At 64.0% G+C, this 56130-nt stretch carries 49 protein-coding genes and 3 pseudogenes (1 of these 52 running past the window's edge); 19 read left to right on the plus strand and 33 right to left on the minus strand.

Features of this window, described 5'->3' with window-relative positions:
* Positions 1 to 22: the end of an IMPACT family protein gene (locus tag PQR02_RS18010; RefSeq protein WP_408233536.1), read on the plus strand. Its footprint begins 563 nt before the window's first position; only the last 22 of its 585 coding nucleotides appear in the window; its start codon lies off the left edge, out of view; its stop codon occupies positions 20 to 22.
* Between the two features lie 79 nt (positions 23 to 101).
* On the opposite strand, the gene PQR02_RS18015 is transcribed toward PQR02_RS18010, so the two are convergent.
* A complete protein-coding gene (locus PQR02_RS18015; protein WP_408233538.1) occupies positions 102 to 257 on the minus strand; it encodes a hypothetical protein in 156 nt (51 codons plus the stop codon).
* Here PQR02_RS18015 and PQR02_RS18020 point away from each other — a divergent pair.
* From PQR02_RS18020 to PQR02_RS18030, 3 genes are all read left to right on the plus strand, one after another.
* Positions 256 to 798, plus strand: a complete 543-nt coding sequence (locus tag PQR02_RS18020; protein ID WP_408233541.1) for a hypothetical protein — start codon at positions 256 to 258, stop codon at positions 796 to 798. The genes PQR02_RS18015 and PQR02_RS18020 overlap by 2 nt on opposite strands.
* Before the next feature lie 146 nt (positions 799 to 944).
* Complete coding sequence (locus tag PQR02_RS18025; protein ID WP_408233544.1) at positions 945 to 1565, plus strand: LysE family translocator; 621 nt, start codon at positions 945 to 947, stop codon at positions 1563 to 1565.
* A 156-nt stretch (positions 1566 to 1721) separates the two neighbouring features.
* Entirely contained in the window at positions 1722 to 2699 is a 978-nt protein-coding gene (locus tag PQR02_RS18030; protein WP_408233547.1) for a 2-dehydropantoate 2-reductase, read from the plus strand.
* Positions 2700 to 2802: 103 nt separating this feature from the next.
* Here PQR02_RS18030 and PQR02_RS18035 read toward each other — a convergent pair whose 3' ends face one another.
* The 3 genes from PQR02_RS18035 to oxlT form a co-directional block, all read right to left on the minus strand.
* On the minus strand, positions 2803 to 4254 hold the full coding sequence (locus tag PQR02_RS18035; RefSeq protein WP_408233550.1) for an aldehyde dehydrogenase family protein: 1452 nt from the start codon (positions 4252 to 4254) through the stop codon (positions 2803 to 2805).
* 82 nt (positions 4255 to 4336) lie between these two features.
* Entirely contained in the window at positions 4337 to 5284 is a 948-nt protein-coding gene (locus PQR02_RS18040; protein ID WP_408233553.1) for a LysR family transcriptional regulator, read from the minus strand.
* 30 nt (positions 5285 to 5314) lie between these two features.
* The gene (gene oxlT, locus PQR02_RS18045; protein ID WP_408233556.1) at positions 5315 to 6661 is read right to left on the minus strand and encodes an oxalate/formate MFS antiporter; all 1347 of its coding nucleotides are present in this window, start codon (positions 6659 to 6661) and stop codon (positions 5315 to 5317) included.
* Between the two features lie 396 nt (positions 6662 to 7057).
* Here oxlT and PQR02_RS18050 point away from each other — a divergent pair, with 396 nt between their 5' ends.
* Positions 7058 to 8005, plus strand: a complete 948-nt coding sequence (locus PQR02_RS18050) for a LysR family transcriptional regulator (RefSeq protein ID WP_408233559.1) — start codon at positions 7058 to 7060, stop codon at positions 8003 to 8005.
* 96 nt (positions 8006 to 8101) lie between these two features.
* Positions 8102 to 8410 carry an HAD family hydrolase gene (locus tag PQR02_RS18055; RefSeq protein WP_408233562.1) on the plus strand — a complete coding sequence of 103 codons (309 nt, stop codon included), beginning with the start codon at positions 8102 to 8104 and terminating at the stop codon, positions 8408 to 8410.
* Between the two features lie 77 nt (positions 8411 to 8487).
* On the opposite strand, the gene PQR02_RS18060 is transcribed toward PQR02_RS18055, so the two are convergent.
* The 6 genes and pseudogenes from PQR02_RS18060 to PQR02_RS18085 all read right to left on the minus strand — a co-directional run bounded on the left by PQR02_RS18060 (position 8488) and on the right by PQR02_RS18085 (position 13304).
* Positions 8488 to 9423 (minus strand): NAD(P)(+) transhydrogenase (Re/Si-specific) subunit beta, encoded by a 936-nt coding sequence (locus PQR02_RS18060; protein WP_408233565.1) that lies wholly within the window; start codon positions 9421 to 9423, stop codon positions 8488 to 8490.
* A 60-nt stretch (positions 9424 to 9483) separates the two neighbouring features.
* A complete protein-coding gene (locus tag PQR02_RS18065) occupies positions 9484 to 10308 on the minus strand; it encodes a fumarylacetoacetate hydrolase family protein (protein ID WP_408233568.1) in 825 nt (274 codons plus the stop codon).
* A 69-nt stretch (positions 10309 to 10377) separates the two neighbouring features.
* Positions 10378 to 11625 carry a formyl-CoA transferase gene (frc, locus tag PQR02_RS18070; RefSeq protein WP_408233571.1) on the minus strand — a complete coding sequence of 416 codons (1248 nt, stop codon included), beginning with the start codon at positions 11623 to 11625 and terminating at the stop codon, positions 10378 to 10380.
* Between the two features lie 24 nt (positions 11626 to 11649).
* Positions 11650 to 11904: pseudogene (locus PQR02_RS18075) on the minus strand (thiamine pyrophosphate-dependent enzyme); the annotation flags it as partial.
* Between the two features lie 499 nt (positions 11905 to 12403).
* Positions 12404 to 13123 (minus strand): GntR family transcriptional regulator, encoded by a 720-nt coding sequence (locus tag PQR02_RS18080; RefSeq protein ID WP_408233574.1) that lies wholly within the window; start codon positions 13121 to 13123, stop codon positions 12404 to 12406.
* Positions 13101 to 13304, minus strand: coding sequence for a hypothetical protein (locus tag PQR02_RS18085; RefSeq protein ID WP_408233678.1), 204 nt, complete (start codon positions 13302 to 13304; stop codon positions 13101 to 13103). Before PQR02_RS18085 ends, PQR02_RS18080 begins: the two co-directional genes overlap by 23 nt.
* Before the next feature lie 169 nt (positions 13305 to 13473).
* On the opposite strand from PQR02_RS18085, the pseudogene PQR02_RS18090 reads away from it, so the two are divergent.
* The 3 genes and pseudogenes from PQR02_RS18090 to PQR02_RS18100 form a co-directional block, all read left to right on the plus strand.
* Positions 13474 to 13737, plus strand: a pseudogene (locus PQR02_RS18090) (shikimate transporter); the annotation flags it as partial.
* Between the two features lie 315 nt (positions 13738 to 14052).
* Positions 14053 to 15456 (plus strand): L-lactate MFS transporter, encoded by a 1404-nt coding sequence (locus PQR02_RS18095; protein ID WP_408233577.1) that lies wholly within the window; start codon positions 14053 to 14055, stop codon positions 15454 to 15456.
* Between the two features lie 10 nt (positions 15457 to 15466).
* Complete coding sequence (locus tag PQR02_RS18100; RefSeq protein WP_408233580.1) at positions 15467 to 15601, plus strand: MFS transporter small subunit; 135 nt, start codon at positions 15467 to 15469, stop codon at positions 15599 to 15601.
* A 137-nt stretch (positions 15602 to 15738) separates the two neighbouring features.
* Here the strand turns inward: PQR02_RS18100 and PQR02_RS18105 are convergent, their stop codons facing one another.
* The 4 genes from PQR02_RS18105 to PQR02_RS18120 form a co-directional block, all read right to left on the minus strand.
* The gene (locus PQR02_RS18105) at positions 15739 to 19035 is read right to left on the minus strand and encodes a YadA-like family protein (protein ID WP_408233583.1); all 3297 of its coding nucleotides are present in this window, start codon (positions 19033 to 19035) and stop codon (positions 15739 to 15741) included.
* Positions 19036 to 19483: 448 nt separating this feature from the next.
* On the minus strand, positions 19484 to 20704 hold the full coding sequence (locus PQR02_RS18110; protein WP_408233586.1) for a sensor histidine kinase: 1221 nt from the start codon (positions 20702 to 20704) through the stop codon (positions 19484 to 19486).
* Between the two features lie 189 nt (positions 20705 to 20893).
* Positions 20894 to 21319 (minus strand): DUF3830 family protein, encoded by a 426-nt coding sequence (locus PQR02_RS18115; RefSeq protein ID WP_408233589.1) that lies wholly within the window; start codon positions 21317 to 21319, stop codon positions 20894 to 20896.
* 453 nt (positions 21320 to 21772) lie between these two features.
* The gene (locus tag PQR02_RS18120) at positions 21773 to 22693 is read right to left on the minus strand and encodes a helix-turn-helix domain-containing protein (protein WP_408233681.1); all 921 of its coding nucleotides are present in this window, start codon (positions 22691 to 22693) and stop codon (positions 21773 to 21775) included.
* Positions 22694 to 22865: 172 nt separating this feature from the next.
* Between PQR02_RS18120 and PQR02_RS18125 the strand changes: the two are divergent.
* Positions 22866 to 23571: pseudogene (locus PQR02_RS18125) on the plus strand (helix-turn-helix transcriptional regulator).
* A 184-nt stretch (positions 23572 to 23755) separates the two neighbouring features.
* On the opposite strand, the gene PQR02_RS18130 reads toward PQR02_RS18125, so the two are convergent.
* Together PQR02_RS18130 and PQR02_RS18135 are read right to left on the minus strand one after the other, a co-directional pair.
* Positions 23756 to 24517 (minus strand): ABC transporter permease, encoded by a 762-nt coding sequence (locus PQR02_RS18130; protein ID WP_149672637.1) that lies wholly within the window; start codon positions 24515 to 24517, stop codon positions 23756 to 23758.
* Complete coding sequence (locus PQR02_RS18135; RefSeq protein WP_408233593.1) at positions 24514 to 25440, minus strand: ABC transporter ATP-binding protein; 927 nt, start codon at positions 25438 to 25440, stop codon at positions 24514 to 24516. Before PQR02_RS18135 ends, PQR02_RS18130 begins: the two co-directional genes overlap by 4 nt.
* Before the next feature lie 600 nt (positions 25441 to 26040).
* Here PQR02_RS18135 and PQR02_RS18140 point away from each other — a divergent pair.
* Positions 26041 to 26457: a hypothetical protein gene (locus tag PQR02_RS18140; RefSeq protein ID WP_408233596.1), complete on the plus strand. Its 417-nt coding sequence runs from the start codon at positions 26041 to 26043 to the stop codon at positions 26455 to 26457.
* Positions 26458 to 26683: 226 nt separating this feature from the next.
* On the opposite strand, the gene PQR02_RS18145 is transcribed toward PQR02_RS18140, so the two are convergent.
* The gene (locus PQR02_RS18145) at positions 26684 to 28390 is read right to left on the minus strand and encodes a tannase/feruloyl esterase family alpha/beta hydrolase (RefSeq protein ID WP_408233599.1); all 1707 of its coding nucleotides are present in this window, start codon (positions 28388 to 28390) and stop codon (positions 26684 to 26686) included.
* On the minus strand, positions 28387 to 29493 hold the full coding sequence (locus tag PQR02_RS18150; RefSeq protein WP_408233602.1) for an OpgC domain-containing protein: 1107 nt from the start codon (positions 29491 to 29493) through the stop codon (positions 28387 to 28389). The genes PQR02_RS18145 and PQR02_RS18150 overlap by 4 nt, the downstream gene beginning before the upstream one ends.
* Positions 29494 to 30075: 582 nt before the next feature.
* Here PQR02_RS18150 and PQR02_RS18155 point away from each other — a divergent pair.
* Both PQR02_RS18155 and PQR02_RS18160 read left to right on the plus strand, forming a co-directional pair.
* Positions 30076 to 31260 carry an acyltransferase family protein gene (locus PQR02_RS18155; RefSeq protein WP_408233605.1) on the plus strand — a complete coding sequence of 395 codons (1185 nt, stop codon included), beginning with the start codon at positions 30076 to 30078 and terminating at the stop codon, positions 31258 to 31260.
* A 92-nt stretch (positions 31261 to 31352) separates the two neighbouring features.
* Positions 31353 to 31610 (plus strand): hypothetical protein, encoded by a 258-nt coding sequence (locus PQR02_RS18160; RefSeq protein ID WP_408233608.1) that lies wholly within the window; start codon positions 31353 to 31355, stop codon positions 31608 to 31610.
* A 650-nt stretch (positions 31611 to 32260) separates the two neighbouring features.
* Here PQR02_RS18160 and PQR02_RS18165 read toward each other — a convergent pair.
* A complete protein-coding gene (locus tag PQR02_RS18165; RefSeq protein ID WP_408233611.1) occupies positions 32261 to 34165 on the minus strand; it encodes an ATP-dependent metallopeptidase FtsH/Yme1/Tma family protein in 1905 nt (634 codons plus the stop codon).
* Positions 34166 to 34919: 754 nt separating this feature from the next.
* Positions 34920 to 35204: a hypothetical protein gene (locus PQR02_RS18170; protein ID WP_408233614.1), complete on the minus strand. Its 285-nt coding sequence runs from the start codon at positions 35202 to 35204 to the stop codon at positions 34920 to 34922.
* Positions 35205 to 35527: 323 nt separating this feature from the next.
* On the opposite strand from PQR02_RS18170, the gene PQR02_RS18175 reads away from it, so the two are divergent.
* On the plus strand, positions 35528 to 36565 hold the full coding sequence (locus PQR02_RS18175; protein WP_408233617.1) for an AraC family transcriptional regulator: 1038 nt from the start codon (positions 35528 to 35530) through the stop codon (positions 36563 to 36565).
* Positions 36566 to 36568: 3 nt separating this feature from the next.
* On the opposite strand, the gene PQR02_RS18180 is transcribed toward PQR02_RS18175, so the two are convergent.
* From PQR02_RS18180 to PQR02_RS18205, 6 genes are all read right to left on the minus strand, one after another.
* Positions 36569 to 37879 (minus strand): MFS transporter, encoded by a 1311-nt coding sequence (locus PQR02_RS18180; protein WP_408233620.1) that lies wholly within the window; start codon positions 37877 to 37879, stop codon positions 36569 to 36571.
* Between the two features lie 188 nt (positions 37880 to 38067).
* The gene (locus PQR02_RS18185; RefSeq protein WP_408233623.1) at positions 38068 to 38922 is read right to left on the minus strand and encodes an IclR family transcriptional regulator; all 855 of its coding nucleotides are present in this window, start codon (positions 38920 to 38922) and stop codon (positions 38068 to 38070) included.
* A 348-nt stretch (positions 38923 to 39270) separates the two neighbouring features.
* A complete protein-coding gene (locus PQR02_RS18190) occupies positions 39271 to 40104 on the minus strand; it encodes a sugar phosphate isomerase/epimerase family protein (RefSeq protein ID WP_408233626.1) in 834 nt (277 codons plus the stop codon).
* Between the two features lie 82 nt (positions 40105 to 40186).
* Entirely contained in the window at positions 40187 to 40798 is a 612-nt protein-coding gene (locus PQR02_RS18195; protein ID WP_408233629.1) for an NIPSNAP family protein, read from the minus strand.
* Complete coding sequence (locus tag PQR02_RS18200) at positions 40795 to 42597, minus strand: FAD-dependent oxidoreductase (RefSeq protein WP_408233632.1); 1803 nt, start codon at positions 42595 to 42597, stop codon at positions 40795 to 40797. The genes PQR02_RS18195 and PQR02_RS18200 overlap by 4 nt, the downstream gene beginning before the upstream one ends.
* 77 nt (positions 42598 to 42674) lie before the next feature.
* Positions 42675 to 44474 carry an FAD-dependent oxidoreductase gene (locus PQR02_RS18205; protein WP_408233635.1) on the minus strand — a complete coding sequence of 600 codons (1800 nt, stop codon included), beginning with the start codon at positions 44472 to 44474 and terminating at the stop codon, positions 42675 to 42677.
* A gap of 147 nt (positions 44475 to 44621) precedes the next feature.
* On the opposite strand from PQR02_RS18205, the gene PQR02_RS18210 reads away from it, so the two are divergent.
* The 3 genes from PQR02_RS18210 (at position 44622) to PQR02_RS18220 (ending at position 47121) form a co-directional block, all read left to right on the plus strand.
* A complete protein-coding gene (locus PQR02_RS18210) occupies positions 44622 to 45509 on the plus strand; it encodes an NAD-dependent epimerase/dehydratase family protein (RefSeq protein WP_408233638.1) in 888 nt (295 codons plus the stop codon).
* 80 nt (positions 45510 to 45589) lie between these two features.
* A complete protein-coding gene (locus PQR02_RS18215; protein WP_408233641.1) occupies positions 45590 to 46432 on the plus strand; it encodes a shikimate dehydrogenase family protein in 843 nt (280 codons plus the stop codon).
* A gap of 65 nt (positions 46433 to 46497) precedes the next feature.
* Positions 46498 to 47121, plus strand: coding sequence for an ABC transporter ATP-binding protein (locus tag PQR02_RS18220; RefSeq protein ID WP_408233644.1), 624 nt, complete (start codon positions 46498 to 46500; stop codon positions 47119 to 47121).
* A gap of 104 nt (positions 47122 to 47225) precedes the next feature.
* On the opposite strand, the gene PQR02_RS18225 is transcribed toward PQR02_RS18220, so the two are convergent.
* Together PQR02_RS18225 and hmuQ are read right to left on the minus strand one after the other, a co-directional pair.
* Entirely contained in the window at positions 47226 to 48233 is a 1008-nt protein-coding gene (locus PQR02_RS18225) for a zinc-dependent alcohol dehydrogenase family protein (RefSeq protein ID WP_408233647.1), read from the minus strand.
* Positions 48234 to 48451: 218 nt separating this feature from the next.
* A complete protein-coding gene (gene hmuQ / locus PQR02_RS18230) occupies positions 48452 to 48766 on the minus strand; it encodes a heme-degrading protein HmuQ (protein WP_408233651.1) in 315 nt (104 codons plus the stop codon).
* A gap of 239 nt (positions 48767 to 49005) precedes the next feature.
* On the opposite strand from hmuQ, the gene PQR02_RS18235 reads away from it, so the two are divergent.
* Both PQR02_RS18235 and copM read left to right on the plus strand, forming a co-directional pair.
* The gene (locus PQR02_RS18235; protein ID WP_408233654.1) at positions 49006 to 49203 is read left to right on the plus strand and encodes a heavy-metal-associated domain-containing protein; all 198 of its coding nucleotides are present in this window, start codon (positions 49006 to 49008) and stop codon (positions 49201 to 49203) included.
* Positions 49204 to 49313: 110 nt separating this feature from the next.
* Complete coding sequence (copM, locus tag PQR02_RS18240; protein WP_408233657.1) at positions 49314 to 49712, plus strand: CopM family metallochaperone; 399 nt, start codon at positions 49314 to 49316, stop codon at positions 49710 to 49712.
* A 215-nt stretch (positions 49713 to 49927) separates the two neighbouring features.
* Here copM and PQR02_RS18245 read toward each other — a convergent pair whose 3' ends face one another.
* From PQR02_RS18245 to PQR02_RS18265, 5 genes are all read right to left on the minus strand, one after another.
* Positions 49928 to 51181 (minus strand): MFS transporter, encoded by a 1254-nt coding sequence (locus PQR02_RS18245; RefSeq protein WP_408233660.1) that lies wholly within the window; start codon positions 51179 to 51181, stop codon positions 49928 to 49930.
* A 27-nt stretch (positions 51182 to 51208) separates the two neighbouring features.
* A complete protein-coding gene (locus PQR02_RS18250) occupies positions 51209 to 51559 on the minus strand; it encodes a VOC family protein (protein ID WP_408233663.1) in 351 nt (116 codons plus the stop codon).
* A 49-nt stretch (positions 51560 to 51608) separates the two neighbouring features.
* Positions 51609 to 52796 carry a 2-methylaconitate cis-trans isomerase PrpF gene (gene prpF, locus PQR02_RS18255; RefSeq protein WP_408233666.1) on the minus strand — a complete coding sequence of 396 codons (1188 nt, stop codon included), beginning with the start codon at positions 52794 to 52796 and terminating at the stop codon, positions 51609 to 51611.
* A gap of 168 nt (positions 52797 to 52964) precedes the next feature.
* Positions 52965 to 55562 carry a Fe/S-dependent 2-methylisocitrate dehydratase AcnD gene (gene acnD, locus PQR02_RS18260; RefSeq protein ID WP_408233669.1) on the minus strand — a complete coding sequence of 866 codons (2598 nt, stop codon included), beginning with the start codon at positions 55560 to 55562 and terminating at the stop codon, positions 52965 to 52967.
* A gap of 331 nt (positions 55563 to 55893) precedes the next feature.
* Positions 55894 to 56130, minus strand: a 237-nt coding sequence (locus tag PQR02_RS18265) for a citrate/2-methylcitrate synthase (protein ID WP_408233672.1), incomplete at its 5' end; no start/stop codon positions are given.

A 56130-nucleotide genomic window follows, 5' to 3' on the forward strand; every position in this document is an offset into this window, starting at 1 on the left:
AGGCAAGGCAGGATTCTTCTGAGGAAGCGGGAGCGTCTGCTCAAGCGCCGCTGGAATTCGATGCGTGCCTCGCTCAGGACGCCCATGGGCCCGGCCCGCTGTTACCATGCTGTTCTTGCAGAGTTGACTCCATTGAAAAGGGCTACGCCTCTGACCTCGATTGCCGCTTTTTCCAGCACAACGCCTGAGTCGCCGCAACCGGGCCTGCCTTTGCCGCGCTCGACCAGCGCCGCGCGCTCGCCGTTGAGCTCCACCATGCTCAAGGGCTGCGGCGCCGTCGCGCTGCCGTTGCTGCTGTCCGCGTGCTCGTGGTCGTGGTTCGGCCTGAACAGCAGCGCGCCGCGCGCGACCGCGCATCCTACCGGCTGGCTTAGCGTTGCCCCGACTCGCGACTTCGCCTACCTGCCCGCGCGCAGCGGACAAGTTTCGCCGAATCGCATCGAAAACACCGCGATGACGGGCATCGTGCTCAAAGACGATGTTGCCGCAACCGTGCGCAATAGCGTCGCGCGCAGTTTGCAGATTGCGGGCTTTCACGTCGACGACGGCAAGCGCGTGCTCAGCGGGAGCATCGAAACGTTCACAGTCGACGACGCGCGGTCGCCGGCGTTCTGGACGTTGAAGATGCGCTACGTGGTCACCGATACCGCTACTCGCACAGTCGTGTTCTCGACCACGAAGACAGTGAAACAGCAGTCGCCGAAATTCACCAATAGCATCATCGCGATTGAAGATACGGTGAAGCTGAGCGTCGATGCATTGATTGGCGATCCGGGGTTCGTCAAAGCCGTGAATTGAACGCACCGGCACGACGCACCTGAAAAACGCACAAGCGTTAAAGCTGACGAATTGCGACAGTCGGGCTTGGCTACAATCCGGTTAGACGTGTCGCGCCGTCTTGCCGCGCGATTCTTCAGAATCCTACGTTCGCGTTGCAAATCATCATGACCATCACCGCCTGGCTATTCTTCCTGCCCGCCTGCTTCGCGATCAACCTCGCCCCCGGGCCCAACAACCTGCTGTCGATCAACGTGGCGGCGCGTCACGGTTTCATGACGGCATTCGTCGGCGGCACGGGCCGGCTGGTCGCATTCGCGATGATGCCGGTGCTCGCCGCAACCGGACTCGCTGTCGTGCTGCACGCGTCGGAATGGATCTTTCTGGCGATCAAACTGGCAGGTGCCGCGTACCTGATCTGGCTGGCCATTCAACTATGGCGCAGCGATGCACCGGCCATCGACACCTCGCAACCGCAGGACGCTTCCCTCGGACGCATCGCGCGGCAGGAGTTTCTGGTCGCCGCGGGCAACCCCAAAGCGATTCTGGTTTTCACCGCGTTCCTGCCGCAATTCGTCGATGTCGCGAAGCCGATCCTGCCGCAATTCGCGGTGCTCGGCGCGAGCTTCCTGGTGCTCGAATGGGTGGCGGTCGCGCTGTATTCGTGGGCGGGGATGCATCTCGGGAAATGGTTGGTGCGCGCGAAGGTTCGGCGCTGGTTCAATCGCGTTTGCGGCGGATTTCTAGCCGCGATCGGAGTGAGTTTTTTGCTGGTGCGGCGGGGGTGAAGCCTCCGCGTCCATAAACAATCCCTAATGCTTTTGCCGACAAACTTTAACTATCTGCATTCGTCGCGCCCCTTTATGCTCGGACAGTGACCTGCTGCCGCGCACGGCGACTGCGGCAGCGGGCAAGCGGCTTTTCACAGTCACGGGAGCGGCATCATGAAGATCTGTATCTTCGGAGCGGGAGCAATTGGCGGTTTGATGGGCGTGCAACTCGCACGCGCCGGCGCTGACGTGAGTTTCATCGCGCGTGGTGCACATCTGGCGGCCATGCGCGAACATGGCGCGCGTCTGATCATGGACGGCGAGACTTTCAGCGCGCCGGTTCGCTGCACGTCCGACCCGCATGAACTGGGCGTACAGGACTTCGTGATCATCACGCTGAAGGCGCATTCGCTGCCCGGCGTGGTCGACGCGATGCAGCCGCTGCTCGGCAAGCACACGGCGATCGTCACCGGTGTCAACGGCATTCCCTATTGGTACTTCCATCAACACGGCGGACGCTTCGCGGGCACGCGCCTCGCGAGCGTCGACCCGGACGGCAGTCAATGGACCAAGCTCGGTCCCGAACGGGCGATCGGCTGCGTGCTGTATCCCGCTGCGGAGATCGTCGAGCCGGGCGTCATCAAGCATGTGTACGGCAAGAAATTTCCGATCGGCGAGCCGAGCGGCGAACGCACACCCCGCATTCAGCAGTTGCACGAAATCATGCAGGCAGCGGGTTTCGAAGCGCCGATTCGCGACAACATCCGCGACGAAATCTGGCTCAAGCTGTGGGGCAATCTGTGCTTCAACCCGATCAGCGCCTTGACACATGCCACGCTCGACGTGCTCACCAGCGACCCCGGAACGCGCGCGGTATCACGCACGATGATGCTCGAAGCAAAGCGGATTGCCGAACAGTTCGGCGTGCACTTTCGGGTCGATGTGGAAAGGCGGATCGATGGCGCGGGCGCAGTCGGCGCGCATAAGACATCGACGCTGGTCGACCTGGAAAATCGCCGCCCGATGGAAATCGATCCGCTGTTGACGGTAGTCCAGGAAATGGGCCGCCTCGTCGCCGAGCCGACGCCCACCATCGACGTGGTGCTTGCGCTGATCAAGCTGCGTGAGCGGATGGCATTGCAGGGCGATTGAACGGCGCGTCGCGACGTTCCGTTGTTCGCGGCATGCGCCGCAATGGAAAAGGATCGAACGCCGTACGCGTTCGATCCTTTTTCTGTTGACTCCGCTACCGGCGCTATTGATCGATCGCCAGCCACACCGCCTTCGGCTCGGTGAAGTTTTCAATCGCGACATCGCCATGCTCGCGACCGAAGCCCGAGTCGCCGGCCCCGCCCCACGGCAGACGCACGTCGGTATAGCCGTAGGTATTGATCCACACAGTTCCCGCCTTCAGGTCCCGCGCCACCCTGTGGACCCGTCCGATGTCCGCGCTCCACACCCCGGCCGCGAGGCCATACAACGTACCGTTGGCAATCCTTAGCGCATCGGCTTCGTCGTCGAAGCGAATCACGCTGGCAACCGGACCGAAAATCTCTTCCTGCGAAATGCGCATTTCGTGTTCGACGTTGGCGAACACCGTCGGCTCGACGAAGAAGCCGCGCTCGCCGATCCGGGAACCGCCGGTCACGAGCGATGCACCTTCGGCTCTTCCCGCTTCGACATAGCCGAGCACGGTCTTCATTTGCGCGGCGGAGATGAGTGGGCCCATCGACGTTTCACGCGCCGACGGATCGCCGATCTTGATCGACTTCGCGCGCGCGGCGAGGCGTTCGACCACTTCGTCGTACACGTCGCGATGCGCGAGGATGCGCGAACCTGCCGAACACACCTGGCCGGTATTGAAGAAAATGCCCGAGGCCGCGGCGCGCACCGCGTTGTCGAGATTGGCATCCGGGAAGATCAGGTTCGCCGACTTGCCGCCGAGCTCCAGCGTGACGCGTTTGAAGTTGACGGCGGCGCCTTGCAAAATGCCGCGCCCGACCGACGGCGAGCCCGTGAACGTCACTTTGTCGACGCCCGGGTGAGCCACTAGCGCATCGCCGACCACACGTCCCTTGCCGGTGACGATATTCAGTACTCCGGGAGGTACGCCCGCTTCGAGCGCCAGCTCGCCGATGCGCAACGCGGTAAGCGGTGTAATTTCGGCGGGCTTGACGATCAGCGTGCAGCCGCACGCGAGCGCCGGCGCGATCTTCCACATGCCGATCATCAGCGGGAAATTCCACGGAACGATAGCGGCGACCACGCCCACCGGCTCGCGCACGGTGTACGTCAATGCATCGGGGCGCGCCGGCACCACCTGGCCGTTGATCTTGTCGCACCAGCCTGCGTAGTATTCGAGTGTATCTATCGCGGCTGGGAGGTCCTGGCGCATCACCGCGGCAATTGGCTTGCCGGCGTCGAGACTTTCGAGTGCGGCGAGTTCGTCGAGATTGTCGCGCATCAGGCCGGCGAGCCGCGCCAGAATGCGGCCGCGCTCGGCCGCGCGGATCGAGTTCCACACCTTCAGCGCGGCGCGTGCCGCCTGCACTGCCGTATCCACGTCGGCGGCGCTGCCTTGGGCCACCAGCGCGATCGGCTCTTCGGTGGCGGGGTTGATATCGAAGGAATACTCGCCGGTGCCTGGCGGCAAGCGCTTGCCGTCGATCAGCAGATCATGGTGTCTGAGGTCGGTTGCGGTTTCCATCATGAAGCTCCTTGCGTGGATGTTACGTGGCGGACTGCCGGCGAAGGCGACTGAACAGAAGCGCCAGCAATCGAGGCCGACCCTAAGGCTCGTGCAAGACGGTGCGGCTTTGCGCAACGGACGTGCGCGAGACGGCTTGTGAAGGGGACGGCGCGGCGAACTGCGCCCAGGCCGCGGCAGCATTAGGTCGAAGGGAACGATTCCGGCGATGCACCAGCAACGTGGCGACGCTCACTTCCGGAACCAGCGGCCGGCTCACTAGCGCTGCACCCGGCGACGGCCAATGCGCATCGACCGGCAATACGCCGACGCCAAGGCCCAACTCGACCATTCGTGACACTGCGGCGACATGGCCAAGTTCCTGCAACGGCCGCCGCTTCAATTCATGCGCGTTGAACGCAAGTTCGAGCGCCGCGCGAACACCCGTGTCAGCATTCAGCGTGATGAGCCCCCACTCGCGCAACGCGCGCCATGCAATGCTGTCGTACCGGGCCAGCGGATGCGTGGGTGTGATCACCGCGTGCAGCGGCGTCGTGAAGACCACTTGCGCGTGCAGCAAATCGTGGTCGAACGGTTCGCCCAGCGAAATCACGCCGAAGTCCACCTCGCCCTGTTCCACACTCGCGAGCACGGCGCTTTGCGACTGATCCCTGACGGACACGACCAACTCCGGAAACGCCGACGCGCAACGCGCAAGCGCCTGCGCAACCCAGCCCGACGACAACACCGAATTGCTCGCCAGCACCACGACGCCGGTATGACCGTCGTAAGCCGTGCGCTCTGCGAGCAAAGTCAATTCGATTTCGTCGAGCAAGCGGCCAATTCTTCGCTCCAGACTTGCGCCCGCATTCGTCAGTTCAACCTGGCGTGTGGTGCGGTCGAACAGTTTCAACTCAACGGCGTCTTCAAGTTCGCGCACGCAGCGGCTTACTGCCGACTGCGTCAGATCGAACTCGCGCGCCGCGCGCGTGAAACTCCGCTCACGCGCGACGGCGACAAACACCTTGAGCTGCTGCAACGATACATTCATGACGAGACTGGCGGGCGCGAGCCACTCACGTCATTCTCCGGTCTGCTCGGGCCAGTGGCTCAGGCGTGAAGCCTTGCCGTTGTTGCCCGCGCCTGCCAGCACGCCTAGCGGCTCGTTGGCCGATTCGATCCAGCGCGCGCGCATCGGCGCGAGCACGAACTTCGCCGAGATGCCCGCGGCGATCGTGATCACGGCGGAAACGATAAAGACGAGACTCCAGCCGCCCGCTGCGGCGAGCACCGATGCGACCGGCACGAGCAAGGCCGCCGTGCCTTTCGCGGTGTACAACGTGCCCGCATTCGCCGTTGCATATTTGCTGCCGAAGGTATCGGCGCAGATCGCCGGGAAGATCGAGAAGATCTCGCCCCAAAAGAGGAAGATCAGCGCGGCGAACGTCATGAACGCGTACGGATTGCTGCCGAACCGCATCAAGCCGAGCAACGCGAGGCCCTCGCCGATGAAGATCAGGAACATCGTGTTTTCACGGCCGATCTTGTCGGAGACGAAACCGCACAACGGACGCGTCAAGCCGTTGAAGATGTTATCGATCGAAAGCGTGACGGTGAGCAGCGGCAAGGTCATGCCGAGGAACGACATCGGAATGCGGGCGAGGCCCCAGTCTCTCGCGATCGGACCGATTTGCGCCGTCGCCATCAAACCGCCCGCCGCGACTGCCACGAACGACACGTAGATCACCCAGAACACCGGTGTTTTGATCATCTGGCGCGACGTGAAGTCGGCCTTCGACACCGCGAATTTGCTCGGGCGGATCGCTTTCTGGCGCAGCGCCGGCCTCACCAGAAGCAACGCGAGCAACAGAATGCTGACGCCTTGCAGGATGCCGAAGAAGAAGAACGCATGCTCGTAGCCCGAGCGCGTAATCATGTTGGCAATCGGAATCACCGTGATCGCCGCGCCCGCGCCGAAGCCCGCGGCCGTCAGACCCGCGGCGAGACCGCGTCGATCGGGAAACCACTTGAGCGCATTGCCGACACACGTGCCGTAGACCCCGCCCGCGCCAATCCCGCCGATGACCGCCGACGCATACAGCACGCCCAATGACGTCGCGTACGAATTCATCACCCACGACAAGCCCGCGCATACCGCGCCCGCCGCAACCACGGGCCGAGGCCCGAACCGGTCGACCAGCCAGCCCTCGAACGGCACGAGCCACGTTTCAGTCAGGATGAAGATAGTGAAGGCAAGCTGGATCGATGCTTCGCCCCAGTGATGCCTGGCGTTCATCGGTCCCACGAACAACGTCCACGCGTATTGCAGATTGGCCACGAACGCCATGCACACTATGCCGATAACGAGCTGCCACCAACGACCGCTCCAAAACATTCGAGTCGGAGTCTGCTGGGTGATATTGTCCATGAGCCTTGTCTCCACTATGTATTTAGTGCGGCGGGTCAACGTCCCGAAGGAAGTTTCCTTCAGGGGACACGCCGCGCTATAGGTGTCCCACCTTATGGTTTAAACCCGAAAAGCCTTGCTATTCGGGAAGATTTAATTGTTTGTTTTTCGACTTTCTTTAAAAAACATCAAGCTCAAAGCATCACGATTTCCGCAAGCCGATTATTCCGACAATTAATGCATTGACATACAAGCTTGCTGGGCTGTTTCGTCCGCCCCGCCTGGCGTCTGAGCGTTAACCCGAATACTTCGCCGGCAATTTCGCTTTCTTATACAGAGCCATGCTAGGGTGATTGCTGAATTACTAATAATTAAAGTTTGTTATTATGTCGATTCACATTTGCTTATATATCGGCGATGACAATGCGCAATGCGACTCTGCGGCAATTGAAGGTCTTCGAAACGGTGGCGCGACACCTGAGCTTCTCGCGCGCCGCAGAGGAATTGCATCTGACGCAACCCGCCGTCTCCACCCAGGTCCGGCAACTCGAAGAACATGCCGGCCTGCCGCTCTTCGAACAATTGGGCAAAAAGATCTATCTGACGGCGGCCGGGACCGAGATGCTCCACTACAGCCGCGCGATCATTCAGCAGTTCCACGAAGTCGACGAAGCGATGAGTCAGCTCAAGGGCGTCTCCGGCGGCAAGCTGAATGTCGCGGTAATCAGTGCCGGTGATTACTTTTTTCCGCGGCTGCTGGCTGAATTTACGCGCCGATATTCGGGCGTCGAGCTCAATCTCGCCGTGCACAATCGCGAGGAACTGCTGCATCAACTCGCGACCAATCAGACCGATCTCGCGGTCATGGTGCGCCCCCCGCACGAAACCGACGCGACCAACGAGCCGTTCGCGCCGCATCCCTACGTGATCGTGGCGGCACCCTCGCATCCGCTTGCCCACAAGCGCAACATCAGGTTCAGTCAATTGGCAAACGAGGCGTTCATCGTGCGTGAGCGCGGCTCGGATACGTGGAACTCGATGGAAGAAGGCTTTGCCGGCCGTCTCTCCAACCTGAAGATCGCGATGGAAATCAAAAGCACCGAGACGATCAAGCAGGCCGTGATCGCCGGCATGGGTATCGCATTTCTCTCCGCGCACACCATCAGCCTCGAATTGCAGCTGGGGCACCTGGTCGTGCTCGATGTCGAGAGCTTCCCGGTGATGCTCAACTGGTACGTCGTGCACCGCAAGAACAAACGACTGCCACCGGTCGCGGTCGCGTTCAAACGCTTCCTGATGGAAGAAGGCGCGGATTTGATCGAGAAGATCACGCGCGTCAAGGAATTGAGCGTGTATAAGCAGTAGGTTATGAAAATCCAATAAAACTTTAACTATTGCAAATCGTTCTGGACTTCTATGCTGCAAGCGAGTTCTCTCACTTGGCAGCCCAGGAGGCCGATCATGAACCACGCTCCGGTTGAATCCCGCACCGCCAGCACGGGCACCGCCCGTCTTTCCGCCGACCACCCCGACGACGCTCATCTGAGCGCCTACAACGCCGCGTTCAGTGACCTCGGCCTGCGCTTTCGCTGGGACCGCGCGACACTCGACATGCTGAAGGAATTCAGTGGCGAAGTGGCCCGCATCACGGCATTCATCGAGCGGTATCACGGCCATCTTCACCGCGCATACGATGCCGACTTTCTCGCGCAACTTATCTTGCATAAGAAAGATCAGTACTACAGCGAGTTCGCGGCGGCGGCGGACTGAAAACGTCGGCGGGCTGACGATCACGTCAGTCCCGCTGCGCTTCACGCTTGCCGTTCGATAGTTGGGCTTATTCATATTCAGCGGCGCGCGACGAAATGAGTCGGGCGATGCGAGGCGCGCATGCGTTGACGCCGGGTCACGCTCGCGCCGTCATGCCCCCCTCGACGGTACCGATACGCCGACGCGCGCAGCGTGCCTGTCTCGCGTAGTGTCCATGCCGGTTCCTCTCCGCCATGCCACTCGATCTGTGCGAGCAGTCCTCGCCTGTCCAGCGCGAGGCCACCGCATCGTGCGGCAAACGCATGCACGTGCAACGCGTGGCTCACTTCGCTCACATCGCCGGCTGCTGAATACTCGCGGCTGATCATCAAGTGCACGCCCAGCGAACATGCCAGCGCGCTCATTGCAAGCAGCGCGGCGAGTCCGAACGGCTGCGCCTGCTCGGTCACGAAGCTGTAGCCGAGCCATGCGCACAGCAACATCGCGAGTAGATTGACGATGCGGTGGCCCGGACGCGTCACCGGATTCAATTGCAGCGCACCGCGTAGTTTGCATAACGCAATCGCGCAAGTGGCGAAGATCAGCGCACCAATGAATACCGCGCCATAGAGTTCGATTCGCTCGGCATTCGCGCGCCCCGTTGCCGCCGACAGATAGCGCACTATCCCGCCCGACATAACGGCGAGGCCCATGCCGCTGCCCAGCAGCATAATAAGACCTGGCCGCCGCGTCAGATCACAGCCGCGCACGAGCCATGCGCCGAACACGGCGCCCGCCACCGACGCCTCGATCACCGCGTCGCTCGCCCCCGTTCCCGCCGCCAGCAATCCTGCGAGCACGGCGGCCAACGCACCCCCGTGCCAATACGGTCGATGAGTCGATCCGCGGTACAGCAGCCGTTGCCCGACCGCGGCAAGCGCAACCGTCAACACAGACACCAACGCGGTAGCAAGAGCCGCTGCCAGCGTCAAAAACACGCTCATCCACGCGGTACTGTCAGACGTTTGCAGCATGCGTGCTCCTTTGGATTGCGATGCAAGGACGCGGCCCACGAGCCGCATTCTTCTGCGCCCTCAGACAACTCCCGCCGTTGCGATCGGCCCGGACTGCGCGCCGGTGCCGGTGCGTCCGGCGACGCTCAACGTATTGCTGAGCGTGCCGATTCCGTCGATCGTGATCGACACCGTCGCTCCATCCCTGATCGATCCGACGCCCACCGACGTCCCGCACGCAATCACATCGCCGGGTTCCAGCGTGAGATCCTGCGAGATCATGCTCACCTGCTCAGCCGGTGAAAACACCATGTCGGCGAGCGGATAGTTCTGCCGTTCGACGCCGTCGAGCATCGTCACGAGACGCGCTGGCCGCCAGTCGAAACCCGAGACGATCGCGGGCCCGATACAGCAGAACGTATCGAATCCTTTCGCGCGACACCATTGCGGAAAGTGCGGATTCTCATTCAGCAGATCGGCGGCGGTCACATCGTTGACTAGCGTGTAGCCGAAAATCGCATCGGCCGCCTCGTCGAGACTCGCATTGCGGCAGCGCCGGCCGATCACGATGCCGAGTTCGCCTTCATAAACGATCTTGCCCGCGTAACTGGGCGGTCGCTGGATCGGCTCGCCCGAACCGATTACCGAGCCCGCCGGCTTGAGCAGGAAGAGTGGATGCGCGGGGACGGGTTTGTCGAGCTTCGCCGCCAACGCGTGATAGTTGTTCCACAGCGCGACGATCTTGCCGGGCGCGCAAGGCGCCAGCGGCGTCAGCGCGCGCGACGACAGCACCGCGCCAGTCGGCACGGGCCGTTCGAGACCCTCGTATTCGTGCAGATAGCCGCCTTCGACCCGGCCGAACACGATGCCACCGTCGTTCGACATGAACCGCATCCACGTATCCATCCATCGCTCCCTGCGCACTTGCGCACGATCTTTCGTTGACTTCGGACGTTGACCACCGCTTGCGCGCGACTAGATCGCGCCGGCCGTGCGCAACGCGCTGATCTGCTCAGGCGAATAACCGAGTTCAGCCATCACTTCATCCGTATGCTCGCCGAGCAACGGCGAGCGCAAGACCTCCGTCGGACTGTCGGACAGTTTGATGGGATTGCCAACTGTCAGATACTTGCCGCGCGTCGGGTGATCCACTTCGACAATCGTGCCGGTTTTGCGCAGCGAAGGCTCCGCGGCGATTTCCTTCATCGACAGGATCGGCCCGCAGGGAATGTCGTGCTTGTTGAGGATCTGCATGGCCTCGAACTTGGTCTTGGTCATCGTCCAGCGCTCGATCTCGGCGAATATCTCCTTCAGACGCGGCAGGCGCGCGGGTGCCGTCGCGTAGTCGGGGTCCGTGGCCCACTCTTCCTTGCCGATCACGTTGCAGATCTTCGCCCATACCGGCGCCTGCGTGATGAAGTAGATATACGCGTTCGGGTCGGTTTCCCAGCCCTTGCACTTCAGAATCCAGCCCGGCTGGCCACCGCCAGATGCATTGCCCGCACGCGGTACCGCTTCACCGAACGTCCCGTTCGGATATTGCGGATACTCTTTCATCACGCCGGTCCGATCGAGCCGCTGCTGGTCGCGCAGTTTCACGCGGCACAGATTGAGCACGCCGTCCTGCATTGCCGCGAGCACGCGCTGGCCGCGACCGGTATGCGTGCGCTGATACAGCGCCGTGACGATGCCGAGCGCCAGATGCAAGCCCGTGCCGCTGTCGCCGATCTGCGCACCGGTCACGACCGGGGGGCCGTCGTCGAAGCCGGTCGTCGAAGCCGCGCCGCCCGCGCATTGCGCGACGTTCTCGTAGACTTTGCAGTCCTCATAAGGCCCGGGACCGAAGCCCTTCACCGACGCCACGATCATGCATGGATTCAGTTCCTGAATGCGCTCCCAGGTGAACCCCATGCGATCCAGCGCGCCCGGCGCGAAGTTCTCCACCAGCACGTCGCATTTCTGGATCAACGCTTCGAGCACCTGCTTGCCTTCCGGGTTTTTCGTATCGATCGTGACCGAACGCTTGTTGTGATTGAGCATCGTGAAGTACAGGCTGTCCACGTCCGGAATATCGCGCAACTGCTCGCGCGTGATGTCGCCGGCGCCGGCCCGCTCCACCTTGATTACATCCGCGCCGAACCATGCCAGCAATTGCGTACAGGTCGGTCCCGATTGCACGTGCGTGAAATCGAGAATGCGCACACCGTCGAGTGCTTTGCTCATGTCGTGTCTCCTGAAGGCTGCGATTTACCTGTACATTGTCTGGTTCTTCGTGCCCGGCGCGTACTCGCGCGGGTCGACCCAGATGTTGACCACCGCCGAGCGGCCGGTACGATGAATTGCTTCGCGAGCGCGCTGCAACGCGCCGGCAATCTGCGCCGGATCGCGCACTTCCTCGCCGTGGCCGCCGAGCATTTCGCCGAACTTGCTGAACGGCACATCGCTCAGCAGATTGCCGACGTTGACACGCTCTGCGCCGTATTTGGCGAGCTGGCCGTAGCGGGTCTTCTGCCTGAGCGTGTCCTCGGCTGTCGTGCTGCCTGGTTTCCGACTCAGGGATGAAACAACTGCGGACATGGTTGGCTCCTGTCACTCGGTTGTGCAATGGTCATCGACGGACGCATCCGCTTCGACATGCGCCTGTCGTCACCGACGTCTTGCTGGCCGTGCTACATACCGTATGTGATATATCACATTCAAGCAAGCCCAATTTCAAGGACGTCCGCTTCAGGATTGTGGGGCGCTATTCCTTGTCAGTCATGGCTTTGCGGCGAAAAATCCGTTGGCCTTCAAGCCCCGCCAAGGGAAAACACCGACTCGCGTTGCATCTGCGTCGCTGTTGATATATCACATACCATATTTTTATCGTCGTCAAGCGAGGTTTATCCCTCAGCCCTGAACAGGCCTCGCGAGGGGCCGCGCAAACAAAAAGGCCCGCGGTGTTTTCACACCGCGGGCCTTTCTTCCGGTCCGCCACTTCAGTCGCAGACTCACCCAGCCATCAGTCCAGAAAATCGCAATTCGCCTCGACGAACGCCGCGAGATCCAGCGAATGCTGACGCACCAGCCGCTCGGCCAGTTCGGTATCGCGCTGCTCCAGCGCCTCGATGATCCGCACATGATCGACGATCGAACGCGACGCACGGTCGCTCTGCGAAATGGTCATGCGCCGGATGGCCCGCACGTGGATGAAGATGTTCTTGATCGTGTCGAGAATGATCTGCGACTTCGACAACTCGACGATTGCCTGATGAAACGCGATGTTCGCATCCGAATACTCGGCGATGTGTTCGGCCGGCGTGGCGTCGCGGAAATTGTCGAACATGTGGCGCAGGCGGGCGATTTCCTCGTCGCTGGCATGCAGCGTGGCGAGACGCGCCGCCATACTTTCGAGCGCCGCCCACATCTGGATCATCTCGACGATTTCCCGCTTGCTCTTGCGCACGATGTAGATGCCGCGCCGCGGCACCATGCGCAGAAAGCCTTCCTGTTCCAGCAGGGTCATCGCCTCGCGCACCGGCGTGCGGCTCACGCCGAGCGATTCGCTCAGCACGCGCTCGTCGAGACGGACTTCTTCGCGATTCCGGTATATGTCCGCGTCGGCGATCGCCTGCCGCAGCATGGCATACGCCTGATCGCGCAAGCTTGCGCTCGCGCCGATCGGCTGTAACGACAAGGTGAGCGGAGTGGCCACCGTTTCAGTTTGAAGTTCTGACGACATTCATCGCCTCTGCTCGAACATGCGTGCGATACGGCGCAGGCGCCGCTGCGCCGCGCTCCTCGCCCAAGCCGACGAAACGGCCGTGTCGCGATGCGAGCTGCGCGACCCGCTGCGGAATCCACTCGGTCAACAAGACGGTGCCCGCAGCACCCAAACCCACAACAGCAATACCGAAAAACATGAGAGACGCAAATTCCACTTTGTAACTCCGAACGATTGAGTGAACGAATGACTCAATCATATGCTGCAATGCCGCATTTATCAATATTCGGTATGTAGTATATCAATAAATGTTGTTTTTTGGTTACGTGAATCTGTCACCACATTTGTCATCGCAGTTGTCACGTTAGCACGCGGCGGCCGGCGTGCGCCTGCCGATCGTCGAAGCGCGCTGCTGCGACATCCGAAAGCGTTCCTGCTGATCATCGCCCTGCGCCTCGCCGAGTTGTTCACGGCGGATATCGTGACGGCGTTCGCGCCGAACCCACCTGCACATGCCGCGCGAATTTTCCCTCGCGATCGGCCTGCTGGGTGGGGCGCCGAGTTGCATAACGATTCAGTGCTTTTCTCTGCTTTGGGACCGCTCCGGACGCCGCCGCGTGTACATCATCGGCGGTGGGCATGTGGTCACGGCCGGCCCGTTCTGTCTTTGCGCCTCAGGTTCGTTCGGTGCTCGCGCGCGCTGCCGACCGGGGACGGGTATGGGAGCCTTTCGCCAGGACAATGCCTTATGTTTTGGAGCTTCATATTGCAAATGCGATGTGCGCGACCTATCGTTCGTCAAAGCAAAATTCCGGGCGAATTTGCCTGTGTCACATGAAGAACAGATGCATATAGAAAAGGCGCCGGTCCGCAAGTTTTACACCGCAGCGCCTCAAGCATCGAGTACGAAACGCCGATAACAAAGAATTCTTCAACGGAGACCGACCATGAGCAGCATCACCGAGCCGGGCGACAAGCCGGGCTCCGTCCCATTCTTTTCGAAGCACGCCACCGTTGCGAAGCCGGGTTTTTCGCGCTGGATGGTCCCGCCCGCAGCCCTTGCCGTCCATCTATGTATCGGCCAGGCGTATGCCTTCTCCGTGTTCAACGGCCCGCTGACCAAGGTGATCGGCATCACGCAATCCGCCGCCGATGACTGGTCACTGACCGCGCTCGGCTGGATCTTTTCGCTGGCGATCGTGTTCCTCGGTTTATCGGCCGCGTTTGCGGGCAAATGGCTCGAACACGTCGGCCCGCGCCGCACGATGTTTACCGCCGCATGCTGCTTCGGCGGCGGCTTCCTGGTCTCGGCGCTCGGCGTGCACCTGCATCAGATCGCGCTGCTCTATCTCGGCTACGGCGTGATCGGCGGGATCGGGCTCGGCTTGGGGTATGTGTCGCCGGTGTCGACGCTGATCCGCTGGTTTCCGGACCGCCGCGGCATGGCGACCGGCATGGCGATCATGGGTTTCGGCGGCGGCGCGATGATCGCCGCGCCGTTGTCGGTGGCGCTGATGAACCACTTCCGCAGCGCGACCAGCGTCGGCGTGGCCGAGACCTTCGTCGTACTTGGCATCGCGTACTTCATCTCGATGACGATCGGCGCGCTCGCGATCCGCGTGCCGGCCGCCGACTGGAAGCCGGCCGGCTGGACGCCCGCCGCGACCACCCAGAAGAAGATGATTTCGCGTAACCACGTGCATATCGATCAGGCGTTGAAGACGCCGCAGTTCTATCTGATCTGGCTGGTCCTGTTTCTCAACGTGACGGCCGGCATCGGCATTCTCGGCCAGGCGTCGGTGATGATTCAGGAGAGCTTCGCGAACACGGTGACGGCAGCGGCGGCGGCCGGCTTCGTCGGTCTGCTGTCGTTGTTCAACATGGGCGGCCGTTTTGTGTGGGCTTCGGCTTCGGACTGGATCGGCCGCAAGAACACGTACTCGGTGTTCTTCGTGCTCGGCGCGGTGCTGTACTACCTGGTGCCGAGTTTCGCGACGTCCGGCCAGATCGCGCTGTTCGTGCTCGCCTATTGCTTGATCCTGTCGATGTACGGCGGCGGCTTCGCCACCGTGCCCGCTTATCTCGCGGACATGTTCGGCACGGCATTCGTCGGCGGCATTCACGGCCGCCTGCTGACAGCGTGGGCCGCCGCCGGCGTCGCCGGGCCGGTGCTGGTGAACTACATTCGCGCGTATGAAGTGGCGAACGGCGTCGCCAAAGCGGATGCCTACACGATGACCGTTCACATCATGGCGGTGCTGCTGGTGATCGGCTTTGTCTGCAACCTGCTGGTCAAGCGTGTGGACGACAAGCACCACATGACCGATGCACAACTCGCCAAAGGCGCCTAAGGAGATCCGCATGTCGACCGCTCAGATTCAAACCGCGCCTGGGTCCAGCAAGGCGAAGCTTGCTATCTTCTGGCTGTACGTGACGATTCCGCTGGCATGGGGCGTGGTCAATACGATCTCGCAAGCGATGAAGCTGTTCAAATAAAGGCCGGCGTTGCACCTCGCGCGTTCCGACGACGGGGTGCTGGCGGCGCGTACGCTACGCGCCGCCGCCCATGCCGCCCATGCCCTCCCCCTTACGCCCTCTTCGCGCCGCCCACGCGCATCGCACCTCCCCCTGCGCTACCACTGATACGCCGCGCCGGCGCCGACCGTCGTCGTAGCCGAGCTGATGCCCGCGCCCACTTTCACCTTCAGATTCTGCGTGACGCGCGCGGACAAGGCGACTGCCACCGCCTGATAGCCCTTGTACCCGGCGGTCGCGACACCGAGCGCGAGGTTCTTCGTCGCATCGACCTCCGGGACCATGGTCAGCGCGATAGCCGACGCGGTGCCCGAGTAGGCGTTGCGCGCGATCTCGCTGAGGCCGCCCTGGAATTGCTGCATGTTCACGGCGTCGGTGGGCGCCTGGCCTGCGGCGACATGGGTGACGCGCCGCTCGTTGCCCGCCGAGCCCACCGATACGGTGCCGGTCTGGTCGGCTACCGAGCCCTCGCCGAGCGCCACCGAATTCGGCGCCGACGCTGTGGCGCCGCCGCCGATCGCAACGGAGCCGTTGCCGATCGCCTGCGCCGCATTGCCGGTGCTCTTGACGGACACATACGCGTCGCCGGTGGTTTGAACGTTGTTGACGGCCTGACCGAGGTTGCTGATCTGCTGGTTGGTGCTATAGAGTTGCGCGCCGGTCACGGCGTCGGTGCTGGTGGGCGATAGTTCGCCGTCCTTCAGATTGGTCAGCTGGACCTTCGGCGCATTCGCCGCCGTGCCGCCGAGCGTGATCCTGTCATGGGCCGAGGTATCGTACTGCACCGCATTCGCGACCGCGCCATTGAGGTTGCCGATGGTGGTTTGCAAACCCGAGATATCGGTGGTGTTCTGCGTGACACGGCCATCCAGGTTGGTGAGCGCCCCGCCTACGTTGTTCACGACCGTGCCGCCCATGTTATAGGACGGCGCCGTCACCGTGCCGTCCGGATTGACGGTCGCACCGCCGCCCAGCGCCACCGCCGTGCTCGCCGCTTGCGCATACAGTTGCGAGCCGTTGACCGCGTCGCTGCTGGACGGACTGACCGCGCCCTGGGACACGCCGGTCACGACCCGATTGCCCGCCGTGCCGGCCACGTTGATCAGCGTGCCCTCCGTCGCCGCGCCGATGTTGATCGTCCGCGATACCGGATCTTGCGTGACCACGCCGATGCCGCCGGTCTCCATATTCTGCTGCAACGCGGAGAGACCGCTGTCAAGCGAGCCGAGCGCATCGCCGACGGTGCCTTGTGTGCCGCCTTGCACGTGATACGTAGGAGGCGTCACCGAGCCGTCCGCGTTGATCTGCGCGCCGCCGCCCAAAGCGGCCACCATCGGTTTGAGCTGGCCGAGATTGACCGCGGAGGCGTCTGTCGTGCCCGCGGCGATCCCCGTGAGTTCGCGCGAGCCGGTGGTGCCGGTGAAATCGACGCGCGCGCCATCCGAATCTTTGGCGACGCTGAGATCGCGCGACGTCTGATCCTGCTGGACGAGGCCGATCTCGCCGTTCGTGATCTGGTTCGCGATGTGGGTCACGTCTCCTTCCACGATCGAAGTGCGCGAGTCGAGGTTGGTGATCGCCGAGGTGTTGTCGGTGACACGCTGGTCGAGATTCGTGATGCTGCTGGTGTTCTGCGCGACCGCCTGATTGGTGCTGAACAGCTGCGCGCCGTTGACCGCGTCGGAACTGCCGGCGCTGAGATTGGCGTCGCGCACGTTGGTGACCTGGACCGGCGCCGCCACGTTGCCCAGCGAGACCTTGTCATGCGCTGGCGAGTCGTACTGGAGCGCATCGGTGCCGGCCTGAACACTGGTCGTCACGGCTGCCGCGAGGGCCGCGCCCACGTCGGTATAGGTGGCGCCGCCGATGTTGTAGACAGGCTTGTGCAACGTGCCGTCCGGATTGATCGCGGCGCCGCCGCCGAGCGACTCGACGACCGGACTGAGTTGCCCCAGATTGACCGCCGAGCCCGCCGCCGTGCCGGCCGCGACGCCGAGCAGCTCACGCGGCCCCGCCGTGCCGGTGAAGTCGACATGCGTGCCGTCCGTGCTGTTCGCGACCCGCAGATCGCGCGAGACCGGGTCTTGCTGAACGAGACCCAGCGTGCCGTTGATGATTTGGCTGATGTTGTTCGTGATGTCGGTAATCGACGTCGAATTTTGCGTAACCGCCTGATCGATGCCATACAGCTGCGAGCCGGTCACAGCCTCGGAACTGCCGGCGCTCACCGTGCCGTCGGCGACGTTGCGGAGCTTGACCGGCGCGCCCGGGTTGCCGAGCGTCGCGACGTCGTGCTGCGCGCTGTCGTAGCGCAACGCGTCGCCGCTCGCGCGCACGCCCTCCGACGCGGCCGCGGCCAGCGCCGCGCCGACGTCGTTGTATGTCGTGCCGCCAACGGTATAGGACGGCGCGACCACCGCGCCGTTCGAGTCGATCGACGCGCCGCCGCCGAGTGCGGCGGCCACTCCGGCGAGCTGGCCGACGTTGGCCGCGTCGGTGGCTTGCGTGCCGGCGGCGACATAGGCGATCTGCCGGCTCTGCGTGCTGTTGCCCAACGACACTACGTTCGCGCGATCCGCGACCGAATCGCCGCCTAGCGCCACCGACCCCGCCGCGCTGGCCGTGGCATTCGAGCCCAACGCCAAGCCATTCACACCGCCGCTGGCGATGAACGCGTTATAGCCGATCGCCAACCCGCCAGCCGCTCCAGCGTAGGCAAACGCGCCGATCGCCGCGCTATCGAGTCCGATGGAGCGGGAGTTGTAGCCGATCGAGACCGAGTTATCCGCCATGACACCGACCGTGGCCGCCGCACCGACGGCCGTCGAGTAGGCTGACATCGCGCCCGCCGCGGCGCCGATCGCCGTTGAACCATTGCTGGCCGCGCCCGACGCGGCGCCGATGGCGAGCGCATTGATATTCGCGGCGGTTGCCGCAGGGCCGATCGCCATCGCGTTCATATCGGTTGACGCGCTGGTGCTGGTGCCTTGCACGACGTTGGGGCTGACCGCGATATAGTCGGTCACCGGCGGCGTACCGGCAGCCGCGAGCATCGCGACCGGCTGCGCGGCGGCACCTTCCGGCGTCCCTGCGAAGACGCTTGCGTTAGCGACGGCGGCGTCCCTCGCCGCATCATTGGCGGTGGCCGTCGACATGCCTGCCGTTTGCGCGGTCAGCTCCGGCACGACGTCGAGACAGTTCTGCGCCTGGGACGTGCAATCGTCGGCACGGGCTGCCTGTGAAAACGCCAACACGCTCAACAGACCGGCACTGGCGGCCAGCAGCGCCCGGCACGCCGTCGCGCCTGTCCCGCCACGACGCCCGGCCAGTTCGGAGGCGGCGGCATAGGTGCGGGTCGTGGTGTTCCATACGGTTTTATAGGTCTTGTTCAACATCCCTCCAAAGTCTTTCTCGAAATACTCTCGCCAAGTTTTTTCTTATGGCTTCCTAAATGTTTAGCACCAGCAGGCTGAAACTTAGGAGCACAACGCGCTTCGACTTGGCCGACAAAAGCGATGTGGACAGTGTCTTCAACTGGAGCAAAAAGGGAAATACGAAAACTCCTAAAAGAGCTATAGGCAAGCTCTAATAGGCTAAACGGCATAGTGCGTTGCGGAGGCTACGGCGATGTCGCAGGAATCGTCTTATGCCAGCCCATGTTTCCAAGGCCGTTTTAAGCTCTCTTCAGATTCTTAGCGCGCGAAAGACGGGACGCCGGCAAAGCCCACGATCCGCAAAGAGAGGTGACAGGGAGAACAAAACGAATCAGCCCGGCTTACGCGAGCCGCGGGCCACCAGACATCCGCTGGTTTTACACGCCGCCTCGTGGCGTCGACGCCCGCCTCACGAGCCCGCCGCCGCGAGGCGCATCGGAAACGTAATCTCGAACACCGTCCCCTCGCCTTCCTGCGAATCGAAACGGATTTCGCCTTCGAGCACCCGGCACAACTCCGTGACGATCGCGAGCCCCAAGCCCGCGCCGGGAATATCTTCGTGAGTGGCGCGCTCGAACTCCTTGAACACGCGCTCCCGGTCGGACTCGCCGATACCCGCGCCGGTATCCGATACGCGCAACCGCCAGCAATCGTTCTGCAGCGCGGTCATCGCCAGTTCGATGCGGCCCGCCCGCGTATATTTCGCCGCGTTGGTCAGCAGGTTCAGCGCCACCTGCTTGAGCTTCAGCCGGTTGGACACGACTTCGTCGAGCGCGCTGTCGAACGCCGTCTCAAGGCGCAGCCCTTTCGCTTCGATGGGGGCCTCGCACGAAATCACCAGTTCGTCGAACAGTTCGCGCAGCGCGAAACGCTCCAGCGTGAGCGGACTGCTGTCGCCGAGCACGACCGAGTATTCGACCAGTTCGTCGACCAGCGTCTTCATATCGGTGGCCTGGCGCCTCGCCAGCGCGAGCCCCGTCTCGACCTTGGACGGCGCGCGGCTGATCAGTTGCAGCGCCATCGAAAACACATTGAGGAAGTTGCGCAGATCGTGCACGACACTGCGCGTGATCTGCATCCGCGATTCGTAGAGTTCGGCCACCAGCCGTTGCTTGAGCGTCAGTTCATGATTGGCGCGTTCGAGACGTCCGGTGTAGTCGTCGATCTTGCGATCGCGTTCGGTGACGACCTCGCGGATCGACGTGAGCGTGACGAGCCCGGCGGCCTCGTCGATGAAATGCCGCGCCCGCTCCTCGTGGCGTCGCGTGAAATACGGCCGGGCTTCGCTGAATTCGACGATCGCGCCGCTCAGCGTCTGGCGAAACAGATCGAGTTCGCGCACCAGTTCGTCGATCCGGTAACCCTGCTTCCAGCGCAATTTGCCGTGCAGCCGCGCGTCGCGCTCCATCGCGCTCTCCAAGGAATCGAGGTCCTGCCGCTTCAGCGCTGCGCAAATTTCGTCGAGAATGTTCGGGATGTGATCGGCCAGTTGCTCGTAGGTGAGCCGGTCGGATTCGGTCAGTTCTGCGTCGTGAAAGACGGCCTTCATCCAGCGCTCGATCAAATCGACCTGCTGCGAACGCAACTGTGCTGCGAAAGCGCTCAGCGGAGAGACGTGCGAGTCCGTCATGTAGGAGACCTGACGCCGCAGCGCGGCGAAAAGAGTGTGCCGCTCCATACGCAACGCGACCGCATCGCTGCAAACCGCGCCGGGAGACCGATCGCGGACGCTTCACACGCCGCGCCTGCGCCTCCAGTATGCGCGATTTTGCTAGCCGGAAATTAACCAGGGGTTTGGGACGCGCGCGGCGCGCGCCGCTCAGAGCTTCTCGAACAGCACGTCCTGCGCGCCTTCCCACAGCACCTTGGTGCCGAGCTCGCGCAGCTTGTCGCGGCCTTCGACGATGGTCAGGAAATGGTTGCCCGCCAGCTGCCCCATCTTGCTCGCGAAGCAGCAGGAGCCGTACGCAAGAATGATCTCGGTCTCGCTGTAGCCGCCCGGGTAGAACAGAATGTCGCCGACCGACGGGTGGCTCGTGTGATTCTCGAAGCCGACCGCCACGCCGTCGTTTTCCAGTTTGAAGTCGCCGAGCGGCACCCAGCAGCCTTCGCCGCTCCAGCGCACATGGATGATCTTCTGGCGGTACGGCAAGAGCGTCAGGAAGGCGGCCACGGTGTGCGGCGCGTCGGGATGGGTTTCGGCAGTGAAGACATGGCCGCAGGAGGTGATTCGAAGTCGGGTCATCGCAAGATATCCAGTGTGTCGGGTGAATGGAAAGGTCGGTCAGACGCGCGCTGGGCCAAGGCCGTGCGGGCATCATTCTGTCGTCCGGCGCAAGGCTTCGAACAGATACAGTTGCTTTCGATGCGCTCAGGCCACTTGGAGCGCGGCCGGCCGCACTCCACGAGAGCGCCGCAAAGACCCGTGCGCTATAGCCATGCCAGGTCGTGCCGGATAGCCGCCACGAAAGTTCGTAGTTTGCAAGCCGCGCAATGCGCAGCACACTTCGCAAAGTGCGTGATGCCCATCAGAAGGCGGCATGGCGGCCCGGGCAACACCGCCGGACGATCGAAGCAGCACAAAGCAGTGCAAAGCGGCAAACCCTGCGAGCACGGCAAACGCGGCATGCATCCGGCCACTGCCGCCACTCCGATCGCCAATGGCGGCCTCAACAGCACTTGCGCGATCCACCGCGCGTCAGCCGCGCAGCCGGTAGGCGAGCGCCGTCACGCCACAGCCACGCTTGAACTGCACGGAGAAATGACTGGCACTTTCGAAACCAACCGCAATCGCAATGTGCAGCACGGTCTGATCGGTGGCGCGCAGCAGCCTCGCCGCTTCCTCCAGCCGCAAGCGCGTGACGAACCGATGCGGCGGCTCGCCAGTCTCGCGGCGAAACACCCGCGCAAAATGAAAACTGCTTAATCCGGCGTGCCCGGCCAGTTCGTCGATCGTCAGATCGGCGGCAAGGTTGGCGCGGATATAGTCGGTCACGCGGCGAATGCGGCGCGGCATCAGCTGTTTGGGCGGTGCAAGCAGCCGGCCGGACGCCTCGCGCCCGTGCGAATAATGCTGCAGCAGATGCGCGGCGAGCGCGTGCACCGGCGCATCGACGTACAAACGCGAATCGGCAGGATCGCCGGCCGCGCGATGCAACGCGCCGAGCATCGCGGCGATCAGCGGATCGTGAAACTGCATTGCGTCGCCGAGCGACAGTTCGCGCGTGCCGCCGAGTTCCATCTGCGCGGCGACGCTGTCGATCAGGCTGCGCTCGAGGTGCAAATGCACGGTCGACAGCGGCTCGTCGCTGATCGAAGGCCAGCGCCACGAGATCGGCGCGGGCGGCACGAACCACAGGTCGCCCACGCGCAGATCGGCGCTTTCCCAGCGCCCGTGCAGATTGCGTTCGAGATGTTCGGCGCCGCTCGCGAGCGTCATCAGCGTGAGGTCCTGCAAGCCGGGCGCCTCCAGCAGTTCCTGCTCGGCTGGTTCGAGATAAGAGCGCAGCACGAGGTGCCGCCACGCACGGTCCACGCTCGACACGAGCCGTTGGCCCGCCATGTAGCGGTCGTAGGCGAGCGTCGTTGTCAGCTTCGGAATTCGTGCCATCACGTCCATTCCCAGGCGATGCGTATGCAAGGAGAAAACCCGCCATACCCGCGTTGCCGGTTCGCGGTCAGCGCAAGATCGCGAAAATGATAGCAAGGAACCGGCTACCGTAATTTCCGGAAATAGCCAATCATTCAGGTTGTCGTCCTTCACGCGTTTCGAACGCCGGAGCTACCGTTTCATGGAACACGAATGCGATACGCTGCCGCATTGGCTGACCGGCTCGCCGCAAGGCGAAGCCGGGCACGCGTCGGCAGCATGCAACCCCGCGGGGTCCGCACAACCGGCCTACCCGGCCGGCACGCGGCAACCCGTGAAATCGGCCCACGCGGCCGAAGTATCGAGAGCATCGACCCGCACCGCAACCGGTGCCGCGCCCACTGGCTTTCTCACCCTCTTCACCGAGGAAGAGATCGGCACGCCGTTGCCCGTCGCGCGGCGCTCCGCGCCGGTCATCAGTCCGCTGGGGCGTTTCGGCAGTTGGAGGCGACCGGCCGCAAAAGCGGGATTCTCACGCGGATGCCGCTGCCCGAGCCGGAGTTGAGCGCGAGCCTGTGCTTCAGCTCGGAGATCGGCCACCCGCGCTGGATGACCGAATCGATCGTCGCCGAGAAGTTGATGTTCGCGCACACGATCCACGAGTTCATCTGGACGCACGCGAAAAGCGTGATCGGCATCGCGCCCGCGCCGCAGCAGCGCGTCGCGTTGAGCGAGTTGCAGCACGCGGTGCGGAAGGCGGTCGTGCAGGGTCAGCGGGACAAGGAAATCGCGTACTCCTCGGGCTGTCGCCGCATAACGTCGACTATCACCTGCGCCGTTTGCGGCAGTTGTTCAAGCTGCGCAATCGCGTGCAATTGATCAACGTCGCGCATGCGTATGTGTCGTAGTTGATGGACGACGTGACGGCGGGCGCCGTCACGTCGTGCGGGCTTGCTCTCGCGCAACAGTTCGACGACATCGCACGCGCTTCGCTCAATCAGACTCAGATCAACGGACAGGCGTCCGCCAGTTTCGCATGCCGCGTTCCGAAGCGCCGCCAATTCCGCGCGACGCACCACGCATCACACGCCCTCAGCTCTTGAGCCGGTAGCCGGTCCTGAAGATCCAGCCGACGATCAGCAGAAACACCGCGAGAAACAACGCGGTCATGCCGAGACTCAAGCCGACGTTCACGTCGGCGAGGCCGAAGAAACTCCAGCGAAAGCCGCTCACCAGATAGACGATCGGATTGAACAGCGTCACGACGCGCCAGAAGGGCGGCAGCATGTTGACCGAATAGAAACTGCCGCCGAGAAAGGTCAGCGGCGTGACAATCAGGAGCGGCACGAGTTGCAGCTTCTCGAAGTTATCCGCCCAGATGCCGATGATGAACCCGAGCAGGCTGAACGTCACCGCCGTCAGCAGCAGAAACAGCACCATCCAGAACGGGTGCTGGACCTGCAACGGCACGAACAGTCCGGCGGTCGCGAGAATGATGAGCCCGAGCAGGATCGACTTGGTGGCCGCCGCGCCCACATAGCTCACCACGATCTCCAGGTACGACACCGGCGCCGACAACAGCTCGTAGATCGTGCCGGTGAAGCGCGGAAAGTAAATCCCGAACGACGCGTTCGAGATGCTTTGCGATAGCAACGACAGCATGATCAACCCCGGCACGATGAACGCGCCATAACTGATGCCGTCCACTTCCTTGATGCGCGAGCCGATCGCCGAGCCGAACACGACGAAGTAAAGCGAAGTCGAAATCACCGGCGCGATGATGCTTTGCATCAGCGTGCGCCAGGTGCGCGCCATCTCGAACTTGTAGATCGCGCGCATGGCGTGGATATTCATTGGTCACCTCGGAGCAGACTGACGAAGATGTCTTCGAGCGAACTCTGCGTGGTATGCAGGTCCTTGAAGCGGATGCCGGCGTCGTCGAGCGCCTTGAGCAGCGCGATGATGTCGGTGCGGCCGCCGTCGCCTTCGTACGTGTAGATCAGCTCGTTGCCGTCCTTCGCGACGGCCAGCGCGTAGCCGGCCAGCGACGCCGGCACCTGCGTGAGCGGGCTGTCCAGTTGCAGCGTCAGCTGCTTCGTGCCGAGCTTGCGCATCAGCTCCGTCTTCTCTTCGACGAGCATGATCTCGCCGCCGCTGATCACGCCGATGCGGTCGGCCATCTCCTCGGCTTCGTCGATGTAGTGCGTGGTGAGGATGATCGTCACGCCGCTTTCGGCAAGCGAGCGCACCAGTTTCCACATGTCACGACGCAACTCGACGTCGACACCCGCGGTCGGCTCGTCGAGGAACAGCACGCGCGGTTCATGCGACAGCGCCTTGGCGATCAGCACGCGGCGCTTCATGCCGCCCGACAGTGTGATGATCTTGCTGTCGCGCTTTTCCCACAACGACAGGTCGCGCAACACCTTCTCGATGTAGGCCGGGTTTTTCGGCTTGCCGAACAGCCCGCGGCTGAACGACACGGTCGCCCAGACGGTTTCGAAGGAATCGGTGGTCAGCTCCTGCGGCACGAGGCCGATCAGCGAGCGCGCGCCGCGATAGTCGGCGGCGATGTCGCGGCCGTCCACGGTGACGCTGCCCGCGCTGGCATTGACGATGCCGCAGATGATGCTGATCAGGGTGGTCTTGCCCGCGCCGTTCGGGCCGAGCAAGGCGAAGATTTCTCCACGGTTGATAGCCAGGTTGATATTTTTGAGCGCATGAAAACCGCTGGCATAGGTTTTCGACAGGTTCGTGACCGAGACGATTGGCTGCATGGATTCGACGATGGCAGGCACCATTATCCGATTGGAGGGAGCGGCGCGAACGCGCGACCGCCCCCGCAATGTAATGGAAAGTGCGAAACCGTGCAGCGCGCAAGGCGCCGGCGCGGCGCGGACCGCCGAAAGCCGGGCGCAGCATCCGCACGGCGCGACGAATGGAGCGGCCTGCCGCCATTCGCTGCAATGCAAAATAGTTCGGTTTCCGTAGCAATGCGGCGATGAACGCGGACCCCGCGCGCACGCTGCGGTGACACGTCGGCGAGTGGCGTACGGACCTTGTCCGATGCGGGCGCTTTGAAGTCCCCACGCGCCCGGACTTGCTCGGCGCCAATTGCTGCGTGACCGGGCGTTCACCGAACAATTGGGCGAGACGCGTTCCGCCCGAGATTTTCGAGCCGTTACCGGGAACGCCCCATGCTCGATTTTCAGCAAGCTGCCCCGCGGTCCAAGGTCGGCCGGCACACGCGCCTTCAATGCATCAAGGCGCATGCCGTGAACCGCGCCCACGCCGACGAAGGCACACCGCTTGCGGCAGTTCGTTCATGCGGGCGACAAGCGCTTGCGTGACATCAATCCATTCTATGGAGGTGAACGATGAAATCCATGACCAGGACGATTTTGGCTTCGGCGCTCGTGATGGCATTGTCGGGCGGCGCATATGCACAGGCCGGCGGCGGCGCGGGCGGTGGTGGAGGCGGCGCTGGTGGCGCTGGCGCGGGGACCGGTAGCGGGATCGGCGCAGGTGGCGGCACGACTGGCGGCGCGGGCGGGACCGCCACACCCGGCGTCGGCCCTGGCTCGATGAAGAGCCCGACCGATTCGGGCTATGGTTCGCCGGGCGTGACCGGCACCGGCGGCGGCATGGGCACCGGCACGGGCGCGAGCCCCAACAGCCCGTCGATGAACCGTTCGAATAGCGGCATGAGTAACGGAATGAACAACGGCAGCCGTTCCGGCACGGGCAATGGCATGGACAACGGGTCGGGCGGAACGATGCAAAACGGCCAGTAATGCGGGGCTGACGCTGCGGCGAGGTAGATCGGCGACAGCCACCGCTGCTACGTCCGTCTCGTGTCCGGCGGCCGCGCTGATGCAAGCGCCGCCGCCCTTGTTTATTGCCGCGTGTGATTGCACGCCCAACCAGGAGCAGGGCAGACAGGTTGCAATTGCAACATCAACAGGCGGTTTGCAAGAACTGCCCGGTACGCTCATTTCCTTCACCCCGCCTTGATTCGCCTCAAGGCTCGGAAGGTTCGGTGCAAACGAAACTGCTCGCCTGATTCAGGTTGCCCTTGCCGCTATAGCGCGGAAACAGCGGGTAACGGCACAACGGCCGCGAGCGGCCATTGGTCGCCGCGGCGATGTCGGTTGCCGTCAAGGTTTCGGGCGCCGTGCCGCGCGTCACCCAGTTGTCGAGCGCGCCCAGCAGATCCACCGACGGAATGAATACGCCGCTGCCATGCTGAAAACCCGGCACCATGTAGAGCCGCATGAAACCGTCGACCTGCGCGGCGCCGAAGCGATCGATCAGCGCCTGGCGGTACGCGATCGTCTGGTTCGGGCTGATTACTTCGTCGGCCAGGCCTTGCAACGTAATGAGCTTGCCGCCGTGCGCGATGTAGCGCGACAGGTCGGGGTTCATCGCGCCGATCGTCTGCGATAACGCAATCAGCTGCGCGCGATATTTGCCCGGATGCTGCGGATCGAATCGCAGCGAATCGAAGTCCGCGTCCCGCGCGACGAAGTAGCGGATGTAGCCGTCACCTTGCGCGAACAGATAGCCGTTGGCGAAGAACGTCGGCACCGGCGAGCGCTCCCGTTGATGCGCGAGCCCGAGCAGTCCGGTCAGATGCGTGCCCTGAAAGACGTTGTAGCCGCGATAACCGCCAACGTCCCAGCCGAGACGGTACGGCAGCGACAGGCCGTCGCGCATCACGAGCAGCGTGGCGAGCTGCGCGTCGGTGAGGCATTGATCGTCGCGCAGAGTCGTGGCGCCCGCGCAGCGCAATGAATCGACGATCTCCGCTTCGTGAGCTCGGCACCCGGCGACATCGCTGACGATGCCATCCGCCGCGCCGTCGAGCCGGTCACACGCGGCGAGCGCGCGTTGATACACCCGCTCCAGCAACAGCGGCGGAACGAAGCCGCCGGGCGTCGCGTATTCCGCGCGGCCCAGCTTCACGCCGATCAAACGCACGCCGGAAAAATTGAGCGCGGGCGAATTGGCGATCACGCCGTCGTAGTCGTCGGGAAAGCGCTGCATCACGGTGTAGCCTTCGCGCCCGCCGGTCGAGCCGCCGGCAAAATACATGCGCTGCGGCGGCCTGCCATAAGCGCGCGCGATCAGCGCGACGGCCGCATCGTGAGTTTTCTTCAGGTGCGCGTAGCCGAAGTTGGTCACCGCTTCGTCGACGAGCCCGAACACCGCGAGCGACGAATCACCGACATGCCCCGAGTCGTCGCCGAACGTCGCATAACCCTGCGCAAGCGGCGCGCGGTCCGGCGAAAACGGCATCACGCCGGTGCCGCTCACCATCACGCCGTTATAGCCGCCGCCGCCGATCTGCAGCGCGCGGCCGTTCCAGCGGCGCGGCAGATTCAGATCGAAACGGATATCGGGCGTGCTCGCTTTGAGCGGCTTGATGCGGCCCGTGATGCGGCAATACTCGCCGCCTTGTTGGTTGCCGGGCGCGGTGGCCCGCACCATCGCCGCGCTTTCGATCTGCGCGCCGGCGCTCGGCAATGCGATCAGATCGGCAGGCAGCACCGCGCCCGCGAATTCGGCGCAGCGCGTCGCGAGCGGAGCATCCTGGAGCGGAGCATCCAGGGGCGCGGCCAGCGCGGGTTGCGCCGGGTGAGCCGCGAGCCACAAGAGCGCGCCGGCGGCCTTGGCGGCCGCGCGCGCATGACGCGTGAAACGCCTGCGGCGCCATCGCGCCGTCATCCGTAGCCCGCGCCATTAGCCGGCGCACCCGACTGCTGCCCCTTCCAGCCGTTCCAGCCGCGCGCGATCATGAGCACGGCGCCGATCGCGACCAGATCGCCGCCCAGCCCGATCAGCACGCCGCGAAAGCCATGAAACGTGTGCGGGGTGGCCGTGTCGACGATCAACGACACCAGCGTGCCCATGACAAAACACACGAGCCCGGTCCGGCCGACCGTCACCACGGCGGGCAGGCGCTGCGCGAGCCATGCGACGCACCCCCTCCGCGCGAACTGCGCGGCCAGCCAGGCAATCACGACGAAGTTGATCACTCGATCCACGGACAGATTCTGTTTAAGCGTACCGGGCAATGGTTGCGTCAGCACGAAGAGTTTGACGATGGCGAACGCCAGCACCGCGACCACCGCGGCCCACGTGAACCAGCGCGCGGTACGGCTTGCGTGGAAGCGTTCGCTGATTGGCTGCACGCGGCACAGAATGCCGAGCACGAACATCAGTTGCCATGCAAATGGATTAAAAGCCCAGTCGGCCATGTCGTCAATGCTGAATAACGCGGCCAGCGGCCGGGCCAGCGCCCAGATCGCCACGCTCAGTCCAAAGGCCATCAGCGACGAACGACGCGCGAGCGGCACGACGAGCGGCACGCCTAGTGCGAAGATCACGTACATGGGCAGCACGCTCGACAGATACGGTTGCCGCCGCAGCACCGCGATGTCGAACGCTTCGCGTAGCGGCTGAACCGAGAAAGGCGGCCAGCCGGTCAGTTCGACCATCGGCTGATTCAGATGCAGCAGCGCGAGCAGCGCGCCGGACACGAGCGTCAAGACTGCCGTCAACAGGTACGCACGATAGATTTCCCAGCAGCGCCTGAGGAAGCGCATCCGCGCCGCGTTTTCGCCGCGGCCCGCGAGCACCGCCGTATACGCCGCCGCCGATGCATAGCCGCCGAGGAACACGAACACTTCGGCTGCGTCGCACAACGCATAGGCGTGCAACATCAGATGCGATAACGCGCTGCCGGGAATGTGATCCAGCACGATGACGATCAGCACGACGCCGCGAAAGAAATCCACTTCGATCGAACGTCCCCGGCGAATTTCCATTCGTGTCCTCGCACAATGATGGCGCGCGACGCGCCGTGAGCCTCGGTCAATCGGCCGCTGTATTCGTAACAACACATCGTAGGAATATGAGGAGAATAGGTTGTTCCGGCCACCGCTGTGCACGCCGCCGATCGGCGCTGACAACCAGCCTCTAATTTCCGTTCACCTAACGGCGATCTGAAATTCGGCTGTCGGCGTGCGGTAATACTGGGTCATTGCGCGTTCGAATTACGGCAAGTTTTGCGACTTTCATATCCAGAGCGCGGGAACTATCGGCAAGACGCGACGAAAAAAATTCACTGAACGCGGCACGCGATTTTTTTCGCTTTTTTTCATCGTACGATGCTTGCATGCTTGCCCCCGAAGCTCGCGCGTTTCTCGCACGGTGCCCTCTTGCGGCGGCGGCCACACATGTGGACCGGACACGCGGCCGGCTGATCCGCGACCGGCCGGCTCGACGAGCGTCGTGACGACGCTTCCTGTCTCGCCGGACCCGATCTCACCGGCGCCGGCATTCCGGTCCTTCCATCACCCCTGAACGGCAGCGCCTCGCGCGCGGCCTTCATTCTGGAAGACAACCACATGCACAGCAGGATTGCCGGCTTCGACGGATTGCGCGCAATCGCAGTGCTAATGGTGTTTCTTCAGCACCGCCTGTTTGGCGACATCGGCGAGATCGGTCATCTCGGCGTGTGGATCTTCTTCGCGCTAAGCGGCTTTCTGATCATCGGCATTCTTTCGACGCAACGGGCGCGCATCGAAACCGGCGGCAGTGGATTCGGTGCCGAACTCAAACGCTTTCTGTTTCGCCGGACCTTGCGCATCTTTCCGATCTACTACCTGATGCTCACGGTGATGTGCGCGCTGATGGCATTCGGATTCGCGAGTCCTGAACTCGCGGGCGGCATGCCGTTTCATTTCGCTTATCTGTCGAATTTCTGGATCGGCGCGGTGCTGCGTTACTGGCCGGGGCGCTATTCGCATTTGTGGAGTCTCGCGATCGAAGAGCAGTTTTATCTGGTGGTCGCGCCGTTATTGCTGCTGCTTGCCGCGCGGCGGCACCGCGCGGTGTGCTGGGCGATCGTCGCGCTCGGACTGGTCTCTTTGCTGGCGATGCGCGCCGCGCATTGGGAAGAGATCACGATCTACACGCATCCGCTGAGCAACTTCTGGTTGCTGGCGTTGGGCGGCATCGGCGGCCTGATGATCGCGCGCGAACAGAGCCGCGTGCGCGCGTGGCTCGGACACGGCCTCACACTGTTCGCTCTGAGTCTCGGCCTGGTGGGCTTGTGCGCGACCGAGCCGACCTGGAGCACGCTCGGCAATCCGCTGCTGTTCACCGCGGTTAGCGCTTTATACGGCCTCTGCATCGCGGCGCTCGTGTGTGCGATTGCCTGCTGCCGCAACGCCGTCGTGATCGGTCTGCTCGAAACCGGCTGGCTGGTGAGCTTCGGCCGCATCAGCTACGGCTTTTATCTCTATCACAATCTGATCCCCGACCTCACTCGCAACCATCACGCAAAGGCGCTCTTCGGCGGCACGGTGCCGATCTGGGCGCATGCGGCGGGCATCGCGGCGTCGTTTGCGATCTCGCTCGCGATCGCGGTTCTGTCCTGGCGGCTGATCGAAGAGCCGATTCTCCGGCTCAAGACACGGCGCCGGCCGGCGCATGCAGCGCCGGCTGTTTCAGCGCCAACGGCGACCACGGCGGCGCCTCGCAACGAGCGCACGTTGCGCGAAGACAGCACGGCTTCCGACGCGGTCTGATCCGCGCCGGGACTTCGGGCGCGTCAATCGCGCCCTTACCGTGGTACGCGCATTGCTGCTCTCCTCGTTAAGCCCATCAACTGGAGAGCGTTATGGCAAACATGACGAATCCCCCGAATGAACCCGAACGTCACGCCGACGAAGACCCCGGCAGCCAGCCCACCGAGGTCTCCAAGCCCATCGGCGATGCAATTCCCACGCCGGTCGAGCCGGGCCTCGATCAGCCCTTGCCGCACAAAGGGGAAACGCTCCCGCCCGCCGACGACGCAGACGACGCCAAACACGATCCGTTAGGCGAAACCGACCCGCCTCCCGGTGTTCCGCCACCGGGGCAGTCCGACTTCGCCTAACGGCACGGGCCTGCGCTAGCTCCTCAGTGGTCCCGATCCCGCTGCTGCTGCCCGACGATTTTCCGGCCGTCGAAGCTGACGTCCACGGCCTCCTGACACGGCGCCTGACAGATCGTGCCGTCCACGGCCTGCGAGGCCGGGTAGATGAATGGTCATCGTGATTAGCCACTCAATCCAAAATATTTCGGCCGCCTAACTGAATCGAGCGCGCCATTCAGTGCGATTAAACGGAGTTGGCTGTGCGCAACCAGCACTGTTGGGCCAAGCCAACGGTCGCGTGGGCGATGCTCGTCCATACGAGGCGCCCTGAGAGCTGCGGCGTGGTGCGGTCGGCGATACGAGCGGCGCAGGAATGCCTCGCCGCGGACCGACATTGGAAGATGGCGAATAGTGGATGGTCCACCAGGCACTGATTGACGGCTTGGGGTTGGCGGATGCGGGCAGAGAAGCCGCACTGAATTCCGCACAGTGGCTGACTTCGTGAGTCAGCGGCGCGTCAAGTGGCGCTGGGTGAATCAGTATAGGCCGCGCATCCGGACATATGCGACAAAAGCGCAGCAGATTCTAACGACGCCAACACCTCGTTGTAACCGCATTGTCGGCGTCATGGGCGCGCAGCCATCAAGGCCGCACGCCCGGCAAAGCCAGCCTCAAGCCGCAGCCGGCTCGTGAACGATCGTGAGCGTGCTCTTGTGTTCGCGGATCAAGCGATAAACCGTTTCGCCGGGTACGGTCTCGTGCTCCAGCAATTCGTCGGCGATTGCGCGCAGCACCGGCTCGTAGTCTTGCAGAAGGCCATAGCACAGTTCGTTCAATTCCTTGAGCAGCACGTTGGCATGTTCGATCGCGCTCTTCATTTGCAGGCCCGCGTACTGCGACGGCAGCGCCGCGAGACTGAACAGATTGCCATCGCTGTTGAAGCCGAACTTCGACACCATGTCGAGACTGATCCGCGAGGCTTCCTGCAAATCCGACGCGGCGCCGCTCGATGCTTCGGAGAACGTCAGAATTTCGGCGTTGCGGCCGCCGAGCAGAACCTGGATCTCGTTGCGGATCTCGGTCTCGCGATACAGATGCTTGTCCTGCGCCTTGGTGATGAGCGCGACACCCAGCGCGCCGCCGCGCGGCAGGATCGTGACTTCTTCCAGCACGCCGGTGCCGAGCAGCGCGGCGACCAGCCCGTGCCCTGCTTCATGCACCGCGATGCGCGTGCGCTCGTCTTCGCTGAGCGCGCGCTCCGCGCCGCTCACGTCGCCGATGCGCGCGATCTTGATCGCTTCCATGAAGTGCCTGGCGGCGATTTCCGTGTCACCGGCCTTGCGCGCGACGAGCCCCGCCTGATTTACGACCATCGCCACTGTAGCCGGCGACAAGCCCGTGGTAAGACGCGCAAGCTGGTCATAGTCGATGTCCGCGGACTTCGACTTCAGCTTCTCTGCGTAGAAGCGGAAAATCTTCGCGCGGTCTTCCCGATCAGGCAAACGGACCTGCACGGTGCGATCGAATCGGCCGGGCCGGCGCAGCGCTTCGTCGAGATTGTCAGGGTGATTCGTCGCGGCCACGATGATGACCCCTTCGTTCGAAGCAAAGCCGTCCATCTCCGCCAGCAACTGATTGATGATGCGATTGCTCTCGGCTTCGACCGGACCGCCGCCCGTGTCGGTGCGTTTCGCGAGCCCGTCGGCTTCATCGATGAAGATCACCGCAGGCGCGTTCTTGCGCGCCAGTTCGAACAGATGCTTGACCTTCTGTATGCCGACGCCGTAATACTTCGCGCTGAAATAGCTGCCAGTGATCGAGATGAAGCTCGCGCCGCATTCGCCGGCCAGCGCCTGCGCGAGCCGGGTCTTGCCGACGCCCGGGCCGCCCACCATCAGAATGCCGCACGGCGCGCGCACGCCCATCGACGTGAACTGCTGCGGATCGGACAGGTAGCCGCGAATGTCCGCAAGCGCGGCCTTCGCTTCGCCCGCGCCGATCACGTCGTCGAAACGCAGCGCGGGCGTTTCGGTGAGCAACTTCGCGCCGCCTTTCATTTCGCGCCGCATGAACCACACCATCCCGCCGATCAGCAATAGCGGCAGCAGCACGCTAATGGCGTCGCGCAAGCGGTCGAGGGCCTGGTTCCAGCGCTCGCCGCCGGCCTGGATGTCCGCATCGGGCAGCCACACGAGTTGATACGGCGCGGCCTGGTCGGCCTTGGGCTCGCCGAGCAGCAGCGCATGCGAGAAAGTCGCGTTGTGGTCGGTGACGAAGTACTTCGCGCCGTTGCGGGTCGACACCAGAATGGCGCTGGGGCTTACGCCGATCGCGACCACGTTGGCGTCGTGAATATCGCGCAGCATCTGCGATGCGTCTTTCTCCTCGTGCGTCCATGCCGACGTGTCGTGGCGCATCTGGCTCGCGATGCCGGTCAGCGCCGGCGCGCTCTGCGCGGCGCGCTGCTGGGAATGCCAGAAGCCCACGCCGAGTAGCGCCGCGATGCACACGGCAAGCACCGCGAAGACGATCTTGCGAGTGCGTTTCTTTTCAAGCGAATGATTTCCCGGCTTCATGAGTCACTTCCAAAAACGGGCTCAAAGCAAGCCCCGATACTGGTAAAAGTCAGAGAGGATGAGTTTGGCGAGGAAAATCGCTGATGCGAAACACCACGCGTGCAGGGAAGAAAGGACGACCAGAAAGAACAACCTGAAATAGGTCCCTTTTGCTGCGCTCACCTCCGCCAGTATGTGGCGTGAGCGCGTCTTCCAAAGCGCGGAAAAGGCCTGTTTGTACCGTCTTTCCGGGTAGTTTGCGCTGCCGGAATCGAGGGAACGGACGCTGGCGTAAAAGACCTTGCCGCACTGCTCAGGCGCACAGTTTATCAGCGCTAAATTAACCGCGTGTTTCGGAAACGCAGTATTTAATCGAACCCCGTTTAAATGCGGTCATAATTACCGTGAAAATGGCCTTATTAAATGGCTACCCACCATTCATATGAAATAGGCTGGGTAATCCGGGCTATTTTTGTCGCTGTCAGAAGGCCGCCTTGTACACAAAGCAAAGCAGACGCAAGGCGCGCCGATTATCGTGAGTGTGGGAAGATCATCGAGCGCCGCTGATGGGCAAAACAGCCGGCGAAACGGCATGGAATCACGCCGCAAGTGTTCTTTCCGGTGATGGGCAGATGAGCGACGGACCTCTGCGGGCCCGTTCGCGTCACCGTCACTTTCTCTCAGGTCCTGCTATTTTATTAGCGATGCCTGCCGGCATCACTGTGGTTCTCCCCTGCTTGCTACCCCGGCCCTCGCGTTCCGTTTTCCTACTGGCTCAGGCGGCGGTGCGCCGCTTGAGCCCCAGTTGCGCCTGCACCGCCAGCCTTCCCTGCAGCCTCACGATGCGCTCACGCTGACTCGCAATCAGTTCATGGGTCTCTTCGAGCGCGCGCAGGCGCTTTTCCCAATACTCATGGTCGAACGCATGCGGCACGCCGGCCGCGCCTCCGCGCGCCACGTACTCGACCATGTTCTCGAGATGCTCCAACTGGCTGTCCACCATACTGGCCGGACGCCGCCCACCGCCTTGCGCGGTCGGTTGCTTGATCGTGCCGCTCATCTTTCCCACCCCGTGAATGACCTGCCGGCAAAGCGGTTACCTCGCACCCTCGCGCCACGCATCGCGCCCGGCGCTCATTGACGCGCAGTTACGAATCCGGCAGCCACGGCCAACTCCTGCACGGCGGCGTCAGCGAAAACGATCTGCAATCTAATCCGCTGACGATATCGCATCTTTTTTGTTAGGCTTTACCATGCGTCTCAATACTGGGCGACGACGCGTGAAATGCCCACTTTTCTGGTTCGCTTGCGGTTCGTTTACCGATCCGCTTGCCGCCGACCCTGCCACCGTAACCGCACCGAGCTGCCAGCCGCGACCGACACATGACCCAGCGCTCACTGCCGGCACACCTGGCCGCGGCCGCCGCCGCCGATTCGCGTTCCGCCATTTCGACCAGCCGGTTCAGCACGCGCGGCCTCGCGGCGGACCAGCAGTTCCTCGCGTGGCGCCAGCGGGTGGGCCATGTGGTCGACGCGCCGCCGTCGAAGGAGCAACTGGCCGGCGGCTTCGCCGGTGAAATCGATTTATATGCGGTCGGCGGCATGATGTTCACCGACTGCAGCACCGATTCGATGCGGCTGGAACGCTCGGTGGCCCGCGTATCCACCGACACGCGGCGCGACTACGTGTTTCAACTCTTCCTGGAAGGCGAAGTCGGCCACGTGAGCGGCATGCGCAAAAAGCGCAGCGAAGCGGGCTCGGTGCAAGGCATTGTCGCGTTCGATCTGAACCAGCCGTTCCGCGCGGAACGGCCCAAATGCCGGCTGCTCAGCCTGTTCGTGCCGGCTGGCTTCGTCGACGAAGGTTTGCGCGACGGCGCCGGCCTTCACGGCCGCATCGTGCAGAAGCAGTCGCCGCTGGCCGGCGTCGTGCTGGATCATCTCGCGGCGGTCGCGCGCGAAATTCCGTCGCTCGATCCGGCCAGCGCGATCGACGCGCTGCACGCGGGCGCCCAGTTGCTGCTCGCCACGTTTCGCAAGGCGGCGCGCCTGAATGGCGCGGACCGCGCGGCGCTGCAGGCCGCATTGATGGGACAGGTGCGCCGCTATGTCGAGGCCAACCTGCATCACGGCGACCTCACGCCGACCAGCGTCGTTCAGGCGCTGCAACTGAAGCGCGCGACCATCTACCGCTGGTTCGAGCACGAGGGCGGCCTCGGCGCCTATATTCGCAACCGGCGGTTGCGGCAAGCGGCGGACGAATTGGTCCGGTTTCCGCATCGGCAGGTCGGGGAAATCGCGTATGGGCTCGGTTTCAAAAGCCCTTCCGATTTCACCCGCGCGTTTCGCCGCGCATTCGACATGAGCCCGCAGGACATGCGCGCCCGCGCATTCGAGCTGCGGCTTCGCAACGCGCCATAGCGTTCAGCCGGGCGCCCGCGCCGCACGAGCGGCGCAGGCGAGCGCCGCGGTTCGTTCAGGAAACGCCTTCAGCGCGACTAGCGTCAGCACGGTCGCGCCCATCAGATACCAGGCCGGCACCATCGGATCGCCGGTCCGGTCGATCAGCCACGTCACGATGAACGGCGAAAAGCCGCCGAACAGCACCACGCCGAAGCTGTAGATCACCGACAGCGCGGCGGCGCGCCGCTGCTCGGGAAAGGCTTCCATCATCAGCACAGAGCTGGCGCCGGCGTTGTTCAGGGCCAGCGCCACGTACGCCGTGATGATGACCAGCGCGGCGAGATCGCTCGCGCCGTGGGTCAGCGCGCGGAAAGCCAGCCACGTCACGCTCAGCGGCGCCAGCAGCGACGCGTACTGCAAAGTCTTGCGGCTCGCGAGCCGGTCGGCCGCGCGCGCGATCAGCGGCGTAGTCACGAGGATCGCGAGGCCCGACAGGCAGGCCGTCAACAAGCTGACCGCCGGCGGCCGATGCAGCGTCCGGACCAGATAGGCCGGCATGTAGAACACGGTGACATAGATACTCACCGAAGGCGCGGCCATCATCAGAATGCCGCAGACAAGCGGACGTGTGTGCTCCGCGAACATCCGCCGCGGACTGAGCCGCACCCGCTGCCGCGGCGCGGCGGCCGGCATGCGGCGTCGCAGATACCAGCCGACCGGACCGATCAGGCCGCCCAGCACGAACGGAATGCGCCATCCCCACTCGTGCATCGCGGCGGACGGCAGCAGCGCCGTGGTGCCCGCGCCGACCAGCGCGGCGGCGAACGCGGCCGCGCCCTGGCTCGCGCCGCGCCAGCTCACCATGAAGCAGCGCTGCCCGCAGCCGGCCGACTCCATCAGCGAGGCCGAGGCCGGGCCGATCTCGCCGCCTGCGGCGAGCCCCTGCATCAGCCGCGCGAGCACCATCAGCACGGTCGCGGCGGGACCGATCGACGCATAGCCCGGCAAGCACGCGATCAGCCACGTGCCGAGCGTCATCAGCGCGAGCGATACGGTGAGGCCCGCCTTGCGCCCGCGACTGTCGGCAATGTGGCCGATCATCAGCGCGCCGAGCGGGCGCATCGCGAAGCCCGCGCCGAAGGTGGCGAGCGACAGCAACAGCGACGCCGCCGGATTGTCCGACGGAAAAAACAGCTTGCCGATGATGACGGCCGAGAAGCTATAGACGGTGAAATCGTAGGCAACGAAGCCGTTGCCGATCACGATGGCGGTAATGATCCGCCGAAGTTCGGCGCGCGATGGCTGGGCGCGGATGCCGGCAGCAGTGTGCATGAGTGGTGGTCGACGGACGTGTCGCGAGAGTCGGGGAAGCGGCTGTGGGAATGGTGAAGCTCAGTTCTTTAACGGCCCGCGAGCGCGCATCTTGATGCCGCGGACTCATGAACTCACGCAGTCAGTTTTTCATGGCGCGTCGATCTCGGCGCGCTGTGCCGCCGCGCGCGGACCTGTGGCACGACGTGTCACGCCGCACGCGGGCGCCCCTTGCGCTTCGGCTCGACTGGCTGCACCACGGCGGCCACCGGCGCCACGCGCAGGCTGCGTTTGAAATACGGCGAACTCAGCGTGGCCGCGCCCATGTCCGTCGCGGCTTCGAGCAGCGCGGGCGCCAGTTCTTTCAGACGCGCGTCCGGCAAACGGCTGGTCGGCCCCGCCAGACTGACGATGCCGACCACCAGCCCCGTCACCGGGTGGCGGATCACCGCCGCCATCGAAGTCATGCCCGCCTCGTAGGTTTCGCTCGCAATGCCATAGCCGCGCTTGCGCGCGCCGTTCAGGTCCTGCAGGAACTGCTGGATCGTCTTCGGCGCCTTCGGCCCGTGCGTGCCCGCCTTGCCGATGCCGCCCTGGCGCGACACGAGTTCGAGCGCTTCCTCGTCGCTCATCGTCGCTAGCCAGGCCTGGCCGCTCGCCGTGCAATGCAGCGGCGGCTGGCTGCCCATGTCCGGGTCGTAGCGCAAACCGGATTTGGCGCCCTGCGCCTTGCCGACGAAGGTGATGTGATCGTCCTCGACCACGCCCAGCCGCGCCAGCTCGCCCGAGGCGGCTGCGAGCCGGTCGAGCACCGGCTGCGAGATGTCGAGCACGCCGCCGGTGGACAGCCACATCAGCGCGAGCGATACCAGTTTGAGCGCCAGCACGTATTCGCCGTGTTCGTCCTGGCGTACATAGCCTTCTTCGCTCAATTCCGCGAGCAGCCGGTGCGTGCCGCTACGCGGAATGTTCAGGGTGTCGGCGATCGCGGCCAGTTGCATGCTGCCGCCCTGGCGCGCCAGCAATTCGATGATGGCCAGCGCCCGCGCCAGATTCCCCGCCATGATGTTGCACTCTCAGTTCGATTTCGATCCCGAATGAGAACACGATTCCACATCGGAACTCAAGCACTAACAGCGGGCTTGCGGGAAAGTCGGCCGGCGCCGGCGGCCGTGGTCGGCGGCCCGGGCCGACGGCCGAGGTCAATGGCCCATCCCCGCACTCACCTGCAACACCGGCCCGCGATGACGCGCCCCCTTCAACAGCACCGCCGCCGCGCCGACCGCCGCGGGAATCGCAAGCGACGTGAGCCGAAGCACCAGTTCGCGTGCAGCATGCCGGCGCCGAGCGCCGGACCGCAGCGCATCTTTGCGGTGCGCTTCGCTTCGATGGACCAGCACGACGTTGACGGCTTACGTCATCGCGTAAGCCCGTTCGACTACACCGAGCGTCGCCTCGCGCAGCTTGCGGGCACGCGCGAGCGCGGGCGCGGTACGCGCCCACCGCTGCGTCGGCACTTCGATGCTGAGCGGCAAATGATCCGGCAACGCGCGCAGGATGCCGGCGAGATCGATGCCTCCGTCGCCCGGGATCAGACGCTCGCAACGCGCCTGGAACAGCAGCGTGTCGAGGTCGGCGGGACGCTCGGCCGGCGCATCGCAAAACTGCACGTAGCCGAAGTACTCGCGCGGCAATGCGCGCAACGCGTCGGTCGACGAACCCGCGCGGTCGAAATGAATCGGATCGACGATCAAGCCGGTGTTGGGCCGCGCCGCTGCCTTCACGATGCGCGCGCCTTGCGTGATGTCCTTCACGTCGGTCCACGGCATCGGTTCGAGCGACGGCGACAGGCCGAGCGGCGCGGCCAGATCGCACAGTTGCGCGAGACGCTCTGCCGTGCGCGCTTCGTCGGGATCGTTGCCCGCGACCAGCACGTAGCGCGCGCCGAGTTCGGCGGCGGTGTCGAGCATCGGCGCATAGGCGCCCACGTCGGTGTCGGGCTTGAGCCGCAGAATCTCGACGTCGAGTACCTTGATCCCCGTGTCGCGCAAACGCGCAAGCGTCTCGCGCTTTACCGGCGTGGGGCCGATGATCTCATGGCGCACTTCATGATCGGTGGCGGGCAACAGGCGCAGCCCGACGAAGTCGTAGCCGGCCTGCGCGGCGCACTCCACCATCTGCGGCGGGCTCAGTTCGAGCACCGTCAACGCCGATAGCGAGAGCGCTCGCGAGTGATGCTGGATCATGTCGTCTCCTCATGTTCATATTCGGCGCGCGAGCCGCGCGGACTCGCGCGCGCTCAGTGCGGTCAACTTCGTTCAGTCTCGTTCAGCGCAGCGGCGAGAATGGCGCCGGCACGCAGATCGTCGACTCCATCGTGGTCAGATGCGCCGGGCCACCCTTGGGCGGCCAGATGCCGTCCTTTACCGCTTCAGCGCGAATCCGCGAGCGTTCGTCGACGCTCGCATACGGCCAGATGTTCAGAAAGCGCGGCACCGTGCCGTCGAGCGCATACATCGCGCCGACGAGCGGCGAGCGCCGGGTGCGCTCGGGCACGGCCTTCTCCCATGCATCGATGGTGTGCTGCAGGCTCGCCAGCTTCGTGCCATAGACGCGCATCTCGTAGATGCCGCCGTGCACGGCCGGCTCGATCGGCGGGAGAAACGGGAATAGCGCATAGCTGTCGATCTTCACGTCGGTGACGAATTCGCCGCAACCGAACGGATTGCCTTCGAGCAGCATGCGCTTGCGCTCGGTGATCAGCGACGCTTCGGAGTCGAAACCGCGCAGCACCAGAACCTGGCCGAGCGCGCCGATATCGGAGTACCAGCAGCCGAGCAGTTTCGAGCCGGGCAGGTCGCCGCTTGCCTTAATACTTTCGAAGACCTGCGCGTTCGCGCCGATTTTCACTGTGAGCGTGACCACGTCGTAGAGAGTCATTGCATGTGTCCTTGTGACTGGAGGGTGGAATTCGTGGGCGGGATGGATTGTTTCGTCGAGTCCGCCTGTGCGGTTTCAGCTGCACTGGCCAGAGCAAGTCCCGCGAGATAACCGAAGGTCATCGCGGGGCCGAGCGTGATGCCGCCGCTCGGATAACAGCCGCCCATCATGCTGGCGCTGTCGTTGCCGACCGCGTACAGGCCCGGCACCGGTTGACCGTTGTCGCCGAGTACATGCGCGCTTGCGTCGGTGGCGAGTCCCCCGAACGTGCCGAGGTTGCCGGGCAGCAACTTGACCGCGTAGTACGGACCGTCTTCGAGCGGCGCGACGCACGGGTTCGGCGCGTGCCGCGCGTCGCCCTGCACGCGGTTGTAGGGCGTCGAGCCCTTGTGGAATTGCGGATCGTAGCCGTCCTTCGCGTAGCTGTTGTAGGCGGCGACGGTGTTCGCGAGCCCTTGTGAATCGATCCCGCATTGCGCGGCCAGTTCGGCCAGACTGTTCGCGCGCTTCAGATAGTCTGAGCGGCGATACGGACCGGTGGGAAACGGAAACGGCTTTGAAAAACCGAGGCCGTAACGGCGTTGAAAGTGATGGTCGCAGATCAGCCATGCGCAGACTTCGTCGCCGTCTGGCGTCGTGCCGATCAGCGCGCTCATGAAGTCGTGATACGACGACGCTTCATTGACGAAGCGCCGCCCTGCCCGCGTCACCGCGATCACGCCCGGCTTCGCGCGCTCGATCAGATGGGGAAACGCGACGGCCGGCTGGCCACCGCCTTGCGGCACGAGCGAGACCGGCGCCCATGCCGCAGGCGTTTCGAGCGACGCGTCGAAATGGCCGCCGACCGCTTCGCCCAGACGGATGCCGTCGCCGGTATTCGAGAGCGGCGCGGCGGACCAGTGCTCGCGCCCCGACGGCGTATAAGCGAAAGTCTGCGCGCGGCGCGCGCGGTCGTGCGGATAGCCACCGCACGCGAGCACCACGCCGCGCGCGGCTCGCACTTGGTGCGACACACCGTCAATCTCGACGCGCGCACCGGTTACGCGGCCGGCTTCCTTACCGGCTGCACCATCCGCTTCGCGCAGCAACGCGACTGCCTTCGCATTCGTGCGCAAATCGACCCCACGGTCATGCGCCGATTGCAGCAGGCGCGCGACCAGCGCATTGCCGTTCACCAGATGCATCGAGCGGCCATAGCGCAGCTTGTGGCCCGCGAAGGCCGCGAGCCGTCGCAGCACGTGCATCGCCGAGCGCAGCGAGCGCGTGGCATTGAAGAAGTGCGCGAGATCCTGGCCCGAGCCGATCGCCAAACCCTTGAGTGTCACGACGCCGAGCGGCGGGCGCAGCCGGTCGATCAGCGGACCGAGTTCGCGGCCGTCGAACGGCATCGCGCACACCGAGCGGCCGCCGCTTGCCGCGCCGGGCGTGGTATGAAAATCGGGAATGCGATTGCCGTCGATGAAACGCATCGACGTATGGCGTTCGAAAAACTCGACCATCCGCGGACCGGCTTCGAGCAAGGCATCGACCTTGGCGCCGTTGAAGTGCGCGCCGAGTTCGTTGCGCAGATAGGTCCGCGATGCTTCGGATTCCTCCACGATTCCGGCACGCGTGGCGAGCGGGTTGCCGGGAATCCACATCCAGCCGCCCGACCATGCGCTCGTGCCGCCGAACACGTCGGCCTTCTCGGCCACCACCACGCGCAGTCCGCGCGTCGCGGCGGTCACCGCGGCGGCCAGACCAGCGGCGCCGGAACCCAGCACCAGCACATCACATTCGAGGATCGGTTCGCGCTTCATTGGCAATTCGCTTTCATCGTTGAACAGAGATCGGGTGCGGTCATAGCCTTATTTAATCCAGGCTGTGCTCTGGTTCGTCAGAGGATCTTTTCCTTGTCCCGCCCTGCTGCCCCGCCGGCCAAACCAGACGAAGCCGCCGGGGCCGCATCCGAACGCGCCCCTTTCGCACGCGCCGCCGCATCGCGCCCTGCGAGATAGGCAAACGTGAGCCCGGGCCCGAGCGTGATGCCGGGTCCGGGATACACGCCCCCCATGACCGATTGCATATCGTTGCCGCACGCGTACAGCCCGCCGATCGGCTGATCGTCGCGGCCCACCACGCGGCCCTTCGCATCGGCGACAAGGCCGGTCGCCGCGCCGATGTCGCCCGGATAGAGCCGCACCGCGTAGAACGGCGCGCGCCCGATCGGTCCGAGGCACGGGTTTGGCCCTTGCCAGTTCGGGTCGCCATTGGCGCGCTGGTAATCGGTCGTGCCGCGCTGAAAATCCTCGTCCACGCCGGTTCGCGCGTATTCGTTGATGCGCGCGACGCTGTCGGCGAGCCCCGAGGCGTCGATGCCGAGTTTCGCCGCGAGTTCGTCGAGCGTATCGGCGCGGGTCAGATAGCCATCCGCGAGAAATGGCGCGAGGCCCTTGCCGCCCGGGCGCACCATGCCGAGCCCGTGTTTGCGCAGGCCTTGCGCATCCGTGACGAGATACGCGGGCACCGATGGGGTCTTGCGATGCGCTTCCTGCATCGCAATCCCGAACAGGTGATACGAGGTGTTTTCGTTGAGGAAACGCTTGCCTTGCTGATTGACCACGAGCATGCCGGGCTTGCCGCGATCCATCAGGAAATGCGGGAACACCGCGGTCGTGCCATCGCTGCGTTTGCGCACCGAGACGGGTGCCCAGAACGCGTTGCTCAGCGCGCCTTCGCCGTAACGCGCGCCGATGGCGAGCGCCAGATCGTGCGCGCTGCCCGTGTGCCCCGGCGCGCCAGGACACCAGCTCGGGTCGGCGCCCGGCAGCATCGTGCGACGCCGCTGTGGATGCCGGTTGAAACCGCCGCTCGCGAGAATCACGCCACCTGTCACCGTGATCTGGCGGCGCTGGCCGTACTGGCACAGCGTCATGCCTTCGACGCCGCCGCTCGCGCCGGTATGCAACGACTCCAGTCTCGTGTTCATCAGCACCGTGACCTCGCGCGTCAGCAGCGAATGCAGCAGGCGGCCGATCAGCGCATTGCCCATCACGAGACGCGTGCCGCGCGGCCAGCTCATGCGGTCGCACGCATGACGCGCGAGCAGCTTTACCGCATGGCGCAGCGACTTCAACGACTTCGTCATGTTGAGCAGATGACCGACATCGTCGCGATCGACCATCATCCCGCCGAGCACCGTGAACTCGGGAATCGGCGGACGGATCAGCGCGAACTGTTTGCCGAGCTTGCGGCCGTCGAATGCGAGCGGTTCGAGCGCGCGGCCGCGCAACGTCGATCCCTCCAGTTCGGACAGATAGTCGGGATGAAACGGGCGCGCGCGATACTTCACGTCCGAATTCGCCTCGATATGTGCGACGGCCTGCGGACCCGCCTGCAGGAACGCGCGGCGCAACGCCTCGTTGCTGCGCTCGCCGACCGCGCGGCGCAGAAAGGCCTCGGCGTTCGCGCTGCTGTCGTCCGGGTTGACCGACGGGCCGTGCATCGAAGCAGGTATCCACGTGGTGCCGGCCGAATAGGCGGTGGTGCCGCCCACGTATTCGGTGCTCTCGACCAGCAACACGCGCGCGCCGTCGATCGCGGCGAACAGCGCCGCCGACATGCCCGCCCCGCCCGCGCCGATCACCACGACGTCGAACGTTGCGTGCTGTTGCAAACTGCTGAGTGTCTCCACCATCTGCTGCTCCTTTGCGCTCTCTTAGGGCGACGACTGGGCTGGATTTTTCACCGTTCGTCGCGCATCTAGAATTTGCTATTGAATTGGAATACTATTCCACAAAAGCGGAAAATGCAAAGCATTGAAACATTTCACGGAGACACAGCAATGCGCGTATTGGTGACAGGAGCAAGTGGTTTTCTGGCGGCGTGGGTCATGCGCCGCCTGCTCGACAAAGGCCTGAACGTCAAGGGGTTCGACCTGCGCGCCGGCTCGCCGCTGCTGGCAGCGCTCGCACCGGAGCGGGCCGCGTCAATGCAATGGGCGAGCGGCGACATCGCGCTAGCGGACGACGTATCGGGCGCGGTGGACGGCTGCGACGTGGTAATTCATCTGGCCGGCGTGCTGACGCCGGCATGCGCGCTCGATCCGGTGCGCGGCGCGCAAATCAACCTGATCGGCACGCTCAACGTATTCGAAGCCGCCCGCGCCGCCGGCCTGAAAAGCGTGTTGTATGCGAGCAGCGCGGGCGTCTTCGGTCCCGACGACGGCAGCGTACCGTTTCCGCAGACCTTATATGGCGCGTTCAAGCTCGCGTGCGAAGGCGCGGCGCGCACGTACTGGCACGACCACGGCATCGCCAGCGTGGGCTTCCGGCCGCTCGTCGTGTATGGCGCCGGGCGCGAAACCGGGTCGAGCGCCGGACCGAGCCTCGCGTGCCGCGCCGCGGCGAGGCGCGAGCGGTATACGATTCCGTTCACCGGTTCGACCGGCCTCGTGTTCGCGGACGACGTGGCCGCCGCGTACGAAGCCGCGCTATTTGAAGCGCCGCGCGGCGCGCATGTGTTCACGCTCGCGGGCGACATCGTTTCGGTGGATCAGGTTATCGAGCGGATCGGCGAGATCGTGCCGGGCGCGCGCATCGATGCAGCCGGTGAACCGTTGCCGATCGCCACCTCGTTTCCCGTCGACCCCGCGCTTGCGGACCTGCTGCCGGGTTTGCCGCACACGCCGCTCGAACAGGGCTTGCGGCAAACCGTGGCGTTCTATCGCTAACGCGCACTTCAACCCGATCAAGCAGGACAGCCCGGCATCGCGCACGATGCAACGGGGCATCACTCTCTGGAGATTCGAATATGACGCAAGCTCACGCACTGCCGTTTTCCGCTTCGCTCGATGAGGGCCTGAGCGGCGCGACGCGGGTGTATTTCATCGTCGGCGATCCGATTGCGCAGGTGCGCTCGCCGTCCGGCGTGACCGCCGCGTTGCGCGCCGCCGGCCGCGACGCGCTGGTGGTCCCCGCTCACGTCGCCCCCGCCGACCTGCCCGCGTTCTTCGCGGGCGTCACGCCGATGCGCAACGTCGACGGCGTGATCATCACGGTGCCGCACAAATTCAGCGCCGCCGAATATTGCTCGACGTTGTCCGAGCAAGCGGCCTTCCTCGGCGCGGTCAACACGCTGCGCCGTACGGCGGACGGGCACTGGCACGGCGGCATGTTCGACGGCACGGGTTTCGTCGCGGCGCTCGTCGACGCGGGCTGCGCGTTGCGCGGCAAACGCGCGTTGCTGGTCGGCGCCGGCGGTGCGGGTTCCGCGATCGGCCATGCGCTGATGCAAAGCGGCATCGGCGTGCTCGAAGTGCGCGACAACGATGCCGAACGCACTGCGTCGCTGGTCGGGCGATTGAATGCGCTCGGGCATGGCGAAGCACGCCGCGTGGACGCCGCGGTGCAGGCTCATGCATACGACGTGGTCGTGAACGCGTCGCCGCTCGGCATGCGCGCGGACGATCCGTTGCCGATCGACGTATCGCGCTTGCCAGCTACGACCTTCGTCGGCGATGTGGTGACCAAACCGCCGCTCACGCCGCTGATCGAAGCGGCGCGCGCACGCGGTTGCCCGACCGTGACGGGCACGCAGATGTTCGGCCGTGTGTGCGACCGGATGGTGACGTTCCTGCTCGCAGCGGACGGGTGAATGCAACGGCGTTGCGCTGCTAAACTGGCGCCACGCCAACCTGCTGAACACCTACGCTCCAACTCATGCTTCGATTCGACAACCTCAGCAAGCACTACGCCGACCGCATCATCTTCGAGGGACTGCATTACCACGCCGCGTCGGGATGTATCGCGTTAAACGATGAATCGGGCAGCGGAAAATCGACGTTGCTCGGCATCCTGGCCGGCACGATCGAAGCCGACTCGGGCGACGTGTGGCTCGGCGGCCATTCGTTGCGCAGCGCGCCGCGCGCCGCGAAATCCGTGCTCACGTATGTCCCCGAGGACTGCATGATCGATCCCGATCGGACCGGTCGTGAGTATCTGAAGGATGTGGCGGATGAGAGAAAGACGGCGCTCGGCAGCGATACGCTCGATCTGGCGGACCGCTTCGGGCTCACGCCACATCTCGACAAACATTTCGAACAGATGTCGTTCGGCACGCGGAAGAAGTTTTTCCTGACTGCGGCGGCGCTTGGCGAGACTCGCGTCGTCATCGCGGACGAACCGGCCGGCGGGCTCGACGCCGCCGCACGCGCCGTGCTGGTCGAATTGTTCAAATCGTTGGCGCGTACGCGCACGGTGTTCTTTACCAGCTACGACACGGCATTGACGAAAGCGTGCGAAGCGACGAGCGTTGATTTCGCGGGTCTCGCGCGGCGCGCGTGAGGACTGCGGGTCAAGCACTGTCCCGCACATATCGAAGCAGCGGGAGTAACGCCGCGATCCTCGACCGGACTTCACTCCCGCTTGCCGACGCGCTCGTCACATCGTCACATCGTCACGCAAATCTTCCCGAAGTGCGCGCCCGATTCCTCGTGCCGGAACGCATCGCCGAGTTTCTCCAGCGCAAACGTGCTGTCGATCACCGGCTTGATGCCCGTCACTTCCAGCGCGCGGATCATGTCGATCTGATCCTGGCGGCTGCCGACGATCAGCCCTTGCAAGCGTTGCTGTCTTGCCATCAGCGCCGCGGTCGGCACCGGTCCGGCGCGTCCGGTCAACACGCCGATCAGCGCGATATGGCCGCCGATCCGGCACGCGGTAATCGACTGCGGCAACGTGCCGGGGCCGCCTACTTCGATCACGTGATCGACGCCTCGTCCATCCGTCAACTGACGAACCTGTTTGCCCCATTCAGGATTGTCGCGATAGTTGATCGTATGGTCCGCGCCCAGCTCGCGAAGCTTCGCGAGTTTCGCATCCGATGACGAAGTGGCGATCACCGACGCGCCCATCGCTTTGGCGATCTGCAAGCCGAAGATCGACACGCCGCCTGTGCCGAGCACGAGCACGGTGCTGCCCGCCTTCAACTGCCCGTCCACGACGAGCGCGCGCCACGCGGTCAACCCGGCTGTAGTCAGCGTTGCTGCTTCCGCATGACTGTAGCCGCGCGGCGCATGCGTGAAGTAGTGGCTCGGCAACACGACGGCTTCGCGCGCGTAACCGTCCACGCCGTCGCCTGGCGTGGTGCGGAAGTCGCCGACGGCGGGCGGCCCGTTTTCCCAGAACGGGAAGAAGCACGACACCACGTGATCGCCGGCCTTGAATTCGCTGACGCCGGCGCCGACCGCTTCGACAATGCCGGCGCCGTCCGCCATTGGGATCCGGCCCGCTTCCGCAGGCAGGTTGCCGCTTACCACGCCGTAGTCGTGATAGTTCAACGAGTTCGCGTGAATCCGCACGCGAATCTGTCCCGCCGCGGGTTGACCAGGGTCCGCGAGGTCGACCACCTGAAGATTCGCCACGGTGGCGGGTGAACCGATTTTGACGGCTTTCATGTTTCCATCCTTTTGCGAGTTGCGCAGGCGCTGTGCAGGCATGCATCGGCATCAGACATGCTTGGCGATGCATGCCGCGCAATGAAGATCGAGCCTGCCGGTTGACTCACAAAAGAATACCGCATGCACGATTAGCGCGTCGTCGCGCATGCAGTGCGCGGCTCAGGCAACTCGCCCCGTTCATTGCAAACGGGCTGAGGGACGTGGCCTTACGGTGACTACTTCACGGTTTGAATGACCTCGAAGCCTTCAAATTCCGGATGTCCGAGATAGAGCACACGGTTTTCGTTTCCCGCACTGCGATGCGCGGCTCGAAAGGCTTCCGATTGCGTCCACGCTTCGAATGCGGCACGGTCGCGCCAGATCGTATGGCTCGAATACAGAACGTGATCTTCCTTCTGCGGTCCCTTCAGCAAATGAAATTCCACGAAGCCCGGAACCTCTTTCAGATGGGTGTCGCGAGACGTCCACACGTTTTCGAATGCGGCCTCGGACCCAGGTGTCACTTTGAAGCGGTTCATGGCGATATACATGCTGTCAGCCTCTTTGCGGTTGCGATACGGTTGGCAAGCGGCGGGCTCTTTGGTTCACACCTCATGCGCCCGCGATGAGGTTTTTTATTATAGGCCGGCGTTGCTGCCTGTCATCGTCATCCACGTCACCGTGCAGGGGGCGCCGATGTCCAACCACGTCAATCAATCAGCGAACGGGCTTGACCTTACCGCCGTGGGAAGGTCCACGCTTGGGTCTGGTTACTCATCGGAGGCAACACATGGAATTCGCCATCCCGGACATGGCGTGTCGCGGATGCGCCAATGCAATCACTCGTGCGGTCAACCGGCTCGACCCGGCTGCGAAGCTCGACGTCGATATCTCCGGCAAGACCGTCAAGGTCACGTCGATGCTGCCTGGGCAGCGGCTCATCGAGGTGATCGAGGCAGCCGGTTTTCATCCTTCGGCAGGAAATTGATCGGAACGCGGCCGGGAAGCCGCGAGCCCTGGTTAAACTTCCGCTCTCCCTGCAGCAAGCTCACTCGAGACCCTCCACTCGGGACAACTTTTTACCTACGGACATCCACTATGAAAAACCTTCGCGCATTCCGTGCTCTTTGTATGTTCAGCGGCTTGACGTTCGCTGTAGCGGCGATGCCGGTCCAAGCGCAGCAGGCGCCTGCGATGCACGGCATGCCCATGTCGGGTTCGGAGCACGGCGCGGCGGGCGAATCGACGGACGCGTTCAAAGCCGCCGACGACAAAATGATGCATGCCATGAGCGCACCCGAATACACCGGCGAGGCCGACAAGGACTTCGTCGCGCACATGATTCCGCATCATCAGGGGGCGATCGAAATGGCGCAGGTGGAATTGAAGTATGGGAAAGATCCGGAGCTCAGGCGCCTGGCACAGAACATCATCAAGGCCCAGCACGATGAGATCGCCTTCATGCATCGCTGGCAAGCGAAGCACGGCGGCAAGTGAGAAGCGGCTTTGCGGTGCGGCGGTGATGGACTATGCGGCGAACCACGCGCCGCCCGACGCCCTTGGGGGTGCGATGAAGCCGCACCTGGGGTCGCCATTTTTCTTGTCCGCGCCTCCTGGACTGCTGAGACTGCTCACACGGTTCGATCGAGCCTGCCCTCGCGCACCTGTGCCGCCTGCGCACTGCCCCGCCTGGCGCGCAACGCGAGCGCCGCTCACCACAGCGGCCGCTTGCGCAGCAGCGGCCTCATCGCGATCAAACCGATGATCGGCCCGGGCAACAGCAGCCACGCGACCCGTGCATCGAGCGAATGATAGGCGCTCGTCGACCACAGGATCGAACACGCCGACAGGAAAAAGCCGAAGCTGTTCTGCAACGTCAACGCTCCGCCGATTTTGTCGGCGGGACATGCCTTGACCGACAGCGCGGAGAATTGCGGCGAATCGGCGATCACGCTGATGCCCCACACCAGCAACAGCGCAAGCTGCCCGGCGGTGCCCAGCGCCGACGCGAGCGGGTAGACCGCGCACAGCGTGCCCGAGATCGTCAACGCGAGCGCGGCGGTGCGCGCGCTGCCGGCCGATCTGCTCAGCTTGCCGCCCAGCAGGCAGCCAATCGCGCCGATCGCGATGATCAGAAACGACCACAGCGCGACCACACTGGCCGACGCCTGTGCGCCGCCCGCAAACGCACGCTGCACCAGAAGCGGCGTGAGCGTCCAGAACGCGTACAACTCCCACATGTGCCCGAAGTAGCCGAGCGCGGCCGCGCGAAACTCGCTGATCCGCAAGACCTGCCCGACTCCCGCCGAGAAACCCGCGCCACGCTTGCCCGCGCGCCGCGCGTGCGGCCCTTCGCCGAGCGCGAGCACCAGCAGCGCGCCGATCACCGCGAGCAGCGACGAAGCGAGCACCACCGTTTGCCAGGCAACGGTGGAGAACAGACCGCGGATCGCATGGACCGACGCCGTGCCGAGCGTCAGCATCGCGACCAGCAACGCGAGTGTCTGCGCGGCCCGGCGCGGGTCCCACGAGACCAGCAGCTTCATCCCCAGCGGATAAATGCCCGCGAGCGCGACGCCCACACCGAACCGGAACACGATCGCCGATACGAGCCCGGTGCTGCAGAGCGCGAACAGCGCATTCAACGCGGCGCCGAGAACACCGCACACGGCGAACACCTTGCTGGCCGAGAGACGATCCGCGAGTCCCGTGGTTGCCGAGACCAGCGTTCCGACGATAAAGCCCGCCTGCACCGCATTCGTCAGCCAGCCGATTCCGGATGCGTTCAATTGCCACGCTGTCTGCAAGTCGCGCATCGCACCGTTCGCGCTGAACCATAGCGACGTGCCGAGCAGTTGCGCGACGGCGATCACCAGCACGGCGCGATTCGCGCGTGCCGCGTTCAGCGCCGCCTCAGTCGCGCTGACAGTATTTGCCGGGTCTGCGGCATCCAGCCTGTCTTCCATGCTGCCTCCCGAGCTTGCGACAGCGCATCAAAGATGAGCAAGCACATTGACCAGCTTGCCAAACGGATCACGAACATAAAACCGCCGCACTCCCCACGGTTCGTCGACCGGACCATACTCGACGGCAAGCGCCGCCGCCTTCACGCGCTCGAACGCGGCGTCGAGATCGTCCACTTCGATCGACAGGTCAGGCGTAGGCGTACCCGATCCTCCCTGCGAAGCGAAACTGATTTGCACATCCATCTTTTCGGAAGACCCATACGTGGCGATCCAGCCATGATCCATCAGCAATTCGAGACCGAATATCTGCTGGTAGAAGCGCTGCGCATCGTCCACCGCCTGCGTGCCGATATTCGCGACGATCCTTTTGACTCTCATGGCTCCCTCCACCACCGTGACGATGACGCACCTTAACACCGCACGACCCTCACCCCTCCTGCGGCACCCGCACCGATCCCTCCATCAACACTCTTGCGCTGCGGCTCATCACGGCCTTCGTCACCGTCCATTCGCCATCCTTCTGACTCGCTTGCGCGCCCACCCGCAACGTGCCCGACGGATGCCCGAAGCGCACCGCCTCACGCTCGCCGCCACCGGCCGCCAGGTTCACGAGTGTCCCCGAAATCGCCGCCGCCGTGCCGATCGCCACCGCCGCCGTGCCCATCATCGCGTGATGCAGCTTGCCCATCGACATCGCCCGCACCAGCAGATCGACGTCGCCCGCGCCGACGCGCTTGCCGCTCGACGCCATATAGTCCGCCGGCTTCGCGACGAAGGCGATCTTCGGCGTGTGCTGCCGCGTCGCGATCTCGTCGAGGTGCTTGATGAGGCCCATGCGCAGCGCGCCGTGCGCGCGAATGGTCTCGAACATCGCCAGCGCTTTCTCGTCGCTATTGATGGCGTCCTGCAACTCCGTACCCGTGTAGCCGATCGCCTGCGCGTTCACGAAGATGGTCGGAATGCCCGCGTTGATCATCGTCGCCTTCAGCGTGCCGACGCCCGGCACGTCGAGATCGTCGACCAGATTGCCGGTGGGGAACATCGAGCCGCCCGCGCCCTCTTCTTCCGCGGCCGGGTCCATGAATTCTAGCTGCACTTCCGCCGCGGGAAAGGTCACGCCGTCGAGTTCGAAGTCGCCGGTTTCCTGCACGGCGCCGTCGGTCATCGGCACGTGTCCGATGATCGTCTTGCCGATGTTGGCTTGCCAGATGCGCACGGCGGCTACGCCGTCGCGCGGAATGCGGCTTGCGTCGACCAGGCCCGCGCTGATCGCGAATGGGCCGACCGCGGCGGACAGGTTACCGCAATTGCCGCTCCAGTCGACGAAGGCTTTGTCGATCGACACCTGGCCGAACAGGTAATCCACGTCGTGACCGGGCCGGCTGCTTTTAGCGACGATCACCGTCTTGCTGGTGCTCGAGGTCGCGCCGCCCATGCCGTCGATCTGCTTGCCATACGGGTCGGGGCTGCCGATCACACGCAACAGCAGTGCGTCGCGCGCGGCGCCTGGCGTTTGGGCCGCCTCGGGCAAATCCTGCAGGCGGAAAAACACCCCTTTGCTGGTACCGCCACGCATGTAGGTGGCCGGAATCTTGATCTGCGGATTATGGGCCATGAAAGTCGTGTCCTGAAGTGAGCAGGCGGCATGGCTTGCGAGGCCACACCGCCCTGTACTGCGTTACGTTATATTCGTCGCTGAACCGCCTGTTCCGACGGCTTCAATCGATTCAAGCGATTCAAGCGATTCAAGCGATTCAATCGGGACGAGCTGACCGGAGCAATCTCAAGCCGCCGCCTTCGACGACTCCAGAAAGTCCTGCGCAAAGCGCTGCAATACGCCACCGGCTTCGTAGATGGAAACCTCTTCAGCCGTGTCGAGCCGGCACGTCACCGGCACCGCGACGCGCTCGCCGTTCCTGCGGTGGATCACGAGCGTCAGATCCGCACGCGGCTTGCGCTCGCCGATCACGTCGAACGTCTCCGTGCCGTCGATGCCGAGCGTGATGCGATTCACACCCGCCTTGAACTCGAGCGGCAACACGCCCATGCCGACCAGGTTGGTGCGGTGAATGCGCTCGAATCCTTCGGCGACGATCGCCTCCGCACCCGCAAGACGCACGCCTTTAGCCGCCCAGTCGCGCGACGACCCCTGGCCGTAGTCGGCCCCGGCGATCACGATCAGCGGCTGCTTGCGCTCCATGTAGGTTTCGATCGCTTCCCACATGCGCGTGACCTTGCCTTCGGGCTCGATGCGCGCGAGCGAACCGGCCTTCACCTCGCCGTCTTCGAGCACCATCTCGTTCTTCAGCGTCGGGTTCGCGAAGGTCGCGCGCTGCGCGGTCAGGTGATCGCCGCGATGCGTTGCGTAGGAATTGAAGTCCTCTTCCGGCAGGCCCATTTTCGCGAGGTATTCGCCGGACGCGCTGTCCGGCAGAATCGCGTTGGACGGCGACAGGTGGTCGGTCGTGATGTTGTCGCCGAGCACCGCCAGGGGGCGCATGCCCTTGAGCGTGCGCTCGCCGGCCAGCGCGCCTTCCCAATACGGCGGACGGCGAATATAGGTGCTCATCTCGCGCCAGTCGTACAGCGGACTGGCTTTCGCGCCGGTGTCGACGGACACCGCGAACATCGGCTCGTAGACCTTGCGGAACTGCTCCGGCTTCACGCTCGACGCGACGATCGCGTCGATCTCCGCGTCCGACGGCCAGATGTCCTTCAGCGTGACGGCGTGGCCGTCGGCATCGATACCGAGCACGTCCTTCTCGATGTCGAAGCGGATCGTACCCGCGATCGCATAGGCGACCACGAGCGGCGGCGACGCGAGAAACGCCTGCTTCGCATACGGATGGATGCGGCCGTCGAAGTTGCGGTTGCCGGACAGCACGGCTGTCGCATACAGATCGCGCTCGACGACTTCCTTCTGGATCACCGGATCGAGCGCGCCGGACATGCCGTTGCACGACGTGCACGCATACGCGACCACGCCGAAGCCCAGCGTCTCCAGTTCAGGCAGCAGCCCGGCCTCTTCGAGATACAGCGTGACCGCCTTCGAGCCCGGCGCGAGCGAGGTCTTCGCCCACGGCTTGCGAGTCAGTCCGCGCCGGTTCGCATTGCGCGCGAGCAGGCCGGCTGCGATCATGTTGCGCGGATTGTTGGTGTTCGTGCAGCTGGTGATCGCGGCGATGATGACCGCGCCGTCGGGCATCAGCCCCGGCTCGTTCTCCACCTTGCCGCTGATGCCGCGCGCCGCCAATTCGGATACCGGCAAGCGGCGATGCGGGTTCGACGGCCCGGCGAGCGTGCGCACCACGCTGGACAGATCGAACCTGAGCACGCGTTCATACTCTGCGTGCCGCAGCGTGTCGGCCCACAAGCCGGTTTCCTTCGCATATGTCTCCACCAGCTTGACGAGTTCGTCGTCGCGGCCGGTGAGCTTCAGATACTTGATGGTCTGCTCGTCGATGTAGAACATCGCGGCCGTCGCGCCGAATTCGGGCGCCATGTTGGCAATGGTCGCGCGGTCGCCAAGCGTCAGCTTCGCGGTGCCCGTGCCATAGAATTCGAGGTACGCGCCGACCACCTTTTCCTTGCGCAGGAATTCGGTCAGCGAAAGCACCACGTCGGTCGCCGTGATGCCCTCGCCCGGCTTGCCCGTCAGCTCCACGCCGACGATGTCCGGCAGCCGCATATACGATGCGCGGCCCAGCATCACGCTTTCCGCTTCGAGGCCGCCCACGCCGATCGCGATCACGCCGAGCGCGTCCACCATCGGCGTATGCGAGTCGGTGCCGACCAGCGTATCGGGGAACGCCACGCCGTCTTTCACCTGCACCACCGGGCTCATGCGCTCGAGGTTGATCTGATGCAGGATGCCGTTGCCCGGCGGAATCACATCGACGTTCTTGAACGCGCGCTTGGTCCAGTTGATGAAATCGAAGCGGTCTTCGTTGCGCCGGTCTTCGATCGCGCGGTTCTTCGCGAACGCATCCGGATCGAAACCGCCGCATTCGACCGCGAGCGAATGGTCGACCACGAGTTGTGTCGGCACCACCGGGTTGACCAGCGCCGGGTCGCCGCCTTGCGCGGCAATCGCATCGCGCAGGCCGGCGAGGTCGACCAGCGCGGTCTGGCCGAGAATGTCATGACACACCACGCGCGCCGGGAACCACGGGAAGTCCAGTTCGCGCTTGCGCTCGATGAGCTGCTTGAGCGACGCGGTCAACATCGCCGGATCGCACCGGCGCACGAGGTTTTCGGCCAGCACGCGCGACGTGTACGGCAGTTTGTCGTAGGCGCCGGGCTGGATCGCGTCGACCGCGGCGCGCGTGTCGAAGAAATCGAGCTGGGTGCCGGGAAGGCGTTTGCGGTTTGCAGTATTCATGGCGTGGGGAACTATAGAGTAATGAGCCGGCGTCGATCGCGATCAGCGGCGGCTTGGCGCTTTTCGGGCGGCGCTTGGTGGCGGGCCGGGCAAGCAATGTGTGTAGTTTAGCTCGCTGCTTCAGGGCCGCCTGGGTGAACGCATTGCACGAGCGGAGGCGCTTGCCACTGCTTCAGTTGCCGCTGCAAAAAGCGGCCCCGGCTCAGGTGTCGATGAGCCAGGGCCCAACTTCATTGCATCGAACTTCGAGGACGCAACGGAGGAGAAACGCTTGCGCGGCTTGACTGCTGCTACGCGTTCAACAGCATCGCAGATGCCTGATCGGCCAGCGTTAGACGCGTTTTGCGAGCGGCACGAACGGCAGGTCGTCGGGTCCGGTGTAATTCGCGCTCGGCCGGATGATCTTGTTGTCGATGCGCTGCTCGATGATGTGCGCGCTCCAACCGGCCGTGCGCGCGATCACGAACAGCGGCGTGAACATCGCCGTGGGCACGCCCATCATGTGATACGACACCGCGCTGAACCAGTCCAGATTCGGGAACATCTTCTTCGCTTCCCACATCACCGC

This window comes from Paraburkholderia sediminicola (genome assembly GCF_046026895.1).
Lineage (GTDB): Bacteria > Pseudomonadota > Gammaproteobacteria > Burkholderiales > Burkholderiaceae > Paraburkholderia > Paraburkholderia sediminicola_C.

Bases quoted from the DNA above. Each gene is read 5' to 3' on its own strand.
- PQR02_RS18145 (WP_408233599.1), bottom strand. From the start codon at position 28,390: ATGACGGCGCGATGGCGCCGCAGGCGTTTCACGCGTCATGCGCGCGCG.
- PQR02_RS18095 (WP_408233577.1), top strand. From the start codon at position 14,053: ATGAGCAGCATCACCGAGCCGGGCGACAAGCCGGGCTCCGTCCCATTC.
- PQR02_RS18205 (WP_408233635.1), bottom strand. From the start codon at position 44,474: ATGGTGGAGACACTCAGCAGTTTGCAACAGCACGCAACGTTCGACGTC.
- PQR02_RS18065 (WP_408233568.1), bottom strand. From the start codon at position 10,308: ATGGATACGTGGATGCGGTTCATGTCGAACGACGGTGGCATCGTGTTC.
- PQR02_RS18120 (WP_408233681.1), bottom strand. From the start codon at position 22,693: ATGGACGTGATGGCACGAATTCCGAAGCTGACAACGACGCTCGCCTAC.
- PQR02_RS18245 (WP_408233660.1), bottom strand. From the start codon at position 51,181: ATGGAAGACAGGCTGGATGCCGCAGACCCGGCAAATACTGTCAGCGCG.
- PQR02_RS18055 (WP_408233562.1), top strand. From the start codon at position 8,102: ATGAACCACGCTCCGGTTGAATCCCGCACCGCCAGCACGGGCACCGCC.
- PQR02_RS18200 (WP_408233632.1), bottom strand. From the start codon at position 42,597: ATGAAGCGCGAACCGATCCTCGAATGTGATGTGCTGGTGCTGGGTTCC.
- PQR02_RS18150 (WP_408233602.1), bottom strand. From the start codon at position 29,493: ATGGAAATTCGCCGGGGACGTTCGATCGAAGTGGATTTCTTTCGCGGC.
- PQR02_RS18110 (WP_408233586.1), bottom strand. From the start codon at position 20,704: ATGACGGACTCGCACGTCTCTCCGCTGAGCGCTTTCGCAGCACAGTTG.
- PQR02_RS18115 (WP_408233589.1), bottom strand. From the start codon at position 21,319: ATGACCCGACTTCGAATCACCTCCTGCGGCCATGTCTTCACTGCCGAA.
- PQR02_RS18185 (WP_408233623.1), bottom strand. From the start codon at position 38,922: ATGGCGGGGAATCTGGCGCGGGCGCTGGCCATCATCGAATTGCTGGCG.
- PQR02_RS18060 (WP_408233565.1), bottom strand. From the start codon at position 9,423: ATGCTGCAAACGTCTGACAGTACCGCGTGGATGAGCGTGTTTTTGACG.
- PQR02_RS18085 (WP_408233678.1), bottom strand. From the start codon at position 13,304: ATGTTTTTCGGTATTGCTGTTGTGGGTTTGGGTGCTGCGGGCACCGTC.
- frc (WP_408233571.1), bottom strand. From the start codon at position 11,625: ATGAGCAAAGCACTCGACGGTGTGCGCATTCTCGATTTCACGCACGTG.
- PQR02_RS18035 (WP_408233550.1), bottom strand. From the start codon at position 4,254: ATGGAAACCGCAACCGACCTCAGACACCATGATCTGCTGATCGACGGC.
- PQR02_RS18220 (WP_408233644.1), top strand. From the start codon at position 46,498: ATGCTTCGATTCGACAACCTCAGCAAGCACTACGCCGACCGCATCATC.
- hmuQ (WP_408233651.1), bottom strand. From the start codon at position 48,766: ATGTATATCGCCATGAACCGCTTCAAAGTGACACCTGGGTCCGAGGCC.
- PQR02_RS18050 (WP_408233559.1), top strand. From the start codon at position 7,058: ATGACAATGCGCAATGCGACTCTGCGGCAATTGAAGGTCTTCGAAACG.
- PQR02_RS18160 (WP_408233608.1), top strand. From the start codon at position 31,353: ATGGCAAACATGACGAATCCCCCGAATGAACCCGAACGTCACGCCGAC.
- PQR02_RS18170 (WP_408233614.1), bottom strand. From the start codon at position 35,204: ATGAGCGGCACGATCAAGCAACCGACCGCGCAAGGCGGTGGGCGGCGT.
- oxlT (WP_408233556.1), bottom strand. From the start codon at position 6,661: ATGGACAATATCACCCAGCAGACTCCGACTCGAATGTTTTGGAGCGGT.
- PQR02_RS18235 (WP_408233654.1), top strand. From the start codon at position 49,006: ATGGAATTCGCCATCCCGGACATGGCGTGTCGCGGATGCGCCAATGCA.
- PQR02_RS18015 (WP_408233538.1), bottom strand. From the start codon at position 257: ATGGTGGAGCTCAACGGCGAGCGCGCGGCGCTGGTCGAGCGCGGCAAA.
- PQR02_RS18130 (WP_149672637.1), bottom strand. From the start codon at position 24,517: ATGAATATCCACGCCATGCGCGCGATCTACAAGTTCGAGATGGCGCGC.
- PQR02_RS18140 (WP_408233596.1), top strand. From the start codon at position 26,041: ATGAAATCCATGACCAGGACGATTTTGGCTTCGGCGCTCGTGATGGCA.
- PQR02_RS18225 (WP_408233647.1), bottom strand. From the start codon at position 48,233: ATGAAAGCCGTCAAAATCGGTTCACCCGCCACCGTGGCGAATCTTCAG.
- PQR02_RS18165 (WP_408233611.1), bottom strand. From the start codon at position 34,165: ATGAAGCCGGGAAATCATTCGCTTGAAAAGAAACGCACTCGCAAGATC.
- PQR02_RS18175 (WP_408233617.1), top strand. From the start codon at position 35,528: ATGACCCAGCGCTCACTGCCGGCACACCTGGCCGCGGCCGCCGCCGCC.
- PQR02_RS18020 (WP_408233541.1), top strand. From the start codon at position 256: ATGCTCAAGGGCTGCGGCGCCGTCGCGCTGCCGTTGCTGCTGTCCGCG.
- PQR02_RS18030 (WP_408233547.1), top strand. From the start codon at position 1,722: ATGAAGATCTGTATCTTCGGAGCGGGAGCAATTGGCGGTTTGATGGGC.
- PQR02_RS18040 (WP_408233553.1), bottom strand. From the start codon at position 5,284: ATGAATGTATCGTTGCAGCAGCTCAAGGTGTTTGTCGCCGTCGCGCGT.
- PQR02_RS18105 (WP_408233583.1), bottom strand. From the start codon at position 19,035: ATGTTGAACAAGACCTATAAAACCGTATGGAACACCACGACCCGCACC.
- PQR02_RS18080 (WP_408233574.1), bottom strand. From the start codon at position 13,123: ATGTCGTCAGAACTTCAAACTGAAACGGTGGCCACTCCGCTCACCTTG.
- PQR02_RS18250 (WP_408233663.1), bottom strand. From the start codon at position 51,559: ATGAGAGTCAAAAGGATCGTCGCGAATATCGGCACGCAGGCGGTGGAC.
- PQR02_RS18025 (WP_408233544.1), top strand. From the start codon at position 945: ATGACCATCACCGCCTGGCTATTCTTCCTGCCCGCCTGCTTCGCGATC.
- prpF (WP_408233666.1), bottom strand. From the start codon at position 52,796: ATGGCCCATAATCCGCAGATCAAGATTCCGGCCACCTACATGCGTGGC.
- PQR02_RS18100 (WP_408233580.1), top strand. From the start codon at position 15,467: ATGTCGACCGCTCAGATTCAAACCGCGCCTGGGTCCAGCAAGGCGAAG.
- PQR02_RS18155 (WP_408233605.1), top strand. From the start codon at position 30,076: ATGCACAGCAGGATTGCCGGCTTCGACGGATTGCGCGCAATCGCAGTG.
- PQR02_RS18190 (WP_408233626.1), bottom strand. From the start codon at position 40,104: ATGATCCAGCATCACTCGCGAGCGCTCTCGCTATCGGCGTTGACGGTG.
- PQR02_RS18195 (WP_408233629.1), bottom strand. From the start codon at position 40,798: ATGACTCTCTACGACGTGGTCACGCTCACAGTGAAAATCGGCGCGAAC.
- PQR02_RS18135 (WP_408233593.1), bottom strand. From the start codon at position 25,440: ATGCAGCCAATCGTCTCGGTCACGAACCTGTCGAAAACCTATGCCAGC.
- PQR02_RS18210 (WP_408233638.1), top strand. From the start codon at position 44,622: ATGCGCGTATTGGTGACAGGAGCAAGTGGTTTTCTGGCGGCGTGGGTC.
- copM (WP_408233657.1), top strand. From the start codon at position 49,314: ATGAAAAACCTTCGCGCATTCCGTGCTCTTTGTATGTTCAGCGGCTTG.
- PQR02_RS18180 (WP_408233620.1), bottom strand. From the start codon at position 37,879: ATGCACACTGCTGCCGGCATCCGCGCCCAGCCATCGCGCGCCGAACTT.
- acnD (WP_408233669.1), bottom strand. From the start codon at position 55,562: ATGAATACTGCAAACCGCAAACGCCTTCCCGGCACCCAGCTCGATTTC.
- PQR02_RS18215 (WP_408233641.1), top strand. From the start codon at position 45,590: ATGACGCAAGCTCACGCACTGCCGTTTTCCGCTTCGCTCGATGAGGGC.